The sequence below is a fragment of the Rhizobium sp. 268 genome (assembly GCF_036571585.1).
Taxonomy (GTDB): Bacteria; Pseudomonadota; Alphaproteobacteria; order Rhizobiales; family Rhizobiaceae; genus Rhizobium; species Rhizobium redzepovicii.
In genome coordinates, this window is the sequence record NZ_JAPPSO010000001.1 from 165662 (window position 1) to 220732 (window position 55071).

General features: G+C 62.2%; 57 protein-coding genes and 4 pseudogenes (2 of these 61 only partly in view). 21 read left to right on the forward strand and 40 right to left on the reverse strand.

What is annotated here, in order from left to right:
- From OS035_RS00925 to OS035_RS01035, 23 genes are all read right to left on the reverse strand, one after another.
- A protein-coding gene (locus OS035_RS00925) for a hypothetical protein (protein WP_097627461.1) crosses the window boundary here: on the reverse strand, nt 1-161 show its 5' portion. It extends 52 nt beyond the left edge of the window; 161 of the gene's 213 nt are visible here — the first part of the coding sequence; its start codon is at nt 159-161; the stop codon falls past the left edge of the window.
- 19 nt (nt 162-180) lie between these two features.
- On the reverse strand, nt 181-543 hold the full coding sequence (locus OS035_RS00930) for a hypothetical protein (RefSeq protein WP_097627459.1): 363 nt from the start codon (nt 541-543) through the stop codon (nt 181-183).
- The gene (locus tag OS035_RS00935; RefSeq protein ID WP_183777436.1) at nt 543-1007 is read right to left on the reverse strand and encodes a lysozyme; all 465 of its coding nucleotides are present in this window, start codon (nt 1005-1007) and stop codon (nt 543-545) included. Before OS035_RS00935 ends, OS035_RS00930 begins: the two co-directional genes overlap by 1 nt.
- On the reverse strand, nt 982-1236 hold the full coding sequence (locus OS035_RS00940) for a DUF7940 domain-containing protein (protein ID WP_331813241.1): 255 nt from the start codon (nt 1234-1236) through the stop codon (nt 982-984). Before OS035_RS00940 ends, OS035_RS00935 begins: the two co-directional genes overlap by 26 nt.
- A 26-nt stretch (nt 1237-1262) precedes the next feature.
- On the reverse strand, nt 1263-1442 hold the full coding sequence (locus tag OS035_RS00945) for a hypothetical protein (protein ID WP_331813242.1): 180 nt from the start codon (nt 1440-1442) through the stop codon (nt 1263-1265).
- Entirely contained in the window at nt 1439-2794 is a 1356-nt protein-coding gene (locus OS035_RS00950; protein ID WP_331813243.1) for a hypothetical protein, read from the reverse strand. Before OS035_RS00950 ends, OS035_RS00945 begins: the two co-directional genes overlap by 4 nt.
- A 198-nt stretch (nt 2795-2992) precedes the next feature.
- Complete coding sequence (locus tag OS035_RS00955; protein WP_331813244.1) at nt 2993-3487, reverse strand: hypothetical protein; 495 nt, start codon at nt 3485-3487, stop codon at nt 2993-2995.
- Between the two features lie 493 nt (nt 3488-3980).
- Nucleotides 3981-4151, reverse strand: a complete 171-nt coding sequence (locus OS035_RS00960) for a hypothetical protein (RefSeq protein WP_331813374.1) — start codon at nt 4149-4151, stop codon at nt 3981-3983.
- Between the two features lie 142 nt (nt 4152-4293).
- A complete protein-coding gene (locus tag OS035_RS00965) occupies nt 4294-6369 on the reverse strand; it encodes a hypothetical protein (RefSeq protein ID WP_331813245.1) in 2076 nt (691 codons plus the stop codon).
- 154 nt (nt 6370-6523) lie between these two features.
- Nucleotides 6524-6835 carry a hypothetical protein gene (locus OS035_RS00970; RefSeq protein WP_331813246.1) on the reverse strand — a complete coding sequence of 104 codons (312 nt, stop codon included), beginning with the start codon at nt 6833-6835 and terminating at the stop codon, nt 6524-6526.
- Nucleotides 6832-7836, reverse strand: coding sequence for a tail fiber domain-containing protein (locus OS035_RS00975; RefSeq protein WP_331813247.1), 1005 nt, complete (start codon nt 7834-7836; stop codon nt 6832-6834). Before OS035_RS00975 ends, OS035_RS00970 begins: the two co-directional genes overlap by 4 nt.
- Complete coding sequence (locus OS035_RS00980; RefSeq protein ID WP_183777429.1) at nt 7811-8218, reverse strand: GNAT family N-acetyltransferase; 408 nt, start codon at nt 8216-8218, stop codon at nt 7811-7813. Before OS035_RS00980 ends, OS035_RS00975 begins: the two co-directional genes overlap by 26 nt.
- Nucleotides 8215-10038 carry a hypothetical protein gene (locus OS035_RS00985; protein WP_331813248.1) on the reverse strand — a complete coding sequence of 608 codons (1824 nt, stop codon included), beginning with the start codon at nt 10036-10038 and terminating at the stop codon, nt 8215-8217. The genes OS035_RS00980 and OS035_RS00985 overlap by 4 nt, the downstream gene beginning before the upstream one ends.
- On the reverse strand, nt 10035-10742 hold the full coding sequence (locus OS035_RS00990) for a phage adaptor protein (RefSeq protein ID WP_097627443.1): 708 nt from the start codon (nt 10740-10742) through the stop codon (nt 10035-10037). The genes OS035_RS00985 and OS035_RS00990 overlap by 4 nt, the downstream gene beginning before the upstream one ends.
- Nucleotides 10743-10872: 130 nt before the next feature.
- Nucleotides 10873-11436, reverse strand: a complete 564-nt coding sequence (locus OS035_RS00995) for a hypothetical protein (RefSeq protein ID WP_097627441.1) — start codon at nt 11434-11436, stop codon at nt 10873-10875.
- Between the two features lie 187 nt (nt 11437-11623).
- Complete coding sequence (locus tag OS035_RS01000; protein ID WP_331813249.1) at nt 11624-12409, reverse strand: hypothetical protein; 786 nt, start codon at nt 12407-12409, stop codon at nt 11624-11626.
- A gap of 22 nt (nt 12410-12431) precedes the next feature.
- Complete coding sequence (locus OS035_RS01005; RefSeq protein WP_003587937.1) at nt 12432-13406, reverse strand: phage major capsid protein; 975 nt, start codon at nt 13404-13406, stop codon at nt 12432-12434.
- 32 nt (nt 13407-13438) lie between these two features.
- Nucleotides 13439-14491 (reverse strand): hypothetical protein, encoded by a 1053-nt coding sequence (locus OS035_RS01010; RefSeq protein ID WP_331813250.1) that lies wholly within the window; start codon nt 14489-14491, stop codon nt 13439-13441.
- A gap of 35 nt (nt 14492-14526) precedes the next feature.
- A complete protein-coding gene (locus OS035_RS01015) occupies nt 14527-14838 on the reverse strand; it encodes a hypothetical protein (RefSeq protein ID WP_097627435.1) in 312 nt (103 codons plus the stop codon).
- A 14-nt stretch (nt 14839-14852) separates the two neighbouring features.
- Entirely contained in the window at nt 14853-16940 is a 2088-nt protein-coding gene (locus tag OS035_RS01020) for a hypothetical protein (protein WP_331813251.1), read from the reverse strand.
- Nucleotides 16940-18511, reverse strand: coding sequence for a terminase (locus OS035_RS01025; RefSeq protein ID WP_331813252.1), 1572 nt, complete (start codon nt 18509-18511; stop codon nt 16940-16942). Before OS035_RS01025 ends, OS035_RS01020 begins: the two co-directional genes overlap by 1 nt.
- Nucleotides 18477-18947, reverse strand: coding sequence for a terminase small subunit protein (locus tag OS035_RS01030; RefSeq protein WP_331813253.1), 471 nt, complete (start codon nt 18945-18947; stop codon nt 18477-18479). The genes OS035_RS01025 and OS035_RS01030 overlap by 35 nt, the downstream gene beginning before the upstream one ends.
- Nucleotides 18948-18965: 18 nt before the next feature.
- Nucleotides 18966-19202, reverse strand: a complete 237-nt coding sequence (locus tag OS035_RS01035) for a spike base protein, RCAP_Rcc01079 family (protein WP_064837378.1) — start codon at nt 19200-19202, stop codon at nt 18966-18968.
- 1030 nt (nt 19203-20232) lie between these two features.
- Here OS035_RS01035 and OS035_RS01040 point away from each other — a divergent pair.
- On the forward strand, nt 20233-21078 hold the full coding sequence (locus OS035_RS01040; RefSeq protein WP_097627427.1) for a dienelactone hydrolase family protein: 846 nt from the start codon (nt 20233-20235) through the stop codon (nt 21076-21078).
- Nucleotides 21079-21293: 215 nt separating this feature from the next.
- Here the strand turns inward: OS035_RS01040 and OS035_RS01045 are convergent, their stop codons facing one another.
- The 4 genes from OS035_RS01045 to OS035_RS01060 all read right to left on the reverse strand — a co-directional run bounded on the left by OS035_RS01045 (nt 21294) and on the right by OS035_RS01060 (nt 23839).
- Nucleotides 21294-21731: a hypothetical protein gene (locus tag OS035_RS01045; protein ID WP_331813254.1), complete on the reverse strand. Its 438-nt coding sequence runs from the start codon at nt 21729-21731 to the stop codon at nt 21294-21296.
- Nucleotides 21732-21880: 149 nt separating this feature from the next.
- Entirely contained in the window at nt 21881-22414 is a 534-nt protein-coding gene (locus OS035_RS01050; protein ID WP_097627425.1) for a YidB family protein, read from the reverse strand.
- A 133-nt stretch (nt 22415-22547) separates the two neighbouring features.
- On the reverse strand, nt 22548-22889 hold the full coding sequence (locus tag OS035_RS01055; RefSeq protein WP_097627423.1) for a hypothetical protein: 342 nt from the start codon (nt 22887-22889) through the stop codon (nt 22548-22550).
- A 203-nt stretch (nt 22890-23092) separates the two neighbouring features.
- Nucleotides 23093-23839, reverse strand: a complete 747-nt coding sequence (locus tag OS035_RS01060; protein WP_097627421.1) for a glucose 1-dehydrogenase — start codon at nt 23837-23839, stop codon at nt 23093-23095.
- A 108-nt stretch (nt 23840-23947) separates the two neighbouring features.
- Here OS035_RS01060 and OS035_RS01065 point away from each other — a divergent pair, with 108 nt between their 5' ends.
- Entirely contained in the window at nt 23948-24292 is a 345-nt protein-coding gene (locus OS035_RS01065) for an ArsR/SmtB family transcription factor (RefSeq protein WP_097627419.1), read from the forward strand.
- Nucleotides 24293-24368: 76 nt separating this feature from the next.
- Here OS035_RS01065 and OS035_RS01070 read toward each other — a convergent pair whose 3' ends face one another.
- Nucleotides 24369-24776 carry a GFA family protein gene (locus OS035_RS01070; protein ID WP_097627417.1) on the reverse strand — a complete coding sequence of 136 codons (408 nt, stop codon included), beginning with the start codon at nt 24774-24776 and terminating at the stop codon, nt 24369-24371.
- Nucleotides 24777-24977: 201 nt separating this feature from the next.
- Nucleotides 24978-25466 carry a RidA family protein gene (locus OS035_RS01075; RefSeq protein WP_097627415.1) on the reverse strand — a complete coding sequence of 163 codons (489 nt, stop codon included), beginning with the start codon at nt 25464-25466 and terminating at the stop codon, nt 24978-24980.
- Between the two features lie 187 nt (nt 25467-25653).
- Between OS035_RS01075 and OS035_RS01080 the strand changes: the two genes are divergently transcribed.
- The 6 genes from OS035_RS01080 (at nt 25654) to OS035_RS01105 (ending at nt 32737) form a co-directional block, all read left to right on the forward strand.
- Nucleotides 25654-26349 (forward strand): TetR/AcrR family transcriptional regulator, encoded by a 696-nt coding sequence (locus tag OS035_RS01080; protein WP_097627413.1) that lies wholly within the window; start codon nt 25654-25656, stop codon nt 26347-26349.
- Nucleotides 26350-26360: 11 nt separating this feature from the next.
- Nucleotides 26361-26795, forward strand: coding sequence for a hypothetical protein (locus OS035_RS01085; RefSeq protein ID WP_331813255.1), 435 nt, complete (start codon nt 26361-26363; stop codon nt 26793-26795).
- 346 nt (nt 26796-27141) lie between these two features.
- On the forward strand, nt 27142-29055 hold the full coding sequence (locus OS035_RS01090; RefSeq protein ID WP_331813256.1) for an adenylate/guanylate cyclase domain-containing protein: 1914 nt from the start codon (nt 27142-27144) through the stop codon (nt 29053-29055).
- Between the two features lie 9 nt (nt 29056-29064).
- Entirely contained in the window at nt 29065-29799 is a 735-nt protein-coding gene (locus OS035_RS01095; RefSeq protein WP_331813257.1) for a phosphotransferase, read from the forward strand.
- A 255-nt stretch (nt 29800-30054) separates the two neighbouring features.
- Nucleotides 30055-30552 carry a DinB family protein gene (locus OS035_RS01100; RefSeq protein WP_183852061.1) on the forward strand — a complete coding sequence of 166 codons (498 nt, stop codon included), beginning with the start codon at nt 30055-30057 and terminating at the stop codon, nt 30550-30552.
- Nucleotides 30553-30946: 394 nt separating this feature from the next.
- Nucleotides 30947-32737, forward strand: a complete 1791-nt coding sequence (locus OS035_RS01105) for an ABC transporter ATP-binding protein (protein WP_183852063.1) — start codon at nt 30947-30949, stop codon at nt 32735-32737.
- A gap of 301 nt (nt 32738-33038) precedes the next feature.
- Here OS035_RS01105 and OS035_RS01110 read toward each other — a convergent pair whose 3' ends face one another.
- Nucleotides 33039-33380: an NIPSNAP family protein gene (locus OS035_RS01110; protein ID WP_183852065.1), complete on the reverse strand. Its 342-nt coding sequence runs from the start codon at nt 33378-33380 to the stop codon at nt 33039-33041.
- Nucleotides 33381-33584: 204 nt separating this feature from the next.
- Between OS035_RS01110 and OS035_RS01115 the strand changes: the two genes are divergently transcribed.
- On the forward strand, nt 33585-34595 hold the full coding sequence (locus OS035_RS01115) for an Lnb N-terminal periplasmic domain-containing protein (protein ID WP_331813258.1): 1011 nt from the start codon (nt 33585-33587) through the stop codon (nt 34593-34595).
- 104 nt (nt 34596-34699) lie between these two features.
- Here the strand turns inward: OS035_RS01115 and OS035_RS01120 are convergent, their stop codons facing one another.
- Nucleotides 34700-35230 (reverse strand): dihydrofolate reductase family protein, encoded by a 531-nt coding sequence (locus OS035_RS01120; RefSeq protein WP_097627398.1) that lies wholly within the window; start codon nt 35228-35230, stop codon nt 34700-34702.
- A gap of 133 nt (nt 35231-35363) precedes the next feature.
- Here OS035_RS01120 and OS035_RS01125 point away from each other — a divergent pair, with 133 nt between their 5' ends.
- Entirely contained in the window at nt 35364-35669 is a 306-nt protein-coding gene (locus tag OS035_RS01125) for a hypothetical protein (protein ID WP_097627396.1), read from the forward strand.
- Between the two features lie 88 nt (nt 35670-35757).
- On the opposite strand, the pseudogene OS035_RS01130 reads toward OS035_RS01125, so the two are convergent.
- Nucleotides 35758-35922 (reverse strand): annotated as a pseudogene (locus OS035_RS01130) (EthD family reductase); the annotation flags it as partial.
- 362 nt (nt 35923-36284) lie between these two features.
- Here OS035_RS01130 and OS035_RS01135 point away from each other — a divergent pair.
- From OS035_RS01135 to OS035_RS01150, 4 genes are all read left to right on the forward strand, one after another.
- Nucleotides 36285-37781, forward strand: coding sequence for a winged helix-turn-helix domain-containing protein (locus OS035_RS01135; protein WP_165503968.1), 1497 nt, complete (start codon nt 36285-36287; stop codon nt 37779-37781).
- A 196-nt stretch (nt 37782-37977) separates the two neighbouring features.
- Entirely contained in the window at nt 37978-38256 is a 279-nt protein-coding gene (locus OS035_RS01140) for a hypothetical protein (protein WP_097627392.1), read from the forward strand.
- 122 nt (nt 38257-38378) lie between these two features.
- Nucleotides 38379-39056 (forward strand): winged helix-turn-helix domain-containing protein, encoded by a 678-nt coding sequence (locus tag OS035_RS01145; RefSeq protein WP_097627757.1) that lies wholly within the window; start codon nt 38379-38381, stop codon nt 39054-39056.
- Nucleotides 39043-40410, forward strand: coding sequence for a sensor histidine kinase (locus tag OS035_RS01150; protein WP_097627390.1), 1368 nt, complete (start codon nt 39043-39045; stop codon nt 40408-40410). The genes OS035_RS01145 and OS035_RS01150 overlap by 14 nt, the downstream gene beginning before the upstream one ends.
- Nucleotides 40411-40434: 24 nt before the next feature.
- Here OS035_RS01150 and OS035_RS01155 read toward each other — a convergent pair whose 3' ends face one another.
- Nucleotides 40435-41238: a glycosyltransferase family 25 protein gene (locus tag OS035_RS01155; RefSeq protein WP_331813259.1), complete on the reverse strand. Its 804-nt coding sequence runs from the start codon at nt 41236-41238 to the stop codon at nt 40435-40437.
- A gap of 175 nt (nt 41239-41413) precedes the next feature.
- A complete protein-coding gene (locus OS035_RS01160) occupies nt 41414-42016 on the reverse strand; it encodes a DUF805 domain-containing protein (RefSeq protein ID WP_239619809.1) in 603 nt (200 codons plus the stop codon).
- A gap of 108 nt (nt 42017-42124) precedes the next feature.
- On the opposite strand from OS035_RS01160, the gene OS035_RS01165 reads away from it, so the two are divergent.
- The gene (locus OS035_RS01165) at nt 42125-42598 is read left to right on the forward strand and encodes a nucleoside deaminase (RefSeq protein ID WP_097627374.1); all 474 of its coding nucleotides are present in this window, start codon (nt 42125-42127) and stop codon (nt 42596-42598) included.
- A gap of 317 nt (nt 42599-42915) precedes the next feature.
- Here OS035_RS01165 and OS035_RS01170 read toward each other — a convergent pair.
- A pseudogene (locus OS035_RS01170) lies at nt 42916-43179 on the reverse strand (hypothetical protein); the annotation flags it as partial.
- A gap of 253 nt (nt 43180-43432) precedes the next feature.
- Here OS035_RS01170 and OS035_RS01175 point away from each other — a divergent pair.
- Nucleotides 43433-43873 carry a copper resistance protein gene (locus tag OS035_RS01175; RefSeq protein ID WP_331813260.1) on the forward strand — a complete coding sequence of 147 codons (441 nt, stop codon included), beginning with the start codon at nt 43433-43435 and terminating at the stop codon, nt 43871-43873.
- 309 nt (nt 43874-44182) lie between these two features.
- On the opposite strand, the gene OS035_RS01180 is transcribed toward OS035_RS01175, so the two are convergent.
- Complete coding sequence (locus tag OS035_RS01180) at nt 44183-45244, reverse strand: DMT family transporter (RefSeq protein ID WP_331813367.1); 1062 nt, start codon at nt 45242-45244, stop codon at nt 44183-44185.
- Between the two features lie 246 nt (nt 45245-45490).
- Nucleotides 45491-46384 carry an NAD(P)/FAD-dependent oxidoreductase gene (locus OS035_RS01185; protein ID WP_097627369.1) on the reverse strand — a complete coding sequence of 298 codons (894 nt, stop codon included), beginning with the start codon at nt 46382-46384 and terminating at the stop codon, nt 45491-45493.
- Nucleotides 46385-46666: 282 nt separating this feature from the next.
- On the opposite strand from OS035_RS01185, the gene OS035_RS01190 reads away from it, so the two are divergent.
- The 4 genes and pseudogenes from OS035_RS01190 (at nt 46667) to OS035_RS01205 (ending at nt 49210) form a co-directional block, all read left to right on the forward strand.
- The gene (locus tag OS035_RS01190) at nt 46667-47323 is read left to right on the forward strand and encodes a TetR/AcrR family transcriptional regulator (RefSeq protein WP_310804336.1); all 657 of its coding nucleotides are present in this window, start codon (nt 46667-46669) and stop codon (nt 47321-47323) included.
- A gap of 34 nt (nt 47324-47357) precedes the next feature.
- Nucleotides 47358-48221 (forward strand): class I SAM-dependent methyltransferase, encoded by an 864-nt coding sequence (locus OS035_RS01195; RefSeq protein WP_183777401.1) that lies wholly within the window; start codon nt 47358-47360, stop codon nt 48219-48221.
- 32 nt (nt 48222-48253) lie between these two features.
- Nucleotides 48254-48433, forward strand: a pseudogene (locus OS035_RS01200) (IS630 family transposase); the annotation flags it as partial.
- A gap of 81 nt (nt 48434-48514) precedes the next feature.
- Nucleotides 48515-49210: a class I SAM-dependent methyltransferase gene (locus OS035_RS01205; protein ID WP_331813261.1), complete on the forward strand. Its 696-nt coding sequence runs from the start codon at nt 48515-48517 to the stop codon at nt 49208-49210.
- A 106-nt stretch (nt 49211-49316) separates the two neighbouring features.
- Here the strand turns inward: OS035_RS01205 and OS035_RS01210 are convergent, their stop codons facing one another.
- Together OS035_RS01210 and OS035_RS01215 are read right to left on the reverse strand one after the other, a co-directional pair.
- Nucleotides 49317-50927: an arylsulfatase gene (locus tag OS035_RS01210; protein WP_331813262.1), complete on the reverse strand. Its 1611-nt coding sequence runs from the start codon at nt 50925-50927 to the stop codon at nt 49317-49319.
- 505 nt (nt 50928-51432) lie between these two features.
- A pseudogene (locus OS035_RS01215) lies at nt 51433-53081 on the reverse strand (carboxylesterase/lipase family protein).
- Nucleotides 53082-53549: 468 nt separating this feature from the next.
- On the opposite strand from OS035_RS01215, the gene OS035_RS01220 reads away from it, so the two are divergent.
- Nucleotides 53550-54107: a dihydrofolate reductase family protein gene (locus OS035_RS01220; protein WP_310807000.1), complete on the forward strand. Its 558-nt coding sequence runs from the start codon at nt 53550-53552 to the stop codon at nt 54105-54107.
- A 116-nt stretch (nt 54108-54223) separates the two neighbouring features.
- Here OS035_RS01220 and OS035_RS01225 read toward each other — a convergent pair whose 3' ends face one another.
- On the reverse strand, nt 54224-55071 hold the 3' portion of the coding sequence (locus OS035_RS01225) for a LysR family transcriptional regulator (protein WP_331813263.1). Its footprint extends 49 nt past the window's final position; only the last 848 of its 897 coding nucleotides appear in the window; its start codon lies off the right edge, out of view; it ends in the stop codon at nt 54224-54226.

A 55071-nucleotide genomic window follows, 5' to 3' on the forward strand; every position in this document is an offset into this window, starting at 1 on the left:
CGCCCCTGGCGGGCATTGGCGCGGTCGAGCGCCTGCCGCTCGCGGGCGAGGATGGCGATGACGGGCTCGCCCTCCACGACAGGCGCATGCGCTTCTTGCCTCAGGAGATCATCAGGCAAGGGCGGCAGCGCCATGCCGGCCGCGGCCTGCCCCTTCGTCACCGCCGCCCTGTTCAGCCGCTCAGTGGCGGAGCAGCCACTGACGATCAGCAGCAGTGACAGCGCAAGCGCGGTTCTTTTCCGAAAGCTGAAGCTCATAGGATTGGATCTCGGTTTCGAGTGTGTCTCTGGCCGCCTGCTCCGACGCTTCGGCGGCGGCCAACCGCTTGCGGTGCTCTTCGATGGCTTGGGACGCCGCATTGCGCTGGCGCTCCATCTCGGCGGCTCTTGCGTCGGCTGCGCTCTTCTCGGCCAGCAGGATATAGCCGGCCCGCGCCTCGCGGGCCGCCGAGGGATAGCCGATCGAAACGGCATAGAGGTGATAAAGCACCAAGCCGGCGGCGATGCCGGCGCCCATCTTGAGCGTGTCGAGGAGGGAGAACATCAGATGCCCTCGAGGCAGAAGGCGCGCTCTTTCTGCCGGCGCCGGGTGAGGCCGGGAAAGGTGATGCCGGCGGCGCGGTTCCACTTCAACAGCGCCTCGCAGCCCTCGGCCGTCCTGCCCTGGTTGATGAGCCTGATCGCGCTCGAGCCGCAGGCAGCCGTAACGCCGACATTATAGGCGAACGAGGTCAACGCCACGAAACGCGCATCCGGCAGCGGCACGCGCACGCAGCGTTCGACGCCGCCCGCATAGGACTTGAGTTCCAGCGCCAGCAGCGCCTTGCACTGCTCCACCGTCTTGTGATCGCCGGGTTTGACGCCATTGGTGCTGCCATAGCAGATCGTCCATGGCTGCCCCTTCGTGGCCGGATCGGGATAGGCATTCTGCCGCAATCCCTCGAACGAGCCGACAAGCGCCACAGCCATGGCCGCTGCGGCACTACCCTTCTGCAGGCGGTTTGCCATTCAATTCTCCTGAGATTTTCTGCTGAACGAAGATGCGGGCGACGATCGCCGCCACGGCGAAAAGGCCGGTGATCGCCGACATGGCGAGCTGGATGTAGAGGTTGCGCGACACCCAGGTTGCGGCGAAGAAATTGATGACGGGCTCAAGCACGATGAAGATGAGCGCCAGCGCCATGAGGCGGACGGACCGGGCGTGCTTGATCACCGCGCGCCAGTTATGGACGAGCATGGGGTGGGCTCCGGTGGTGTTGGGGCTTAGACGTTCGGCGCAGCGCTGAGTGCGGCAACTGCCAGCGTGGCTGGCCCTCGCGGAAGTTCGTCTTCTACTAAAAACACGTCGCAGCGCTTGCCGCCGACCGCGCTCAAAATGTCTAGATTTTCCTCTCCATGGGAGAGCCTTTCGGGAAACTCGTCTTCTGAAATAGAAAGCTTCATGCGCTTCTTCCGCAAGGGAAGTGAAACCCATCCGTCCACATCCAGACGGTGCCGGCCGCACCAGCTACTTGCCGGATCTGCTTGCTGGTGTTCGTCCAGACCTCCGCAGAACTTATAGCGTAATTGCCTGCAACTTGAACGGCACCGACGTTGCCACCATCACCCACGATGCCCGCGATGAGTACGCCTTGCGCTGGATCCGAAAGCAATGCCGAATTGGTGGCAGCCGGAGAGCTGAATTGGAACCGCAGCTTGGCCTTGACCTTCACCCCATTCGGCACTGTCAGCGCCAGGAGTGCCGAAGTCGTAGAGATAGCGACGTTGATGGCGTCCTTGACAGGCGTAACGAAAGTATATTCGTCACGCGGGTACATCACGAATTGCCGGACGAGCGAGTTGGCATCGGTCAGCACCACGCCGATGCATTTGACAATGCTATAGCCGGTGAGCAGCGTTGTGGCGATGCCGCCGATCGTCGCCGAGGTCGAGAGAACAATGTCGAAAGACAGGTCTGCATCCTTGCGCAGGGCATAGGCAAAGTAGGTCGCGTTCGCCGCAACGGCGCCAGTGTCAAGGCCGCCGGCACCGGTGCCAGCCGCAAATGTTCCCGTCACTCGCTTCGTCAATGACGTTGCGCTGGAAACGAAGCTCGATCCCGTCCTGGCAGATCCTGCAGCAAAATCGATATGCGTATTCGGGCTGGCGCCGTTGTTGGAAAGGGTGAGCCCGACAATGAAATCGCCGACCGCCGAACTGTCGGCTTTGCTCTGGATCCTGGCGAAGAGCTTGTTGGTGAAGAAAGCGGCGCCGGAACAGATGATTTCGACGCTGTAACCGTCCTTGAGAATAAGCGTGGCTGCGCCGTCGATCGTCTCCGAACCGTTCGGGTCGATCGTCACATCCCCGCCATCGGCGATGACGCAATAGTGCCAGTTTGCACCGAGCGTTGCCGCCGCGGTCAAAGTGAGCGTGGCTGCCGCGGTAAAGCGATGGACGGCGTTATCGTCGGATGCGAGCGCGGTGTAATCGCCTGACTTCACCGCATAGACCAGATCCTGATCGAATGCGACCTCAACGCCGTTCTGGGCAAAGCCGAGCAGGCCGCCGCCTTTCAGATAGAGGCCGGTCTGCGGGGTCGAGGCGAAGCCGACGCCCGGCGCGGACACGGTTCCGCCTGCGGCCTTGAGCGGTGCGATCATCGGCGCCGAACCGTCGCGCGGCAGCGAATTGGTGATTTCGTTGCCGAGATCGGTGGTCAGCGCGTTCCACGGCGCCGGGTCGATGACCTGGCCGACGGAAGGTGTCGTGCCGGCGGGTTTGGAATAGACGCCGGTTGATGGATTTCTGGGCATTGGTCTTCTCCAAAGAAAAAGGCCCCGCGAATTGCGAGGCCTCTGGTGTGTGTAGTGATGCCGGGTGACGGGCAGCCGCATTTTGCATGGGTTGATCAACCTGGAGATCGACAGCCTCGGCTTGCCACTTCAACGTCGCGGATATGGAAACGCAACGTTCCCCATAAGCCGGACACTTGAATTTGTCCGCTGTTGAGATCAGGCAACGGGGGAAAAGACGGCTCGAAAGAGACGCCCTGTTCTCCGCTTTGTTTTCTGAACTACGTCAGACTGTCTTCGCTTGAACAAGAGGTCGGCTCCATAGAGATCGGTTCGGGTTCCTATCAAGCCACTGTTGCGCCCCTCAAAACGAGCAGCCAGATCAAAGCCCATTTCATCAGCTATTCTCGTTATTGATATTTCTGAAATGGTCCGGTGGGGATAACGTATCTCTATGTTGTCGAATCCGTCAGGAACCGGGCCAGCGCCGTTATCAAAAAGGCGGGACGACTGGATGGTGAAACGCTTTCTGTTCGAGAAGGCATTCCGCGCCAAATAAGCGTAACGAGTTGTCCTGCTCAGAGCCTCCCGCCAAAGCTGTTCCGGATCCGCAAGGTATTGAAGCGTCCCGCTACTGTAGAATACGTCAAACTCAGCCGGCAGTTGTTCGGAGTACGATATCCCTGGCCTTAAAACCTGCGCAGCATCCGCCATGGATTTTGTTTCCACGACTGTGAATGACCAGGCTGGGAGCTGCTTTCGCAAAACGGCGCACATCTCACCAGCGGATCCGCCGAAATCGACGAACCGGCCCGACGGAACATCCATGGTCGGCAGGAGGTCCGCGGGAGGTTGGACATAGGCCTCTTCCTGACCAACCAACTGCCGCGACCGTTCTATCCGGAAGGCTGTGAGATGCTTATCCCCATATGGGGGAGCCGCGGCGGCTGCTCTTCTCCACGATCTGTACGACCTCTCACGCGTCCGCCATTCCTTTACGGCTTCAATTGCGGAACTAGGGAGAACTCTTTTGACGAGACGTTTGAGCATAAAAGGCCTGCGTTTCAAATATTGGCGAGTGACAGTCGAGGTTGAACTGACCGTCTACAGCACTAACGGGCGGCCCGCTACCAATAGTTTTAGAACGATGAGACTTCAATTTAAAGTACTACTTGGTTTTCTATTTCCGTGTCGCACATGGGCCTGTTTATTCCCGCGCGATCATCGGCGCCGAGCCGTCGCGCGGCAGCGAATTGGTGATTTCGTTGCCGAGATCGGTGGTCAGCGCGTTCCACGGCGCCGGGTCGATGACCTGGCCGACGGAAGGTGTCGTGCCGGCGGGTTTGGAATAGACGCCGGTTGATGGATTTCTGGGCATTGGTCTTCTCCAAAGGAAAAGGCCCCGCGAATTGCGAGGCCTTGCGTTATACAGTCGTTAGCCCGCCCCGCCGGCGCCACGGTGTCAGCACCCGGCGCCGAGAGAGCTTTCACGCGTTGCTGCCCTCGAAAGCCTGAACGGGCTACCACAGGCCACTTTGCTGCCGTCCAAGGAGTGCGTGTACGAGCGCGTCCGCCGCCGGTTGTTTCCGACCTCGTTTCATCGTCTCCTGCGGGTTGCGAGAGCCCTGTCTGGGCGCCGGAATCGCTGGAGTGCCGGTCTGAGTGAAGGGATCGGCGGCGCCGTCAATCTGGTACTGCGGCAGAAAGCTCTTTGCTCTCGCGAACCGGTCTGCGGCCTCCTGGTTCCCCGGCTTATCGTAATCGGCAAATTGCCAGGCTCTGTCCATGAGGCGTTGCGCCTCCTCGAGCGATTGAGCCGCGTTCAGCCTGGCGATCAGGCGAGGGTCCTCCTGCAGGAAGAACTCGGCCTGTGTCTGCGGGCTGATCGCACCCGGCTCTTCGCCCTTGGCGGCGGCGAAGTCGTAAAGCGCCTGCAGTCGGGTGTTGCGCCACGACATGATGGCGCCTGATCTGCCGGGCTTTCCGCTCTTGCTTGGGTCGGACCAGGAACTATTGGCTCTCTTGGCCGAGAACTGGCTTTCGGACTGGCCTGTCGAGGCGATAGCCGCAAGACCATAAGGGTTGGTCACCTTGATGATCGATCCATCCCGCTGCTTATAGCCGTTCTTGATCGTGCCCATGAAGCCGTCGAAGACATCGGCGTCGACGGGTTGCTGGCTGGGAGTGCCCCTTGTCGCCTGCCGATCGTGGCGGCCGGGTTTCGGTGTGGGAACGGGCACTTTGCCCGTTGGAACGAAGGGATCGTCACCAGGCAGTTGGGGCGCCGTCGCGGGCTGCTGGCGGCGCTCGTCCGTCGTCATCTGCGGATCGGGATATTTCGGCCTCGGCGCGGGGACAGGCCCCTTGGCCGGCTGGGAAGGCACGGCATGCGCAACGCCCTTGGACTGCGCTGTGATTGCCGCTTCAATCATGCTGTCCGGGTAAAGAGCGCCCGATGTACCCTGCTCCTGCGTGATCAGGGCGCGAAGAAACTTCTTTGCCATGGCCGGGTCGTTCAGGCTCAGATCGTCGTCAGGGCCAATGCCCATCATTTGCGCGATGTTGGCAGCCGCCGTAAAAGAGTCGGGCGTCCATCCCCTTTTTCCAGCGATGATTTGGTTCGGCGTCAGCATGCCTTCTCGATACTTCTTCATGATCTGCCAGACATTGTGCTCCATGCCCGCTTCCGGCGTGGCATAGACGACTTGCGGATCGCCCTGGTCGGTGTTCTCGGAAGGACCAATGATCCCTGGCCTATGCTGCCCGGCATACTTGAGATTGGTGGGATTGTTGTTGCGCATGCCGGGCGGCAGCTCGGCGCGACGAACGGGGTCGGACAGAATGGTTTTAAGCTCACCGCCATCATTGGCGGATCCGGCAGCACCGCCGCCGGCAGCCGGCGCCGCGGGCTGTTGGCGGCGTTCGTCCGTCGTCACCTGCGGGTCGCGATATCCGGGTCTCGGCGAGCGAATGGGTCCGTTGTCAGGCAACGGAGCGAAGGCATCGTCGCCTGGTTCATCGGCCGCCATCGGCTGCTCGCGGCGATAGTCGGTCGTAACCATCGGGTCGCGATAAGGCCGCTGCGTCGGAATGGGAGGATTGGCAGGCGGTGCGAAGGGATCGTCGCCAGGCTGGTCGGCCGCCCGGCGATAGTCCGTCGTGACCATCGGGTCGCGATAGGGGTTCGGCGTCGGAATAGGCCCGTTGTTGGGCAGCGGCGCGAAGAGACCGGCGCCGGGCTGGGCGGCCGGGGCCATGGGCTGTTCGCCGCGATCGTCCGTCGTCATCAGCGGGTCGAGACTGGGTCTTTCCGGCGGTACGGGCCCGTTGTCGGGCAGCGGCGCGAAGGGATAGTCGCCCGCATCGCCGGCCGGCGCCGCGCTGCCCTCGCCGCTTGCCTGCTGCTCCTGCTGGCGGATCGCCAGCCCGCCCAGGAGGGCCTGGACAAGACGCGCGGCCCCTTGCCAAGGGGATTGTACGGGGCCTGAATCCATGCCCTGCTGCAGCATGGCATCAGCCAGCTGCTTGCGCCGGTTGCTGATGTCGCCCTGTGTCTTGCCGGTATCGCCGCCGAAAATGAATGACGCTAGTGACATTGGTCCACTGCCCTTTCGTAGAAGACGCGGTCGAAACCGTCTGTCTGGATGGATTTTTCACACATTATTGAACGCGAGGCCGATCCGGATCGGACCGTCGTCCCCGTATCGGTAGGGACCGATCGGCACGCCGTTATCCCGCTGATGTCCTAATTCAGCCGTCAGTCCGGCGCGTCGGCCCGCCACCGAAGAACAGCGACAGGAACCCGGGAGAGGCCGGCGCTGGTTTGGAAGGCTGGCCTTTCGAAACGCCGGCACCTTGACTCGCGTCTGCCTGCTGCTCCTGCTGGCGGATCGCCAAGCCGCCGAGTCCTGCCTGCGCCATCCGCGCCACCCCTTGCCAGGCGGATTGCACCGGGCTCGCATCCATGCCCTGCTCCAGCAAGGCGTAGGCCAGGTGCTTGCGTCTGTCGTCGATGTCGCCCTGGGTCTTGCCGGTGTTGCCGCCGAAGATGGTTGGGATCATGCCACTGCCCTTTCGTAGAAGACGCGGTCGAAGCCGTCGGCGTGTTCCAAGACGGCGTCCGGATGGACTTTTCGCACATCGTCGGACATCAGGCCGAGTTGCATCGGGCCGCCGTCCTTATATCGGTAGGCGTAGACCGGCAGGCCGTTGTCCAGCGTGCCGACGCGTTTGATGTCCTCCTTCAGCCGGCGGTCGGACTTCGCCCAGCCGCCGAGCAGTGTTCCGCCGAGCCCGAAAAGGCCGCCCATCGCCGCGTTGGACTGGGCGACCTGGCGGTCGTAGATGCCCATTTTCTGGTTGAAATTATCGTTGATCAGGCCGGCCTGGTCGACGTTCGGCAGCTGCGTCGTCGGTGTGTTGACGTAGCTCGGCTGGTGGACCTGCGATCCCGACATCAGCGCCGAAATCTCGTTCAGCGGCTGGTTGCGCTCGGTCAGGATCGAATTCTGAGCATTCGAATACATGTCGCCGAGATACTGGTCGGAGGCGGTCTGCTTGCGGGTGGAAAAATCGCGCATGGCGTTGTCGTAAGCCGCCGAGCCCATCGCGATGCCCTTGTCGGCCAGGCTCTGGTCGAGGCTCGCCTGGTCGCGGTCCCACTGGTTGTTGAAGCCGGACTGCCAGTGATTATTGACATATTTGTCGACATTGCCGGCGCTCAGATCGACATTGGTGCCGAGAATGCCGGAGATCTTGCCGGTCTGGTCGTTGGCAAGCCTGGCGAGGCCGAGTTGCGTCTGCTGCGTCTGGTCGTAGATCGCCTGGTTCTGAGGCGAATAGGTCTGATAGGCGGAATAGACCGGCAGCTCATAGGTATTGCCGTTCTGATCCTTCATGATGCTCTTGCTGGTCTGCTTGTATTCCAGCGAACCATCCGGCGTGTACTGGTTGGTGTGGCTCAAGCCGGCATTGGCGATGGCGGTGTCGACGTTGGTGGCCGTCTGTGCGGCCGCGGTCTGCGTCGGATCTGGGGCCTTAGGCGCCTTCGGCGTGGAGACCATAGGGGAAATCCTCCTTCATGATTGCGTAAAGCAGGCCGTCGCAGTCGCCGAAATAGGCCTGTTGGCGGCCTTCCAGCCGTGCGCCGAGCCTTGCGAGCATCGTCTGGGCGTCAAGATTGTCGGCCCGTGTCCTGGCGGTTGCGCGCCGGCAGGCGAGCTGATGCACGACATAGTGAAAGACCGATCGCATCAGCGTCCGCGTCAGCCGGTCGGCGGCAAGCGAGACCTCGACGTCATGCGCGGTCCAGACGTTGAAGACGAAGCCGGCGATGATCCGGCCGCGGTCGACATGGGCGAGCGTGGTGTAAGGCGGGTGGAAGCTGACGCCGATCCGGCCGCCGACCCAGGCAGCGATTTCCTCGCGCGGTTCGGAGACGATCAAATCGGGGTGCCTCTCTCATAAAGCACCGAGCCGCCGACGACGGCAGCTTCCGAGACCGAGCCTGAGGAGCCGGAGATCAGCGCGCGGATCGTCGGCGCCAAGGCCGAGCCGGCGCCACCGGCGGAAGCGAATTTGCGCACCAGCGAAACGCCGGGGAATTTCGAGACGCCCCAGACCGCCGCTCCCCATTTCGCCGCCGCGTTGTTTTCGACGGATGACAGCAGCGCTGTGGGAATCTTGGTCTGGTAATCCACCGAGATCCCGCCATACATCAGCGAGGAAACGCCGATCTGCGCCGTCACCCCGATCAGCTTCGAGAGCTTGGTCGAAAGCCCGTCGCCATATCGGCTCCAGGCGCCGACCATCAGCGCGTCGATCGCCACGCCATTGTCGTTGGCGCCGACCTCGGCCTCGTAGACCGTGCCGTCGCCGGCGCCGAAGAACAGCCGGTCCTGCCACGTCGCCCAGCAGGAGGCCGGCATGCCGACGAAGCGGCACCAGGCGCCGGTTTCGGTGTTCATCACATATTGATAGGGGCCGAAGGAGGACGGCAGGTTGACGATTGCCATCTGCCGCGCGGGGAAGCTCGAAAGCTGCCATTCCTGCGAGGTCGTGCCGGTCGCCGCCACCGTCTCGCGCCATGTCGGGCCGATCCTCGCGGTAATCGCTCCGAGGCTGGTGGCGCCGCGGTCGAGCTGCACCGCCTTGGTGATCGGCACGATGCCGTCGGTCGTCATGATCGCCAGATCGGCGCCGACCGAGAGCAGGCATCGGTCGCTGCCGAGCGGCCGGCCGAGCTTGAAAGTGCCGATCAGCCCCCAGTTCGAAACGCTCGAAGGATCGGAGCCCTGGAAGACGATCACCTCGCCTTCCGAGGAGATCAGCACCAGGCATTGCTGCAGTCCTGTCGAAACCGGGATCGTCCAGACGTTGATCGCTACCAGCGTGCCGCCATATTTCATGTTGCCGCCGACCGGCAGAACCGTGGCCGCACCGCTGACGGCGTCGGTGGCGAGGTACCAGACATTGGTCGAATTCTTCTCGATGAACCAAAGGCGCGAACGATAGGCGGTGACCGCGATCAACAGCGACGAGTCCGATATGCCTGATATCATCGTCGAGGCGACGTAAGGGGTGGCGGCCGCGCCCTTTTCCAGCTGCGCATTGGTGACCGTTCCCGTCACGGTGACGACAAGCGTGCCGGCCGCCGGCGTGAAGGAAAGCGAGACGCGGTTGTTGACGCCGGTGCCGTTCAACGTGCCTGAGAAAGCGCCGGAGAGCGTGACCGAGCCGGTGCCGAAGAAGCTTAGCGTATAGGGCGTGTTGCGGACGGCAACGTTCTGAGTGGCGAGCGCTGCCGTGCCCACCAGAAAATTATTGGTCCAGGAGGTGCCGTTGAAGATCAGCGGCGTGTCGAGGCCATTGACGAGACGCAGGAATTCCTGGCCGGCCGGGTTGGTATATTGCTGCACCGACCAGTGAGCGCTCGCCATGCCCGAGACGACGGGCGCACCGGCAGCACCCCCAACTGTGACGTCGAAGATCTTGTCGCCGGCGGCGGCAAACAGCCTGTTGCTGACGCCCGAATAGGGGATGACCGTCTGCACGTCGCCGCCAAGGCCGGTTGAAAAGGCGAGAAAGCCATAGCGGGCGCGGACGCGGTTGGCCTCGGGAAAGAAATTGTCGAGCTGAAACGCCGCATCCGCGGGCATATCCGCCATCTCGACATCGGTTCGCCAGCCGCCGATCGGCGCGATCCAGTCCTTGCTCGGCGAAACGCGGCCGGTGCGCCCGTTTGGAGGGACAGGTCTGCGGGTCATGGATTTGCCACCGTGATCGTGCCGGGCCAATAATTCTCGGGCGCCCCGTTCCTCGCCGGCAACGAGAGATCGACGGGGCTGGCGGCGCGGTCGGCGCCGATCGCCGCTTCCTTGGATCGCTCGAAACCGGCAAGCTCCTCGCCGTAATCGAGGCCCTTGGCCCGCTTCCAGCGCCAGATCAGCGAGAGTTCGAGGAGGTCTTCGGGAAGACGGGCGGTATCGGTGTCGTTGGCCCAGGTGCCAGCCGTTGCCGCACCGCCATTCACCGCCACCCAGAAGCCGGAGATATAGGCATATTCGATCATCTCGCCGGCAACGTTCGGGTAGATGTCGAGCTTGCCGCCGGCGATGCGCCAGATCTGCGGCACCGGGTTGGCGTTGAGGATCGTCTGGCGCTGCCAGGTCTGTGGCTCGACGGGGCCGTTGAGCTGCCAGAGGCGGGCGGCATTCCAGATCTTGGCATTGGCGGCGAAACGGTTCCAGTCGGCGGGCGGCTCGGCCGGCTCCGGATTTGCACCGGTCGCTGCGAATTGCCGCCGCACCATCAGCGCCGACCAGTCATGCTCGCGCATCAGGTCGCGGCCGGCGCGGGTGGAAAGGATGCGCAGCTGCATGATCTGCGGATCCGCCGAGGACATGACGGCCGTCGGCGGATCGAGGTCGATTTCCGCGCAGACGTTCTGAATGATGGTCAAGAGCGACATGCGCGGATCTCCGGTTCAGAGCAGTTGGCGTGGCGGGTGAGGTGAATTTGCGTGAGGGTTGAGACCCGTGGCTCAACCCCGGTCGGTGCCCGAAGGGTCGGATGAGCGGGCGTCTTGTGTCAGCGCTTCTTCAGGCTGCTTGCCGACCTCGGGACTTGCCGCCGTTTTCGTTTTCGAACGCCTCGAAGCGGGCGGCCATCTCCCGCATCTGCTCCTGCAGGCGGGTGACTTCATCCTTCAGCCGCTCGTTTTCGGCGGCAAAGGCCGAGGCGGCGCTGGAGCTTTCGGCGGTGGCGAGATAGGCCCGGGCGGCAGCGGTCAGCTCGTTGGCGCCCATGCCGATCTTCTGCTTGGCGGTGTCGGAAAGGGCGGCGAGCTGCTCGACGGTATAGATGTTGACCGCCTCCAGCTCCTTGATCTGGCTGGGCTTCAGATAGGGCCATTGCGAAAGCGGCGTGCCGGTCAGCTGCTCGCGGGCCGCTGCCCCTTCCTTGAACCGCTTATAGGCGTCGGCAAAACGCTGTTTGTCGTTGTCGGTCACCTCGCGGTAGACCTCGGTGTGTTTGTCGCCTGATATGAAGATGCGGACGAATTCCTTATCGGCAAAAATCGGCCGGCCTTCCTTCTCGGTCAGAAAGGTCTGTTCGACCGGCTCGAGGCTGAAGGAGGCGTAGATTCCGGTGTTGTCGGGCATGTGCTGGTCTCGCTGTTGATGGCGGGGAGATGCGGGCGCCGCAGCGCCGCTGTGATGTCGTGTCCGGTGTGCGCCTCACCCTAACCCTCTCCCCGTCAAAACGGGGAGAGGGTGGCGGCAGCCGGATGAGGGGCACGCCACGCGGATAGAGGTCGGTGAAGCGGGCGCCGAAACGCCCACCGATTGTTTAGTTCACCTTCGACAGAAACGGCCGCATCAGCGTCGCCTCAAGCACACCCGTCGCCGTGATGGTGATGCCCGTGCCGTTGGCCGTGGCATTGGCCGAGAGCGTGATGCTCTGGACGACGCCGTTCGGGCTGTAGGTGATGCCCGAAATCGTCGTGCCGCCTGCGATGCCGGTGCCGGAAACCGCGGCGCCGATGAACGGGCCGGAACCGGCGCTGAGCCCGGCAATGCCCGTCAGCAGGTTGGAGCCGTTGACCGTCGTTGCCGTAAACGTCTGGTTGGCGGCGGCAAAGTTGACGTTGGCAATCGCCTTGGTGGTGGCGGTGGCCGAGGCCGGGGCGCTCACCTGGCCTGCGGTGGTGGTGGTTTCGGCAACGACGAGGGCCGCCGTTGCGGTCGCCACCTGCGACGGCGCCTGGCCGTTGCGCTGCAGCCAGATATAATAGGTGCCGGCGGCAAGGGTGATGGCACCGGCCGGGCCGCCGGTCAGCGTCGGCGGCTGGGCAGCACCCGAAAAGACGCCGCAGCGCTGGCCGACGACGGCCGCCGCCGTGGTCAGCAGCGAAGCGACGTAATCCCGGGTCCACTGGAACCACTGGCCGGGCTGAAGGCTCGTCTGCGACGCCAGCACCAGCTGGCAATAGACCCATTCGGATTCACGATCGCCGCCGGCAATCGCGCCGAGGGCGAAGTTCGGCCCGGGAATACCGGAGCCGGAAACGATCGGGCCTTCGACGACGAACGGGTTCGCGCCAAGACGATCGGACTGGATTGTTGCGACCGACATTTGCTGTGTTCCTTTCGTTCGATCAGGCGAACAACACGCCCTGCAGGAAGGCGTTGTTCATGGTGAGGTTGCCGGCAAAGCCCATGAGCTGGACGAAGGCATCCTGGTTGGTGTTCATGCGCTCGTCGCCGATCGGCGCCATGTCACGGTCGCGGTGGGGGCGGTAGAACAGGTATTTGGTGTTCAGGAAGAACATCTGGTTGAGCGGCGCACCGCCGCCGAAGCCGCCGTCGAAAATCACGTCGGCGCCCATGTACTGGAGCGACTGGAAGCCGGCCATGCCCTTGTCCGCCGAGGTGATACGCTGGATTGCCTGCAGCGATTCCCAGTAGAGTCGGAAGAAGTTGTTGTCGGCGACGACGAGGTCGGGCGCGTCGGAGCCGCGCACGCAGGACATATAGAGCCGGTTCATGTAGCTCTGGATGTTGGCGTTGGTGGCCGCCGCCCCCCCATCGGCCGAGGCCGAGAATTTCTGGTTGCGCCAGAAACCCCAGGTGGCGCGCGAAATGCCGCCGACGGTGCCGGAGGTCGGCGAGGTCGAAATCAGCAGCTGCAGGCCGCCGATCTGCCGCCCGCCATCGGCCGTGCCGTCGGAATAGCAATCGAGCGCGATGTTGTTTTTCAAAGTTGTTTCGGCATTCTCGATGCGCTGCTCGAGCAGATCGAGGATCGCATCCTCGCCGGAGTTCTGCAGCTGTTCGAGGCCGGACATGGAGACGGCGACCGCCGCCTGCTTGAGGTCGTATTCGGCGGCGGTGATGACGTCGGAGGGCTGGACATTGAGGATGTCATAACCGGAATAGCGCTTGAAGGTACTATTCTCTTGATACTGCAGCTCCTGGACGATGGTGCGGCCGCCGGAGATCGGCTTCTTGCGGCCGCGGCTGTTGAGACGGGTGAGAAGACCGTTGTTCTTCGTCACGTCGTCGGCGACCGTGCCGCTGCGGTTGCGCAGCGTCGTGGTGACGATTTCAGAGAGGTTGGGGGAGATGGGCATCGATCATTCCTTTGATCAGAATTGGCCTTTGATCAGACTTGGCCGCGCGAAAAACGCATGGCGTCGCGCAGCGAGTCGCGGATGGAGGTGGGCTGGCCTCTTGCCGCATCGCGGGTCGGGCCCGGCGCGGAAGAACCCGAGATGGATCGCGAGGCGCGGCGGGCTTGATCTGCCGCTGCGGCCCTCTGGGCTTGGAGTTGTGGGACGGAGGCTTGAGCAGTCTGGCTGATCAACTGCCGGCGAATGTCCGGGCGCATCCAGCATGCGGCGTCGTAGGCGTCCTGGAGCGACGTTGCCCGCCCTGCGTTGACAAGGGCGATCATGTCCTCAAGCACATCTTCGGCGTGCGCGTTTGCTGGGTCGGAAAGGAAGGCATCGACTTGAGTTTCGGTGTCCCTTTTCCGCAAAACATGTTCGACCGTCGCCTCGACATTGAAAGATCGAGGCTGCGGTTGTGATATGGCCTGCTGCGAATTCCGCTGCAGGATTTCTCCCGTCTGACCGTTGACCAGAGCGTGAAGATTGACCCCCGCCATCCTGGCGACGTGAACGACGGTGTTGACGGGATCATGGATGAGCGCCTTCTCCCAGTCGATCGCCCGGCGCATGACATCGGCATGGGTCATGCCGGCCTGGCGGATGATCGGGGTGAATTCCTCGAGCCCCTTGTAATCCTGCAGGACGCGGAAGCCGTTATCGACCTCCTGTTCCCGCTTGGCGATCGCAGCCTGCACTTCATTCGGAAGGCTTCCGAATTGCGCCTTGGCTTCCGCCGACCAGCCGGGCGGAACCCGGCTGGCGCTCACTACCGGCTGTTCGCCCGCCTGGCCTCGCGACTGCGGTTGAAGCGCCGGCTGCTGGGGGGCCTGCGCCCCTGCCCTCGCTGCAGGAACTTGCTCCTGCCCCCCGGCCAGAAAGCGGCCGTTTTCGCCGTCGCGCGGCTGGCCTGATATATCGCCCGGTCCACTGGCTTCGACGGTGTCGATCGCCGCTTTCAGGCTGTCGCGAATGCTGACCGGCTTGTCGTCGAACGCGCCAAAATCTTCGCTGCCGTTGCCGGCCTGGTTCAGGTCTTCCATATCCATGGGGAAATTTCCTATGTCGGGGATTGATGCCCGGTTCAGGCGTTGTATTCGGCGTGCACGCGCCGCAGTTCGTTGCGGATCGCCGTTCGATCCGTCTTCGGCTGCTCGATCGGCTGCGGCTTTTCATTGCCGATCTCGACTACGCCGGCTGCCCGGTAGGCCGAGCGCAGCCTGGCTTTCGAGGTGTAATGCTTTCCGTCATGCATCGACTGGATATCGATGTTGTCGCTGACGAAATGCGGCGCCGGCAGATCCGACTGCGCCGCATTTTGCGCCGGCAGGCAATTCTGCGGCCATTGGTCGAGTGCGTGCCAGCCGCCGCAGACGCGGCAATAGCGTTCTCTCATGCTTCTGCTCCCGTTCACTGATAGTGCGGCTGCTGTGCCTGAAGTTGCTGCCCCCCGATCTGCTGCAATGCCTGCGCCGCCATCTCGCCGCGCGCCTGCTCCACCGTGGCGCGATGCTCGATCTCGGCCTCTGCGACACTGAGTTCGGCCCTGCGCTGTTCGGCACCCGCCTTCACCTCGGCGGTTTTCAGCTTGAGCATTTCGCCGGGCGAAGGCTGCGGCTCCGGTTTTGGCGCGGCTGCCGCTTGGGAAAGCTGGGCTCCCACCTGCTCCAGCGTGCTTTCGAGCTGGCGGCCGGCCCGGAAGCCGCGGGCGGCAAAGAGCAGCGTCTCAACCATCACCGGCACCAGCATCGGACTCTGCTGCGCCATGGCGCCGGCCTGCTGCATGAAGCCGCCGACCATCTGGACGAATTCCATGCGGCGCTGCTTTTCGGCATCCTCGTCAGGCTCGATGGTCGAATCCGTCTCGATCTCGATCTGGAAGCCGCGAATGCTGTCATTGCGCAGCAGTTGCACCACCTCGTCGATCGTCGGCTGCTGCATCATCTGCTGCAGCTGCGGCGGCATATCGGGCGGTGGTGGTGCGGGTTGCCCCATCTGCTGCGCCCGCATGGCCGCCATCTGCATCTGCTGCATCTGCATTTGCACCTGCTGTTTCTCGGCCATGCTGGGCAGCTTGATGCCGCTCACCAGCATCAGCGTTTCCGGCTGGAACTGGTCGCAGATGATCTCGCCGGCAAGGCGGATGATGTCGCGGGCAAAGCGGGCAAGCTCGGCCTGGCGGTCGCGGATGCGGATCGAGCCCCACTGGCTCTTGATCCGCTGCGCCGTCGCGGTTTCGGAGGCCTGCGTGTCGCCGCGGACGATGTCCGAGATGCCGGTGATCTGGTAGACATCCTCGATCAGCTGCTTGCGCGCTTGCATGCAGGCGACGATCACCTTCTGCACCTCGTCGATCGGCAATGTCACGATCGCCTTCGAGCCGCCCTTGTCGGTGAAGGCCGCCCATTCCGGGATCGGCACCATCACCATGTCGTTCTCAGGCCGCATCGCCTTTTCGATCGCCGGCGAGACCGCGCCGTCGCCGGAGGGGTAAAAGACTTTCAGCCGCAGCTGATCGGTCAGCTTGTTGATGCGCTTGGTGAGAAGATCGATCTCGTCGCATTGCTGCTGGTAATAGACATAGTCGGGAACCGGGATCAGCGAGCTTGTCGACATCGTGCCGTAGGCCGGGCGCGGGCAAGGCCAGAATTGCGTCAGGTCGAGCGGCGGCTCGGAGACCTCGAGCGCCACCGGCGAACCGTCGGCGATCCAGACGGTGTAGTTCTCGCTCTTGCACCAGATTTCCCAGACATGGGTCTTGCCTTCATTCTCCAGGCGCTCGGCCTGGCTGGCGCCCTTATTGCCGATTGAACCTTCGGCCGCCCGCGATGCCATGGCCTCGGGGCCGAAGCGCTTTTCCATCTCCTCGTCGGTCATCGGCACGCGCCGCGCCACCCAGGTCACATCCTTCCAGCGCCGCGCCGGCGAATGCAGGAAATCCGACCAGTGGACGTAATCGATGCAGACACGCTCGTCACTGATCGCTTCCGGCTGCGCCCCGCCCATCTCACCGGGCAAAGCCTCAGCCGCCGGGTCCGAGGGCTGGACGCCCATATCGAGCGGCTCGAAATCGGCCTCGTAACGCAGCCACACCGTGCCGCGGGCGCAGAGCAGGAAATCGTCGCGCACCGCCCGCATGATCGAATCGATATCGGCTTCATCGCCGATATAGGCGAGATTGCGCTCGACCAGCTCCGAGGCAATGCGCGCCACCGGCTCTGCATCCTTGAAGCGGCGCTCGACCACCGGCTGCGGCACGCGGGCATAGACCGCCGGCTGCATCACCGAAGTATTGGCCCAGAGCATCGGAAACCGGCGCTTGGCGGCGCTCGTCTGGTCCGCTTGCTGGTCGAGATAGATCTTCTCGATCTTGACGCAGCGGTCGTGCCAGGACTTGAAATAGCGCTGGGCGCGTTCCAGCTCCTGCTGCCAATGGGCGCCGACCTTTGCCGGGTCCCAGCGCTGCCCGCTCTCTGAAGCCGTTATTTCGTCTTCCATCAAACACGCTCGCTCTGTCTTGGGGTGGCATCGGCAAACTCGTTGAATGTCATCGTCTGGAATGTCGGCAGCGGCTTACGCTCTGGCTTCAGCGGTTCCGGCGCCAAGCCGGTGAAGATGATCGCCAGACCGCCGAAGGCATCCGCCCCATGCGACGCCCAGTTGTGCAGCGGCTCGTCGCGGAAGACGGCGAGATCCTCGTCCCAGTCCTTGCGGTAATTGCGCAGGCATTTGATGCCCTCGGCGCAGCCGGCCTGGTCGAACTCGATCTTTGCCAGGATGCGGCGGGTGGCGTTGATGCGGTCATGCACATAGGCGCGCTCGACCTTGCGGACCGTGCCGAGGCCGCGCGCCTTGACCTCTTTCAGCATGATTTCGATGCGGGTCATGCCGCCGCGCGTCCATTCGCGGACCTTGATGTCGTGCGGCATGTTGTGGACGCCGTAGACATAACCATTGTCGCCGCCGCGCCGCTCCAGCTCGCCGAGCATGCCGTCCATGCCGGTGCCGGTATGTTCGAAATAACCGATCATCCGGATACGGCCGGGCAGCACCTGAAACAGCCAGACGCTGTTGGTATCGTCCATGCCGATGTCGGAAATGGTGTGGACGGGATAACCGTCCACATGCGGGAAAACCCCGATGCGCTCCTCAGCGTCCGCCACCGCCATCTGATCGGCATAATAGGCGCCCTCGACACTTGCTTCGAAAGCCTCGGCCGGCGTCGAGGGATATTCGCGCTTCATGTCGCCGAGCTGGGTCTCGGCCTTCTTGACGTACCAGGCCTTCTGCCCCTCCGTCAGCGTGATGCCCTGTTCGGCCAGCTGGCCGAAATATTTGGCGAAAGCGTCGCCGATGATGACGCCCTGAGGCGCGATCGCATATTGCGGCTCCTTCCACCAGGGGAAGAAATGGAACTTGAAGTCGAGTTCGGTCAGCTCCAGCGCCTGGCGCTGCTTCACCTGGGCATCGTCGCAGAGCGCGTAAAAATGCCCTTCCTGGCCCTCCGCCGTGCTTTCGATGAACACAAGCTGGCCGGCCTGCACCGTATTCAGCGCGCCGGTGCGCACTTCCCGCGCCTTGTCGGGATATTTGGCGCAGAGCTTGCCGTATTCGGAGATGTGCAGATATTGCAGCGTTCCCGAGCGCAGCGAGGTGCCGACGCGGATGCTCGAATTGTTGGCGAGCAGCAGTTCGGCCTGGTTGGTCCGGACGATAGGCACGGCGTTGCGAATACCCTCGGGCAGATTGTCGTAGGGATATTTGACCTTGTCCCGGAAGATCGTCTGCACGTCGCCGAGCGTATGGGCGATGGTGCCGGCGCGGATATCCCGGTTGAAGACGCAGGCATCGAGCATGAAGATCTGGATGAAGGTGGTCAGGCCGAGCTGGCGGGCCTTCAGCAGCACGTTGAGGTAATGCATCTCCTCGAAAAACGTCATCTGCGTCCAGTTCATTTCGAACCTGACGCGCCGGCCGGATTTGTCGGTGATCCAGTAGAGATTGTTCAGCCGCCAGCGCCAGTCGGAAAACTGGTCAACCGCCGTTTGGAAGTCCGCGGGTTTTGCCATTGATATCTTCCAGCAGTTGCGAGACTTCGCCGGTGGCGCCCTGTTCGGGCTCGGCTTTCGAGCCGTATTTCTTCGGCCTGAGCTTCTCGGCGACCCATTGGCGGGTGGCGATGCGCAGCTGCGAGCGCCGGATCGCCTCGCCATTCTCCTGCCAGCCGGTGGTCTCGCCGGCGGCATTCTTCTTTTCGACCCAGTCATTGCTGCGGTCGTCGGCAATCTCGACCAGCTCGTCGACGAAGCCGTCGGCCAGGATCTCGCGCGCCAGCGCATAGCGCGCCCGAAACGCCGCCTTGCCGTCATCGGCGAGCCAGGAGAGCACCGTCGATTTCGCCGGCATATCCTCATCCCGGCAGATCGACCGCAGGCTTTCCCGATCGGCAATGCGATCGCAGATCTTCTCGGCCAGCGCCTGGGTGAACTTGGTCGGTCTGCCCATGGGTGCGCGTCTGAAAGCTCAGAACAATGCGACGATATTCGACGCCGTCGTCCCGGTCAGCGCCACGATGGCTGCATGCACGGGCAGGATCGTCCCGGCCGGCACGCTCCTGAAAATGACCGGATCCATATCCCGCCGCGGCGCAATCGCCACATCGCCCGCCGTGCCGATATAAAGCGCCCGCGCGCCGACAATCGCACTATCATTCGGCGTCACCACGGCAGCCCGCGAGGCCGGCGCAATCGAAGCGTCCATTGCTGTTCTCCTTGTGAGGTGGTCTTCGATGTGGGCGGCCGCAGGGACTTAGCTCCGGTAGGCCTGGCAAAACGCCCACCCACCCTCCGTCATCCCAGGCCTCGAGCCTGGGATCCATGCCCACGTCTGGCAGAGGCCACGTGGATCCTCGGGTCAAGCCCGAGGAGGAGGGAGAAAGCGGTGAGCACTTTGCCAAACCCGCCGTGGCGTTCGGTGACTAGCCGTGCAGCCTCGAATGCATGCGAGCGAAGAGCGATACCGACTTGATCATCGACATTGCCTTCGGATTCAATATTCGCAGCTTGGATTTACGGTAGTGATAAATGATCCGCCGGGGGGTGATCAAGCGCTAATGCGGCCTAGAATCAAGTCTGCCCGCCCCATTTGACGGCAGCCCCTCTGGCGCCCAGCTGCGGAATTGGCGCAAACGCCACCCCACCCTCCGTCCTCCCCGGCCTTGGGCCGAGGATCCATGCCCGCCGCTGATGGAAGCCAGCGTGGACCTCGGGTCGAGCCCGAGGAGGACGGAGCAAGGGGTGAACTCTGTGGCAAACCTGCGATTGCGCTCAACGACCTTGGCCGGCTCGCAAGTCTTGGTGAGCAACGCATTCGGCGGCAAGGACGACACCGATTTGATCGTCATTCGGTAAGGATTCAAATTTTGCAGCTTGGATTTACGGTAGGCTTAACCGACTTGCCGGGGGGTGATCAAGGCCTTTCAAGCATAGCATGAGCGAGGCTCAGCCTAAACTCTGCTCTGCCCGACCCAGAATGCCCCGCTTTCCGATAAGTTTGGCGAAAACGCTACCCCACAGTCCTCCTCGGCCTTGAGCCGAGGATCCATGCCCGCCACTGATGGAAGCCAGCGTCGATCCTTTGGGGGGCAAGCCCGAGGAGGATGGAGCAAGGGGTGAACTCTGTGAGAAATAGCGGTTGTGAACTCTTTCCCGCCCAACCCCATCAGCGCCTTTGCCAACCGTCAAGTCCGGCGTAAAATTGGCATTCTGTCGCTCAGACGATGGAGGCGTCAGTGAAAACCGCGAGACTTTTTCTTTGCCTTGTCGCCTGTCTCGGCATCACGCTTGCTGAAAACCCAGCCGATGCCGACGAAATGGTGCGGTTTGAAAGCGCTCCCGTCACGCTCAGCGCCTTTCGAATTCGCAAGGCTGCGGAACAAGGCAAAATCCTTTCGCAGCCGCCAGGCACGCCATTGCTCGGATATTTGTCCCGCCCTCCGGGCGACGGCCCGTTTCCGGCGGTCGTGATCATGCATGGATGCGACGGCATGCGTCCGAGCGTCAAGGACCTCTGGCCGAAGCGGCTGGTCTCCTGGGGTTACGTCGTGCTTGTTGTCGACAGCTTCACCACCCGCAATATCTTGGACACCTGCCGAAGCTCTCTGCCCGACCGGGTCTTCGACGCCTATGGCGCTTTGAATTTCCTATCGAAATCGAGCTTCGTCGATATCAGGCGCGTCGCACTGATGGGCTTTTCCACGGGCGGCACCGCGACGCTGGAGGCCACAAAGATCGAGGGGAACGAACAGCTGATGGAGCACAAATTCAAGGCGGCGGTCGCCTATTATCCGGCCTGCGCCGCCAGTCAGGGCGATGCGACGGTGCCGACCCTGATTTTAAGCGGTGACCGAGACAATTGGAGCCCGGCTGAGCCATGCCGCAAGAGGCTCGCCCGTATTGGTGATGATGCCCCGCCCATCGAGTTCAATCTCTACAAGGGCGTTTATCACAATTTTGATGCCGCGGAATTTGCGGTGGGAAGAAGGGTGCTGGGACATATCGAAAAATACAACCCGGACGCCGCGGCAAAGTCCATGCGCAGCGTTTACGCGTTTCTTCGGACATCCCTGTCGAGATAAAGGTCGGCCGCAATCGGCAAGACGCTGCCATGCGGAACGCCGAGTTCGGCATCACCCCCCCAACCTCCGTCATTCCAGGCCGTGAGCCTGGAATCCATGCCACCGCTGATGGGGGCCGGCGTGGATCCCCGGGTCAAGCCCGAAGAGGACGGACCGTGGAGTGAACTCTGCGGTAAATCAGCAACGTATGGCATGCCCACCCGTCATCGGAGGCACTACCGCGAAAGCATCGCCTCTAATCGCCGTTGCAAGGCGGGATGTTCGGCAGATATGCGAACCTGACCAAGCGCGTAACGCATGGCGGGCGTAAACGGCAGCCAATGCTGCAGATGATCCAGCAGTTCATCCGACATGATGTCTTCGAGCGGGCCGGCGCCCAATTGACCGAGCGCCTCCTCGTGATCGGGCAATTTGGCTTGCTCGACAATGGCGAGAACCCGCTGCAATACCATATCTTTCGGATCGTGAAGCAGGATCGTCGACCAGTACCATCCGCCGGGATCCGCCAGATAGGCCTGGATATAGGCTTCAGCGGCAATCGATGGCTTTCCAAGGCCAACCATGTCAGGCACCCAGGCAAGATCTGACGCGATGGCGCTGCGTGTGAAAACATGGGTTGCGGAAGTATCGGAGCTGCGATGTCTCTTGTTCACTTCGGGCGATCCGCGTTGATGGCAACAGGTGATTTATCGCGCCGCAGAATCTTCATCAAGTCCGACCACAATTGTCGAGTCCACTGTGGCGAAACGCGCGGCCCCGGCAGGTCGCGCGCGCTTTCATCGCCATCACTTTTATCGCAAGTTCAGATGCTGCTCGGCCGCCCGGAGGTGGTCGATTGGCTCGCCGACGACAGAAAATCCTCGTCGGCGGTCGGCAGCTTTCCCTCAGGCGTCAGATCATCGACGGCCTTGGGGAGATCGCGGCTCAGCCGCCCGAGAATCTCGTCTCGCGACAGGCCGGTATTCCGGGCAATCTCGTTCAGGACATCGGGGCCAAGGGCTTCGGCGAGCTGGCCATCATTGATCTCGGCATTCTGGCCGGGTTTTACCCATGAGTCGATCTTGTCGCCATGGCCGTTCTGCTGAAAGGTCTTGAGCAGATCGCCGAGACCGCCGCTGACGATGCCACCGGAGGTCAGCCCGCCGAGAAGGCCGCCAAGACCACCCGAACCGCCCAGCCCGCCGAGGATGCCGCCAAGCCCGCCCGGCTGCTGGCCGCCGGAGCCGGCCGACTGCGGGTTCTGAATGCCGCGCAGGAGTTCCCCGATCTTGTCTCTGTTCTGGTAGCCGGCAACGGCAAGAACGGCGAGAAGCGCCTTCAATTGACCGCTCATCATGATGAATCCTCCCAAGGTTCAAAGAGTGCAGCCGACCCGTGCAGAGCGCTGCATGGGCAGCAATGTCCGGCGCGCCCAAAGGTTCCGCGCCGCGCTCTCAAACCCGGCCCGTCCAACTCGTCACTGACGCAGTTCAGATTTCCGGGCAGCCCCGCCGGTTGGCAAAGGTCATCCGATCTGGTCCCCGGCGCGTCATCCCCTGGACGACGATGCTGCGGGGCGACATGCGGACGATCTGTGCCCGGCGAAGTCCTTCGCTGCGGGCGATGTCGAGCGCATCGTTGGGATCGCAGCCGCGCCGACCTCGGCGTTCATATCCGTCATAGCGGTCAAGATCACGGTCGCGATCGTAAACACCGACACCGCCAGGGCCGACCCGCAATTCCAGATCCTGCGCAGCCACGATCGCCGGCGAGATCGTCAAGCCGGTCATGGCGGCGAGGCCAACCAGGATGAATTGAAGAGATTTCCGCATGAGTTTCTCCCAGGGTTTTGCGCTGTATCGCAATACCAACCTCGCCATGCCGACTTTGTTCCTGAAGGCTAAGGGCCTGGGCCTTTGGTCGGAATGTGCGGCGCGGCTTACCTATGCGGGAGCTTTTGGTTGCCATGGAAGTGTTAGGCTCTCTCCGGCGGGCAGCGCGCGCCCCGTCGAGACGCGCGCGCCATCAGCCAGCCTTAGCGAAAACCACCGCTGGCAGCCAGCCGCTCGCCGGTCATCCAGCGGGCGTCGTCGGAAGCGAGGAAGACGGCGACGCCGGCGATATCATCCGGCTGGCCGACGCGGCCGAGCGGCGTCTGGCCGACGACGACCTGCTCGAAATCCGAGCCGATGACGCCGGCCGTGTGTGCGCCCTCGGTCTCGACCATTCCAGGCAGGATGGCGTTGACGCGGATCTTGCGCGGGCCGAGTTCCTTGGCGAGCACGCTGTTGATGCCCTCCAGGGCGCCCTTGGTGCCGGTGTAGACGGCAGAGGCCGGCGGCGCCATGCTGGTGACCACCGAGGAGATGTTGATGACGCTGCCGCCCTCGCCGAGATGCTTGACCGCCGCCTGGGTGGTCAGGAGAACGCCGAGAACGTTGACGTCGAAGATGCGGCGATAATGTTCCTCGGTCACTTCCTCGATCGACGCGAATTCATAGACGCCCGAATTGTTGACCAGCACGTCGAGCTTGCCGAATTGCTTGACGGCGGCATCGACGAGGCCCTGCGCCTGTTCGGCCTTCGAGACGTCGCCCTGCACGGCGATCGCCTTGCCGCCGGCGGCGCTGATTGCGTCAACCACGGCGTCTGCTCCGGCCTTGCTCGAAGCGTAATTCACCACCACTTGCGCACCTTCGGCCGCAAGCGCCTTGGCAATCGCGGCGCCGATGCCTTTGGAGGCCCCCGTGACCACAGCGACCTTTCCCGTAAGCTTAGCCATATCCAATTCCTTCTGATCCGGACTGCCGCCGAAACTGGCGGCCTTGTTCCGTAGTTCAGAAATTCGGAACTGTTGATCTTGATGTCAAGTGTCGCTATATAAAATTTGATGAGACCGCTTTTTCACCCCGCATTGGAGGACATCCGGCCCGAAGCGATCCTCTATGCGCTTTCCGATCCGGAGCGCGCCGCAATTTTCGCCTGGCTTTCCGGTGCCGGCTGCGGCAGGACCTGTTCGGCACTTGGCCAACTCGGCGAGCGCGTCATCCCGAAGTCGTCGCTGTCGAACCATTTCAAAGTGCTGCGCGAATCCGGCCTGATCCTCAGCGAACGCCAGGGTATCGAGATGCGCAATCAAACCCGCTGCGCCGAGCTGGACGAGCGTTTCCCGGGCCTGATCAAGGCCATTCTGACGGCTTACGGAGAGCTTCCGGGGCAGCCGAAGGCGGATTGAGCCGTCGGCAGACCGCTTGGCGAAACCCCCGCGCCCTGACTTCCGTCATTCCAGGTCTTCAGCTGCTCGAACGAATTCACTCGTCGGCATGACGCTCGATTGCCTCGGCCAGATCGATCCAGTGCGGGCGACTATTCCACCAATGAACATGATCCGGCGCGGGAAAGGATGGATCGGCAAATGTGCCGCCCGCGATGACGACCGAACCGGGGAAGTATGTTCCGGATTTCGAAAATCCACCGCCGCCGCAGATCCGGCAAAACGCTTTCATCACATCAGCTGTGCTTTCGCCCTGCGGATACCATACGGAATAGTCTCCGGAAACGACCCGGACATTCTCCTCGCGGAACCATACATTGTGTGAAAGCGCGCTGCCGGATGCACGCTGACAACGTCTGCAGGTGCATATGTGGTTGTGCAAAGGATCGCCATCGACCTCCAGGGACAGGGCGCCGCAGCTGCACTTGGCATGAAAGATCGGCATGTGATTGTTCCGTGTTGACAGACGGTTGTCGATCTTACGGTTCTGCAATCGACAAGGTCCATCGGAAATTTCAAGCCTTTCGATGCGAAATCGTCCGTCCGCTACATCCCCTGCAGCCGCGCAGAATTTCATGCTGCCCGCGGGCCAGTCCGCTCGCGAGCTTGCTTCGCTTTCGAAAGCTGGCGAGCTGCAGTCCCATCGCTAATCCAGAACAACGACGGCTTCGACCTCGAAGAGCATGGGGTCGATCGCCAGCTTGGGAACGGGAATCAAGGTCTGCGCCGGCAGAGCTGCGCCGAACATCGCCTTGACGTTCTCGGTCAACACCGGAAGCTTGGACATATCGTGGTCGACCACGAAGACCGTCAGCTTGGCGACCTGATCCGGCCTGGCGCCGAGTGCATCGAGGGCGGTGCGCAAATTGGCATAGGCCTGCTTCACCTGGACGGCGAAATCGGGCGACAGGGCGCCGGTGCTGTCCTGGCCGCCCTGCCCGGAGATATAGGCCAGCCGGCCTTGCCTCGGCACGATCACCGCCGTGCTGTAGCCGTTCGGCGAGGGGTCGTAGAAATTTTTCGGATTGACGATGGTCAGCTTGAGATCGTTCTCGTTGGCCATCGCTGCAGCCGGAATTCCAATGGTCATGATGATGAGCCCTCCAATGAGCAGATGCTTGATTGCGCGTGACATGATTTTCTCTTGAGCTTTGAGGACTGCGGGCCGCCTCACCGCGGCCCGCAATTGATTTGCCGCCGATACGACTGACTCGTACGACGTACGATTAACTCGCATCGTACACTGTACGAGTCAATCCGTCGGGATCGACATTCATCGCATTGTCGGCTTAAATCGACGTTCTGATTGGCAGGGAAAACGGATGGCAGCCAAACGCAGCGGCGGGCAGAGCAAGCAGTCTGAACGTAAAGTGCCTCCGCCATCCGGGCCGGAACCGCGCAGCGAACAGCCCCTCTCGCTGGAACGGATCGTCGCGACCGCGGTCGAGCTTTTGGATAGCGAAGGAATTGACGGATTGAAGATGCGCCGGCTGGCCGATTGCCTCGGCGCCGGTGCGATGAGCCTTTACTGGCACGTCGGCAACAAGGAGGAGGTCTTCGATCTGGCGCTGGATTCGGTGCTCGCATATCGCGGCCCGGTGCCAATCGATGCGTCTCAGGACTGGCGCGGCGAAGTCGTTCACATGCTGAAAGACTGGCGCGCCGGCATGCTGCGCCATCCCTGGTCGGCAGCGCTGCTGCCACGCCGGGCGCTCGGCCCGAACATCCTTGCTCGCCTGGAACTGCTGAGCAGCACCCTGTCCAGAGCCGGCGTGGCCGACGCCGATTTGAACGTCGCGATCTGGTCGCTCTGGAACTATGTGATCGGCGCGACCACCACCCGGGCAAGCTTCGACCTCTCGGACGACGACAGAGCCGCCGCGCAGCAGCGCCTCACAAGTCTCAGCCAGCACTACCCCACCATCGAACGCTCCCGGCTGCTGCTGGACAATGATTGGGACGGCGCCTTCAGCAAAGGCCTCGACTTCCTGCTCGATGGCCTCGTTCCCAAACAATGAAGGGAAGTGATTTGTTTCGTTATGTCTGCGGCCTAATATTCGCCTGCGTGCCGCTCGTTGCCGCCAATGCCGCATCTCCAAATCTTTGCCGAAACAGTTTCAAGCCGAACGAACCGATCGAGTCGCGATTCATGGGAATCGACTACGCGCTGATGGTGCATGTCCTGGCGGAGAAATATTGCGGAGTAGAGCCGAAGCCGATGCGTCCACGATTTTTGGGATATATCCAAAAACAGGGCTGTCCTCCGGGAACCGAGATCTATTCGGACGTCGAGGAGGCAATCGCAAAATTGGAGGGCGCGAGCTTGCGGGTTCTCGCCGAAGCAGAAGCCCCTGACCTGCCGATATCAGAACGGCAGGTGCAGGACTGGGCATCGAGCGCTACGAAAGAGCTTGGTGGATGCGACGCGCTGAAAAACGCTCATGATGCCGAGCTTCAGCGGTAAGGCGCACACGCCATCTCTTTGGCAAGACGCACCCCCACCCTCCGTCGCCCCAGGCCTTGAGCCTGGGATTCCATGGCCCCCGCTGGTGAGGCCGGCGTCGATCCTCGGGGCAGGCCCGCGGAGGATGGAGGGTGGGGTGAGCTCAGTGGCAAACTCAGCGACGTTCGTAGCTCAGCCTCCATTACCCCGGCATCGCGCAGCAACAGCCAAATTCCCAGGGCGGGAGCGCTGGTATCACCAGCTTGTGCAAGCCTTCAAAAAGCAGTTAGCTGGCATCGTTGGGTAGGGCATGCCGGGCAGGCATTGCGCTACCTGCTGAGACAGGTCCGCATTTCGGGGAAATCGCGTGCGCTGGTCCAAACCGCTCAGACTGCATCTCGGCGTCCTGGTCGTCGCGTCGCTGCTTTGCACATCGGCGCCGATCATCTGGATGGCATTCAGCCATGGAAGCGAAGCTGCGGTCAGCGCCGGCGCGCAGCAGATGCGGGCGATGAGCTTGCGGCTGATCGAGGGATACCGCAATACGCTGCAGGGCGGTACCGAGGCCGTGGCGCTGGCCTCCACCCTGCCGCAGCTCATTTCCCCGCCGCCTGAGGATATCAAGGATAAACAGCAATTCTTTCAGGAGGTTCTGCGAAACGTCCCGAACGCCACCAGCGTTTACGCCGGCTATCCCGATGGCTCCTACCTGCAGGTGATCAACACGGCCCGGCGCGACGTCCGCCAGACGCTGGCCGCACCCGATCGTACGGCTTTCGCGATTAGAATGATCGCACGGCGACCAGCGACCGATATCGTCTCGACGCTTGGTTTTGTCGACAACGATGCAAAGCCGATCGCGGAGCGCACGATCGAGGATACATCCTTCGATCCGCGGCAACGCCCCTGGTATCGATCCGTCATTCAGGACGGCGCGCCGGTGTCCGTCGGGCCCTATATCACCGGGACACTGAATGTTCCGACGCTGACGATCGCAGCCCCGCTGCGGGACGACGGCAAGGTGGTGCTCGGCATCAACATTCACCTGCAGACCGTCAGCCGGCTGCTCGACGCAGCTGAGATCTCGCCGCGGGCCCGCGCCTACATCATCGATGCCGACGGCAATCTCGTCGCCCATTCCGACCCTGATATCATGAGCAGGATCATCGCATTATGGTCGAGAACATCAGGCGCCTTTGCCACGACGGCAAACGGTTTCGACCCGAGCCTTAAAACCGTGGTGCGGCTCAGGCAGGACCCGGCCTTTGCCGGCGGTGGCTTGGCGCGGGTCGATTTCGATGGCGAAACCTATCTTGTGCAGATCGCCCCGGTCAGCGTCTCCGGCCTGTTCACGGGCAGCGTGGCTGCCATCGTCGTGCCGCTGGCGGATCTGGTGGCGGAGGCCCATCGGCTGCTGGTGCGCAATCTCTTCATTGCCGCCGCCTTGGTGATCGCCGGTGTCGGCGCCTCGGTGCTGCTGTCGCGCATGGTCAGCCGCTCGCTCTATCGGCTGGCCGACGAGGCGCGCAGGATCGGCGATCTGGATGTGGGGGAGAAGCCGATGGCCCACTCCTGGATCAGCGAGATCAACACGCTGGCAAACGCCCTGGCGGCCAGCCGTCATGCCATCGGCCAGTTTGCGCTTTATGTGCCGCGTGAAGTGGTCCGGCAGATCGTCAACCCCGAGACGAGAGCGATCGTCAGGGCGAAGCGACAGGATGTGACGGTGCTGTTCACCGACATCAAAGACTTCACGACCATCGCGGAACAACATTCGCCCGAGGAGGTGGTCGACACGCTTTCTGCCTATTTCGAACTGCTGAACACCATCGCCGAGCGCAACGGCGGGGCCGTCGTGCAATATCTCGGCGATTCCATTTTCGTCATGTGGAACGCCCCGGTCGACGATACCAGCCATGCCGAACATGGTTGTCGATGCGCCCTGGCCATGAAAGCGGCGGTCGACGGGTTGAACGAAGCCAATCTCAGCAATGGCCGCCCCGAGCTTTTGACTCGATTTGGATTGCACACCGGCCCGGCAGTCGTCGGCAGCTTCGGGGCGATTTCGCGCCAGCAATATACGGCGATGGGCGATACGATCAATGTGGCGTCACGGCTCGAAGGCATGAACAAGGAGCTGAACACATCGATCCTGGTCAGCGCCGCCACCCGCGACGCCGTCGCCGACCGCTTCACCTTCCGCCCCCTCGGCCTCGCCCCGGTCAAGGGACGCGCTGAGAAGGTCGACATTTGGGAGCTTGTCGGGGAAATCAAAGACTGAGGATTATGTATGGGATGGGAAGCGCTGGAGCTGTGGGGCAAGGACGCGGTTCGCATCGAAAGGCTCTCCGGCGGAGTTGCCAATGATGTCTGGAGCCTGCGCGTCCGCGGCCAACTTGCAGTCGGTCGTCTGGGGACCAGGAGCGACGCTGATCTCGCTTGGGAAGCAGAACTCCTACGCCACCTCGACCGCGAAGGTCTGAGCGTGCCGGTGCCGATCCCGACGGCCGATGGCCGCCTCTTCGCCGATGGTCTGACAGTGATGGAATACATGCAGGGCGGGCCGCCCGAGACGGAGGCCGACTGGCGTCGCGTGGCCGAGACACTGCGCGAGTTGCATCGGTTGACGCAGGGCTGGCCGCAGCGCCCAGCTTGGCGATCCTCGACTGACCTCCTGCACGCCGAAACGGGGACGAGGATCGACCTTGCCGCGATGCCGCCAAATGGCGTCGCCCGATGCCGCGCGGCGTGGGCGCGGCTTGTCGGTCGCGAAACAAGCGTCGTCCACGGCAACCCGACCAACCCCGGCAACATCCGCATGACCGCAAACCGCGTCGCCCTGATCGACTGGGATGAGTCGCATGTCGACGTGCCCGACCTTGACCTCGTCCTGCCCCATAATGCAGCCGGTCTGGAAGGCATCGCCTATGACATCGCCGCGCAAGCATCGGCAGCATGGGAAGCCGCCATCTGCTGGGACGACGAATACGCTGTCAAGCGGCTTGCCGAAGTTCGCGCGCTCTGAGCAGTTTCGGCGAACCGACGGGCTGCGTCGGGAACCTCCCGCGACGACCTGCCCCGTGAACGGAAGACCCTTGAAAAGAAAAAATGTCATCAGCAATTTGCGGCGAGGCCGTTTCAGGATAGACTGATCGCTGTCCGTGCCCTCTCGCACGGCACGCCTTCATTGGCGCAGGCGACAGAGCACGAACGGCCCCATGGGTCTTCCCTGCAATCGCCACCCTCCCCCCATCATCGCTAACCATTGGAGCCCGAGACAATGATCTCAGCCGACTATTGCCGACTCATGGCCCGCTACAACAGCTGGCAGAACACCTCACTCGTCACCGCCGCCGACGGGCTGACGCATGCGGAACGCTGGAAGGATCGGGGGGCGTTCTTCCAATCGATCGCCGCGACGCTGAACCATCTTTATTGGGCCGACGCCCTCATCCTCGCGCGATTGAAGGGCAATGAGCGGCCCGAGGAAACCATCACGCACTCGCTGACAAGCCCGTCGGATTGGGATGCATTCAAGGTCTTGCGGCTGCAACGCAACGCCGAAATCGAAGGCTGGGCGCGAGGATTGCGCGACGCGGAGCTCGACGGCATGCTTGTCTGGTATCCCGGCGATGGTGCAACGCGGGTCGAGAAGCCGAAGGCCAACTGTGCGATCGAACTTTTCAACCACCAGACCCACCACCGTGGCCAGGTCCACGCGATGCTGACGGCAGCGGGCGCAAAGCCGGAGCCGACCGACCTTTCGCGTCTGGCGTAGTATTTCCGCCATCGGCTCGGCGAACCCGCCTGCAAACGGCGGCGCGTAAACCTGCACGTTGCAGATTGTGTCGTTTTCGCATCACTTTCTGTCAGGTTGCAAATTCCCGGTTGGCAAGCGCGGTTGCCTTCGCTACAAGAGGCTCACCGCGTCAGATCGAACAAAAGGGAGGCGTTGCATGACATCATCAGCAATCACCAAAATCCTCCCGTGCGGAATGAACCGACACTAGGTCATTTCCATTCGCGGCCCGCCTCCAGCGCGCCCGACATGCGGTTTTCACTCTCTTCATAGCCCGATGATCTGACGGGATCATTTTGTCTCCCGCTTGGGCTGTGCCATTTAACTCTCGATTTTGAGGACCGGTTGCCGATATGCGGCCGGGTTGGTTCAAATGACTCGCAAGAAGCTCGATTTCCGCGCCGATGCCTATCGCAACGTGCTCGGCTTTATCTTTCATCATTGGAGCCACCGGCCTGGATTGGTGGGTCTCATCATCGTGCTGGTGATCTCAAGCACGCTCGCCGAAGTCATGGTGCCGGTCTTTTCAGGCCAGATCGTCGATGCCATCGCCGGCGGCAATCCGGCCGACAGCGCCCTCAGCGCCTTCGTCATCGTCGTCGCCTTGGGCTTCACCAGCGTGGCGCTGCGCTATTTCATCTTCAACGGCATCATCCGGCTGACGCTGCGCACCATGGCGGATGTGACCAATGGCGGCTTCCACAAGGTGCAGCGCTTCTCCACCGACTGGCACGCCAACAGCTTTGCCGGCTCGACCGTACGCAAGATTACCCGCGGCATGTGGGCGCTGGATTCGCTGAACGACCTGCTGCTGGTCGCCCTCCTGCCGTCGATCGTCATGCTGGTCGGCGCCAGCATCGTGCTCGGCAGCTATTGGCCGGTCATGGGCCTGATCGTCAGCCTCGGATCGCTGATCTATATCGGCGTCACCGTGGCGCTTTCCATGGGCTTCGTGTCGCCGGCGGCAAGGCTTGCCAATGCCTGGGACACCAAGCTCGGCGGGGCGCTCGCCGATGCAATCAGCTGCAACTCGGTGGTCAAGGCATTCGGTGCCGAAAACCGCGAGGAGACCCGGCTCGGCCGTGTGCTCGGCACGTGGGACAGCCGCACGCGGCGGACATGGAAGCGCGGCACATTGAGCGGCACGATCCAGGGCTTCATGATGGTCTCCATGCAGGCCGGCATTCTGGGCACGGGCCTCATCATGTGGCAGCAGGGGCTGGCGACGCCTGGAGACGTCACCTTCGTGCTCGCGATGTTCTTCGTCCTGCAGGGCTATCTGCGCAATGTCGGCCAGGACATCCGCAACCTGCAGCGTGCCGTCAACGACATGGAAGAGCTGGTGCTGCTCGACAAGATGCCGCTCGGCATCGAGGACGGGCCGGGCGCGACGCCCATCGCGATCGACCAGGGCGAGATCGTCTTCGATCGCATCACCTTCCAGTATGGCGCGCATCCCAGCCCGCTTTATGAGGACTTTTCGGTCACCATCAAACCGGGCGAGCGTGTGGGCCTTGTGGGTCATTCGGGTTCGGGCAAGACGACCTTCGTCAAGCTCATCCAGCGTCTCTACGACGTGAATTCGGGCTCGATCCGCATCGACGGACAGAATATCGCCGAGGTGAGGCAATCCAGCCTGCGCAGCCAGATCGCCATCGTGCAGCAGGAGCCGATCCTGTTTCACCGCACGCTGGCCGAGAACATCGCCTATGCCAGGCCGAATGCCTCGCGGCGCGAAATCGAGCAGGCGGCGAAGCAGGCGAGCGCCCACGACTTCATCCTGAGCCTTCCCAAGGGCTATGAGACGATGGTGGGAGAACGCGGCGTCAAACTCTCGGGCGGCGAGCGGCAGCGCGTCGCCATCGCCCGCGCCTTCTTGGCCGATGCACCGATCCTGATCCTCGACGAGGCGACCTCCAGCCTCGACAGCGAGAGCGAAGTGCAGATCCAGCAGGCGATGGAACGCCTGATGGACGGCCGCACCACACTGGTCGTCGCCCACCGCCTGTCCACGGTGAGGGCGCTCGACCGGCTGCTGGTCTTCGACAAGGGCGAAATCGTCGAAGAAGGCGACCACCAGGCGCTGATCCGCCGCCCCGACGGCATCTACCGCCGGCTGTTCGAGCGGCAGGCGCTGGAGCTGACCAAGGGCCTGGTGGCCTGAACCGAAACGCCAGGGCTATGCTCTGGCGTTTCCTTTTTGCGGCTCAACGCACAATGGCTGCGCTGTTCGGCAGATGGCGGTGGTCCCGGCGGGAGCCCGCTTCGTGCAGATTGCGCCATTTGCGCACGACGGCCCGCACTCATGCAGAAACACATCCGAAACACTTCTCAATGAACTGCGTTCGGAGTTTCTAGAGCATGTCGCGCAAAAGTGTGCCGCGGTTTTGCGGCAACGACATGCGTAAAAACAAAGAGCTAAAGCACGTCGCATGAATCAAATTTGGCACGACGCGCTTTAGCCGTTATTCCGACGGTTTGGAGAAGCCGCGGTAGAAGCGTGTCGGCTGCAGCAGCGAACTGGCGATGTTGGCGACGATCGGCCCATCCGCCTCGCTCTTCGCCCTCGCTTCCTGCCACTCGCGATCGGCGATGAACTCGGCCCATTTCTGCTCGCGCTCCGAAAGCGACCGCCATTCGAGCAGGTAGGTCAGATCGTTGCTGGAAGGACCGATCATCGTCGTCCAGAAGCCGAGTGAGCGGATGCCGAGCCGTTCCCAAATCGCCAGCGTCGCGGTCTCGAAACGCTGCTGCAGTGCCGGCAATCTCCCCGGCAGACATGTATAGATGCGCAATTCGTGGATCATCGGATGCTCTTCATGTTGGATCAGGCAAGATCGTCCATATCGTTCAGCGCCGGAAAAAGCGAGGGCCGTTGCCGGCGCAATCGAGCCTTGCCAAAATAGAAAATCCGGAGCCCCGTCGCTTCGGATAGGTTCTGGGCTTCACGCTCGGAAACCGCTAGGGTCGACGATCAGGACGAACGTTTCAAACCCGTTTGGAAAATCAAAATGGTTCGACCGGTCCGCGCGATCGTCATTGCAGTGCTCCTGTTTGTCGTCGCCGCCGCCGCTGCCTGGTCGTCGCTCGCGCTTTGGTACCGCTTGCCGTTGCCCGAACTCGGCAGGCAAGCCAGTGCCATCTTGTTCGGGCTTTTTGGCGCCTCCGTCATCGTGGCGCTCTTTGGCAGGAGACGCATTCGTGCGGTCCTCGCGTTTGTGGCCGCGTTCGTCATAGTCCTCTTCTGGTGGAGCACGATCGAGCCGCAGGCAAATGGCGCGTGGGCTCCGGACGTTGCTCGTCAGGTCACCGGCGAATTCGACGGTGATCAGTTGACGCTGACGAATGTCCGCGAGTTCCAGTGGCGCAGTGCCACCGATTTCACGGAACAATGGACGACTCGCAGTTACGACCTGAACAAGCTGAAGAACGTCGACATGTTCATGTCATACTGGTCAGGTCCGACCATCGCGCATGTCATAATGAGCTTCGGCTTCGACGACGGCCGTTATCTGGCGTGGTCTATCGAAGTGCGCCGCCTTTCCGGCGGTTCGTTCTCACCGCTGGCGGACCTCTTCAAAAGCAGTCCTCTGGTCATCATCGCGGCAGACGAAAGAGATGTGATCGGCCTCCGCTCCAATTTTCGCGGTGAGGACGTCCAGATCTACCGCCTGAGGGCGACGCCGGCGGCTGCGAGGCTTCTTCTGCGCGAGTACGTCTCCGACGCAAACGCGCTTGCAGCACGGCCCGCCTTTTACAATTCGCTGACGACCAACTGCACGACGACCATCGTCAAGATGATGCGCGTGGCAGGCGACGCCGTGCCGATGGACTGGCGTCTCATCGTCAACGGATACCTGCCGGAATACGCCTATGACCGGCGCGCGCTGGACATCTCGGTTCCCTTGTCGCAACTGCGGTCGGCCGCACACATCGCTGCAAGAGCGCACGAGGACGGTCTTTCGCCGAATTTTTCGCAGGCCATTCGCGTCGGCGTTCCGTCGCCGCAGGGCGCGTTCTGACGTCTTCTATCCCAACGATATCGAGATGGGCTCTCCTCGCCCGATGCTCTTCATCAGCGGTGACCAGACCCATTCGAGGGATTTCAGTCAGGGCACCGACCCAATCAACCAGGAACATAGGTCAATCGCACCGCATCCCCACCGATCAGATCGCTGGCGACAAGGCGGAGCGGCGGCCTCGGGCCGGTGAAGAACGGTTTGCCGTGGCCGAGCACGACGGGGTGGAAGTAGAGTCGATACTCGTCGATCAGGCCAAGGTCGGCCAGACTTCCCGCAAGCTCCGGCCCGCCGACTTGAATCTCCCCGGCAAGCTCGGCCTTCAGGCCGCGGATCACCGTCTCGATGTCGTCGGTGACAAGCGTGGCATTGGGGCCGACCGAGGTCAGCGAGCGCGACACGACCCATTTGGGCTGGCGCCGCCAGGCAAGCGCGAAATCGTGCAGCTCCGGGGTCCACTCGGCATTGTCTTCGTCCCAATAGCGCATCACATCGTACAGGCGGCGGCCATAGAGGCTCCCCGTCTGGCCGCGCGCCTGCTCGATCCAGTGGCGAAAGAGGATGGGGTCGGGCGCAAATTTCTGGTGATCGACATAGCCATCCAGGGAGACGTTCATTCCGAAGACGAGCTTCGCCATGCGCTGTTCCTCCATCCGGGACGTCAGGATAGCTTAACCGCCATCGATAGCGAAGGGTCCCCTCAAAGTTTGAGTTGACCGCTTTCGTTGGCGAGGCGACAGTTGCACAAGCAGCAAGGCAGGAGGCAAAACGATGGACGAGGCAGACCGCTGGCGCAGCATGGCCAGCGCACCGAAAGACGGCAGTCGGATCCTGGTCACCATCCGCCCGTCCGAACAGGGGCCAGCGGAAGTAGACCTCGCCTATTGGTCGCATGGCGATCAGTTTGGCGCAGAAGGCTGGCGCGCCTCGGATTCCTCGCCCGGGCAGATCATCGAATATGCCGAGCCGGAATTGAAGTGCTGGATGCCGATGCCCTCGGCCAATCTCGCCCGCCTCTCGATGCCCTCACCTTGGGAAGGCGACGACGCCGAGCAGCTCGACGGCTCGGGGATTTAACAAACGCGCCGAATAACCTGCGTCGACACGGCCAAGGTCGGTCAGACTTCAGGCGAAATCAGGCCCGCGGCAAGTGTCGGATCGCCGCCGGCGCGCTTCCAGGTTCGGGACCCGCAAGGCCCTTTTCGATCTCGTAGCGCAGGCAGGCATCGCCGAGCCGTTCCTGGATCAGTGGCATGTGGCTGGTACGATAGTAGTCGTGATCGAACTTCGAGCCGCCGGCGGCCGGATAGTAGACGCTCATCTTGATCATGGTCCGGCTCCTGCCCGAACGCCTCTGCGAGCATTCGAGGGGGGCTATTCGAGGCGCAAGGCATCACTGTCGTAGGCGCGATCGGCGAGCAGCACGTGGCCGCCGCCGAGCGTATCGGGCATGTGTCCCCACAACGCCCAGCAATCCGTCATACTCCCCCTGGGTGATTTGAAACGCTCGACAACGGTAGTAACTTTACCGGCAATCGAGGTTTTGCCGGGTTGGCTACCATGACATGCCCGAGGCCGGCGACCGCCAGAATTGCCGTGAGGCGCTTTAGCGCCTCCTCATCTGCACCGTCGCGCGGGGCTTCGGTTCGCGCTCGCCTTGGTATAATTCCTACGGTTAAAGCGGTCTCTGACATGACGGATTTGTTCACCTTCGCTGACGTCACGCTTGACCCCGAAAGGGGGCGGCTCATGCGGCGCGGCATGGATGTCGACATCGGCGCCAAGCCGCTGGCCATGCTCACCTATCTCGTCCAGAACGAGGGCCGCGTGGTCTCCAAGGACGAGCTTATGCAAGCGGTCTGGCCAGGTGTCATCGTTACCGAGGATTCGCTGACCCAGGCGATCAGCCAGATCCGCAAGGCGATCGGCGCCGACGGATTGATCCGCACGCTGTTCCGGCGCGGCTATCTGTTCGAGAACAAGCAATCGGCCGCCAACGCCATGCCGGAGAAGGCCTTCGTGCGGACGCTTCCCCTGGCGGTGGCCCCGTTCCGTCTGATCGGCCCCGGCAGCGATGCGGCCTGGTTTGCCGAGGCCTTCTCCACCGAGGTCGCCTCCAGGCTGGCCCGCTACCACGACCTGGAGGTCACCTGGTTGCCGGAGAAGGCAGTCCCCTCGCCTCTGCGCGCAACACTCGGATTCGACCTCAACGGCATGGTGCAGTCGGTCGACGGCATGATGAAGGTCACCGCCGTGTTGACCGAAATGTCGAGCGGCCGGATCGTCTGGTCAGCCAGCTGGGACGGGGCGATCGCCAATGCGCTCGAAATCCAGTCGGAAATCGCCGAGGGCATCGTCAACGCGCTTGCCGGCCACGGCGTGCTGCTGAACGTCGCCGCCGAGCACCTGCATCGACGGGCGGCGGCCGATCGCGATGCCTTCGAACTCTATCTGCGCGGGCGATATCACACCAATCGCTTCAACCGGGAAGATGCCGAAAAGGCGCTGCACTGTTTCCAGCGGGCAACCGAGATAGACCCCTTGTTTTCCCGCGCCTGGCTCGGTCTTGCCTGGTCGCACGATGAACTCGCCTCCTTCGGCGTCGACATGACCGAGAACGACGCTGCGGCGCTCAATTCCGCCAGGCGCGCCGTTGAACTCGATCCGTTCGACGCGGAAGCGCTGGTGGCGCTCGGCGAGATGCTCGGCAACATGGGACAGATGGAAGCGGCGGAGGCGGCGTTGGATCGGGCGCTCGGTCTCGGTCCTTCGAACGCCGACGTGCTGGCGATGTTCTCCGGCTGGGCGCCGGTCTTCGGGCGCATCGAGGAGGGTATCGCTGCGGCTGAAAAGGCCCGGCGGCTCAATCCGAGCTGGCCGATCTGGTACGACAGTTCATTCCGCCGCGCCTCCTTCCATGCCGGCCGATATGAGGAAGCTTTGTCCTTCGTTTTGCGCCGGCAACCGAACACCCGCTCGATGGACGACCTGGTGACGGCTGCCTGCTGCGCCGTTGCCGTCGGCCGGCCGGAAGAAGCCGCGGGCTGGCGCGACCAGGCGATGCTGATCGGCTACAAGTCCGCCAGCCAATATCTCGATCATGCCGGGGTGAAGCGGCCGGAGCAGCGCGCCCACATACTCGATCTGCTGAAGTCGGCCCGGTTCCCGGTCCTTCCCGGAGAGGCTTAAAGCGCTGCAAAAGCGCTTCGCGCTTTGCCTGGGAAAAGCGCTGCACACTTTTTGCGCGACATACTTTGGCGCGGCCCCACGCCGTCGCACTGGCAAACGTTGTTTTCAGCGAAAATTCAGCTCTTCGTCAGCCGCCCGTCGGTACATGTCCAGCCCGTGATGCCAGCATGCACCGTCAACCGAGGGGAACATGCAAATGACCAGCTTCGCCAGATCGAACACCCAGTCCGCCATCTTCGCCGCGATCGCGCATCCGCTTGCGCTTGCGCTTCACAGCCTTTCCAACTGGCGTGAAAACAGGGCATCCCGCCATGATGCGATGCCGGATCTCGATCGGCTGGATGATGAGCATCTGGACGATGTCGGCCTCGTCAGACGGAGCCAGCCCGCCGGCTGGACGCCGGTCGCACGCGGCCTTGACCCCACTTCGATCGTTCGGACGACATATGAGGCGAAACCACGCCCGCGAGGCTGAGAGCGCTGCAAATGCAGAGGGGTTCGGCTGCTCAAGCCCTGCCCACCTTACAAATCCGTAAGTTGTCGCTCAGCCGTAGGCTCCGCTAGATTGCCTCCACACCTGTGGGAATGATCGGGCTGATGCGGATCCTGCTTATCGAGGACGATCGGAAGACGTCCGATTATATCGCCAAGGGCCTTTCCGAGGCAGGCCATGTCTGCGACGTCTTCGGTGACGGCCGCGATGGGCTGTTTCAGGCGCAGCGCGAAGCCTATGACGTCATTGTCGTCGATCGCATGCTGCCGGGGCTGGATGGGCTGGCGATTATCCGCTCGCTGCGGGCCGCCAAGGTCGGCACATCGGCGCTGTTCCTGACCTCGATCGGCGGCGTCGATGACCGGGTCGAGGGGTTGGAGGCGGGCGGCGACGATTATCTCACCAAGCCTTTTGCCTTCTCCGAGCTTCTGGCCCGGGTCAACGCGCTCGGCCGCCGGCCGCCGGTGCAGGAGCAGAAGACGGTGCTGAAGGTTGCCGATCTCGAGCTCGACCTGATCCGCCGCGAAGCCCGCCGCGCCGGTCAGGCGATCGAATTGCAGCCGCGCGAATTCACCCTGCTCGAAGTGCTGATGCGCGGCGAAGGCCGGGTCATCACCAAGACGATGCTGTTGGAGCGGGTCTGGGACTTCCACTTCGATCCGAAGACCAGCGTCGTCGAGACCCATATCAGCCGACTGAGAGCGAAGGTCGACAAGCCATTCCAGGTCCAGCTCCTGCATACGGTCCGCAACACCGGATACAGCCTGCATGCGCCTCGCTAGCCTACGCAGGAGCACGCCGTTCCGGCTTGCCGTCACCTTCGGCGTGCTCTTCGTCGTCGCCTTCATCCTGAGCGGCGCGATCATCTATCACATGCTGCGCCTGGGCCTTGCGCGTGATCTCGAACAGTCGCTGGGCGAAATGAATTCGCTGGTTGTCTCGACCTACGAGCCCAACGATACCGAGGATCTGATCAATACGCTGAACAATTATGCGAGCTTCCAGTCGACCTCCGACGGGCTCTACTCGCTGACCGACCATGCCGGCAAGAAACTCGCCGGCAATTTTGCAGCACCCCGCATCCCCAACGGCGTCTACACCGTCACCTCTAGGGATGTCGGGTTGAAGGGGCATGAGCGCTACCGGATGCAGGTCTCGACCATCGGTCCCTACAGCCTGGTGGTGGCGGAAAACTTCAACGATGTCGACGAGATGCTGCGGATCGTGCTGGTCAGCTTCGAATGGGCCGCTGCGATCGTCGTGGCGACAGCGATCGGCGGCGGCGTCTTTCTCGCCTTCCGGGCCCAGGCGCGGCTGGACGGGGTCGCCCATACCATGAACGATGTCTCCCACGGCGCACTCGACGCCCGCATTCCGATCACCGGCAACGGCGACGACCTCGATACGGTGGCGATCCAGATCAACGCGGCGCTGGAGCGGCTGCAAAGACTGGTCGAGAGCATGCGGCAGGTGAGCGCCGATATCGCCCACGATCTGAAGACGCCGCTCAACAGGCTGCGCCTGACGCTGGATGCGGCGGTGGCTGGAAACGACCAGCAGGCGGACGTTTCGGCTCTGCTTGACGAAGCGAGACACGAGAGCGACCGGATCAACGCCACCTTCGAGGCGCTGCTGCGCATTTCCCAGATCGAGGCCGGCGCCCGCAAGGAGCGTTTCCAGGCGACCGATATCGACACCGTGCTTGCCGTCATTTCCGAGGTCTATGCCGATGTCGCCGAAGACGCCCTGATGGCGTTGACGATCGCGGAGCGCTGTCCCGCGCTCGTCTGGGGCGACCGCGATCTCCTGACGCAGATGATCGCCAACCTGGTGGAGAACGCGATCAACCACTGCCCTGATGGAACCGGCATCACGGTCTCGCTCCGCTGCCAGGGCGGCCGCGCTATTGTCTCGGTCGGCGATAGCGGCCCCGGCATTCCCGCCGACGAAAGGGACAAGGTCTTCCGGCGTCTCTACCGGCTCGACAAGAGCCGCACGACGCCGGGAAGCGGCCTCGGGCTCAGTCTCGTCAAGGCAATCGCCGACCTGCATTCGGCTGACATCACCATGGCGGACAATCATCCCGGCCTCATCGTTTCGGTCGGTTTCCCGCTGATCTCGGCCGAGAAGCCCTAGCCGCTCACCCCGGGGGAGCGGGCCCTAGCCGCTCACCCTCCAAGCCGCGAGACGGCGGAAGCGGCGAACGAACCGGCGCACCTCAGCCGCCGCGCGATACGGCAGCACGCTCCACGGCCGGCGGCGGCCCAGCCGGTAGGTCGAAAGCCCTGCCTGGATCTGGGAGCAGGGATCGGCCCTTTGGCTGACCGGCAGCGGATCGACGAAGCAGGCGCTCAGCCCATCATCGAACTCCAGATCGAAGGCGAGATCATAGGGCAGGCGCATGGGGACAAGCACATCGGCAATCCAGCCCGCCGCCTTGCGGTTGATCAGATAGGCGCCGGACCCCTTCTCGCGGGTGAGCGCGATGGCGAGCGAGCGTGACGCGGTCAGCGGCTCCACCTTGTGCTTTTTCCCGGAATTGACGGTCGACAGGCGCAGGATGTCCCAGCGCGCCTGATGCTCAAGCGCGGCCTCGAGCAGCTCGGCCAGATCGTCATCGAAATCGAGATCGTCTTCCAGAATGAGCGCGAACTCGGCATGGCTTCCGAGGAAGCGCTTGGCGCATTCGACATGGCTGAGATAGCAGCCGATCTCGAAAGGGTTCGGCCGGCGGCCATGCCGGCTCAGATAGGCGGCTTCGTCAAAATCCGGATGCGGCAGGCTGAGCGTTGCGCCATCGATTGCCGCCACCCGCTCGAAGGCCAGGCCGATGCCCACCAGCAGGCGCTCCATCCGAAATCGCCGCAACGGCGCCCGGTCGAGATTGATCAGATAGGTGTCGACCCGCAGGCTGACCGGATGGATCGCCGGCATCAGGGCGGCAGGTGTGGCGCGCATATTCATGAAATTGGCCTTCGACTTGGCAACGACTGCGCCAAGCCTGCGCCGGAAAACTCACGGGCACTTCGCCGGGGTTATACATTTTCGTAAGGTGCGGGTCTGCACCCCGGACGAGACATCCGGCGGCGGTCCCCAGCCGGCAGACCTTGCTCGCGGCGGCTATTATCCGCCGAGCAAACTAAACGGGCGCTGCGACGGAGCCGGGCAGTTCGCCGAACCTGTTGGGATTTTTCGAGCCAGGAGTGAGGATGATTGCAAGATGGACGGCCAGCAGAACGATACCCATGAGAATTGTCGCGGTCAGGGAGCCGGCTGCCTCGTAATGGCTGTAGACCAAGTGAAGCACAAGGACTGAAAGGGTCCACCAGCCGCTCTGATCGAAGTCATGCAGTCGCCTCGCCATCAGGCAAAAGCTGGCGATGATAGCCAGCACATAGGTTAGAGCGATTAAGCCCTGAACAATTGAAAACGCTTCTCGAGTGCCGGCCAGCGTCAGTAGGCGCGTGAGTACGAATACCGCGGCCGCGGCGATAATGATGACTGCGAGGGTAAACAGGAAATAGCGAAGACGACCAAGCCTACCCCGTAACGAGAATGTTTTGAGCACAGTACCCCCTTGCAACTGATCGAGAAAAACACTCTCGCGCTCATAGTTAGACGGTTGCATTGAAGCAGCGTCAAACGGCAATTGAAAGACTTGCACAGGCTTTGTTTTGGCGAGGAACGGCTCTTCCGCATCCGGCGGTCCCCAGCCGGCAGACTTGCTCGGCGGCCAGAACACGGTTGGTTGCCGCGATTCGATCGCCGATCCTGAATCGGATTTGCAGCCCTTGGAAATCCCTCCGATTCAAGACAAAATCGCTCTTCTCTAGCTATGGGGGAGACTCTGATGGAAAACCATGAGCGGTTTTTGCGCGAGGCGATTGCGCTCTCGAAATCCGCGATGGACCGAGGCGACGAACCATTCGGCTCGGTGCTGGTGAAGGACGGCGAGGTCATCCTGCGCGCCGAAAACAGCGTCCTCACCGGCCACGACATGACCAATCACGCCGAGATGAACCTGATTAAATCTGCGGCGAAGCACTACGACACCGGCTTTCTCGCCGACTGCACTCTCTACACCAGCACGGAGCCGTGCGCGATGTGCTCCGGGGCGATCTACTGGTCGGGCATCGGACGCATGGTGTTTGCCTGCTCCGAAGCCCGGCTTGGCGAGATCGCCGGCATCGGGTTGAACGTGCCGAGCCGTGCGGTGCTGCAAACCGGCGCTCGCACCGTCACTGTGGTTGGCCCGACGAACCTCGAAGACGAAGCCGCCGAAGTGCATCAGCAATTCTGGCCGAAGCATCTGGGCAAGGCTTAACCTCAGCCGGAAGTTTGGCGAAACCACGCCTCCAACCTCAGTCATTCCAGGACTCAAGCCTGGGATCCATGCCCGCCGCTGAGAGGGTCGTGTCCCGGCCGCCCCCCTCTGCCCTGCCGGGCATCTCCCCCACAGGTGGGGAGATTGGCTGGGAGCGCTGGCTTCCCCAAACAATTGGCGTCGCAGCCCGACGAAACGGTAGCTGGATGCGAAGGTTTAGCCACTTGTGTTCTCCCCACCTGTGGGGGAGATGATGCCCGGCAGGGCAGAGGGGGCTACCACGGGACACCGGCAGAGGCGACATTTGAGCCTCCGCTTGGATGCGGCAGGCTCAGCCCTGCCCCATCGACCGCCGCCACGCGCTCGAAGGCAAGGCCGAAACCTGCCAGCAGGCCCTCCATTCGAAACCGGCGCAATGGCGCGCGGTCGAGATTGATCAGGTAGGTATTCATCCGCAGGCTGATCGGATGAAGGGGCGGCAGGTGCGGTGCACATGTACATGAGAGAGCTGACCTCGACTTGGCAATGATGGCGCCAAGCTGCGCTCCAAACCTCACGGGAACCTCGCCCGGACTATACATTTTCGTAAAGTGCGAGGGTCGAACGGCCGGGGCTGCATTCTTACGGATTGGTATGATCCCGGCAAAGTGCGCGTAAGAATGCCGCGCTACCAGCGTCGTGCGGCATGCAGTGGACGCCTCCCTTCCCGCGATCGAAACGACAACCAGCGAGCCTTCGATGACGACAGCGACCCACTGCATGCCGCCCCGGATGATCCTTGGCTGAGCAACCGGCTCAGCGCCCACCACTCTTAAACCCCGACGGAGACCAACGATGAAGCCACGTGCCAGACTGCTGTCCCTTTTCGCCGGAGCTGCCATTCTCGCCTGCTCGGCCGGAGCAAGCTTTGCGGCCGCCACCGTGATCAATGTTACGGAAGATGGAGAAGGCGGCGGTGCGATGTCGCTGAAGCTCGACCCGCCGACGGTGAAAGCCGGCCCCGCGACCTTCGCAGTCCACAACGATGCGATGACCGAGCAGCATGAAATGGTCGTCGTTCGCCTGAAATCTCCGGACCTGCCCATCCCGGTCAACGCCACCAAGAATCGCATCGATGAATCGAAGCTGAAAAGCCTGGGCGAGGTTTCCGATCTGAAACCAGGCGCCAGCGGCAAGCTGAACGCCAGGCTGACGCCGGGCACCTATCTGCTCTTCTGCAACATGGAGGGCCACTACGAAGCCGGGATGCAAGCCAGGCTGACGGTTACGCCGTAGGGCGTGCGAAGGGCTTGCCTTTTGCAGAACCTTGGCTGGGCCTTGTTGCCTACGCTGCGACGAACAGCTCGCGCCAGCGAGACCGACACCGCAGAACTAGGCCGATGTCCAGCCATTCCTCGCTGAGGCGCGCTTGTCGATGGTAGGCGCCGATCCATGGCTGCGGCTGATGGCTCGATCCTCGGGCAAGACAGCGGCTGTCCGTATTGCGCCTGAAGTGGCCGTTACAAGGTGATTTTTGTCGGAGTCGCGCTCTCTATAACCGGAGGGTCTGTCCGACCGCATCGCGTGCCCTACCGTTTCGATGGCTTACTCATGCGAATGGCGATGGTGCAGGTCGGGGTAATGGGCGTGCCTGTGACTTAACGGCTCGTGTCGATGCCAGTGAGAATGAGGCTCCGTGAATGGCCCGTCATGGACGTGTTGGTGATGTGCGTCGTGGACATGCGAGTGGTCGTGTTCCAGCGCCTCGTGCAAGTGTTCGTGGTCGTGACGCTCGGCCAGATGCAACCATAGGCCAATGCCCATCAGGTTGCCCGCCGCAACAAGCTGCAGTGTAACGGATTCGCCAAAAATGAGGACCGCAAGAACTGCGCCAATGAACGGAGCCAACGAGAAGTAGGCTCCTGTCCTGGCTGCCCCAAGATGGCGGAGTCCGAGCATGAACATCACCAGGCTGACTCCTACGCCAAGGAAGCCGACCAATGAACCAGCCCAAACGAGAGTAGCATTTGGCAATGACGCGCCAAACATTATCGCCAACACAAGGTTGGTCGTACCGGCGACGAGCCCCTTGATCATCGCGATTTGAACTGGGTCGGACGAAGACAACTTGCGGGTAAGGTTGTTGTCGATACCCCATGACAGGCACGCAGTTGCAATCAGCAGACCACCGATATCGAGGTGAAGCGTCTCACCGTTCCATGACAGCACAGCCGCCCCAGCGAGGATAGCCATAGCGCCAAGCAATAGCCGCCGATCAACGTTCTCGCGAAATACAAGCCAAGCAATGCCCATGGTCGCCAGTCCTTCAAGATTGAGAAGCAGCGATCCCGAAGATGCCGAGGTCCGAGAAAGACCCAGCATCAACAAAAGCGGACCGAGTACGCCACCAAACAAGACGACCAGGACCAACCAGGGAATATCTCCCTTTTGAAGCGGAGCCTCCACGTTCGGCAGCCCGATCAGGCGACGCCCCCAACTGACGGCGGCGAGCCCAAGCCCGGCTCCAAGATATAGAACGCCTGCCAGCAACCAAGGATCGATTGACCCCAAAAGCAGCTTGGAGAGCGGCGCTGACGCCCCGAAGAGAATGGCCGAGCCAAGAGCGAGCGGGACGCCGGGCCAAAGGTGTTGATGCTTGTAGATCATCCCCATGAACTATCACAGGATATGAACCGGCAGCCACCACCTTCTTATCTGCGTTAAGGCGGAACCGGCTTCTATCTCACGTAATTCCAAGGCCGCAACTCATCGATCCGGCTTTGCTTGTGGCCGTTGACGATAGCGGCAAGTGTGCTGGCCAGACAGGCCAGCTGGTCGACAGCACGTGGGCGACCATGGCTTCCTCGTTGATCAGAGTCGAAGGTGACGTGTTGGAACTCCATCTGTGTCTTCTCAAACCAGCATCGACTGCTGGGCGGAGATACCCGCCGTCGCGCCCTGCGATATTGCCGTGGTGACCGAGGCCATGGCTGGGTTTGCAAGATCGCCGGCAGCGTAGATGCCGGGCGTGCTGGTTTCGCGGCGCTCGTCTACCTTGAGGGCGATGCCGAAGGGCGTATTGACCGTGGCGAGGCCCAGTGAGTCATGCAGGCTTGCGGACGGCTTGTTGCGCGGATGTGCGAACAGGATGTCGACTGCGGCATTGCGGCCGCTCTCGAGATTAACGGTGGTGATATGGCCCCGGTGATGGGCGATTTCGGCGATGCGGCCATCAACGACAGGTATGTTGCGGCGCGCCAGATCGGCCCGGATATCGGGTGAAATGTCGTGACCATCGGCGAAGACCGTCAACGTTTCGGTCCAGTCGTGGTACAGCCTGACATAATTGTGCGACGGCGGGCCGGACCAGACGAGGCCCCAATGCTGGTCGGCGACTTCAAAGCCATCGCAATAGGGGCAGGGCACGATGGATGTGCCCCAGCTTTCGGCAAAGCCCGGAACATCGGGCATCTGGTCGGCAACGCCGTAACTCAGGATCAGGCGGCGGGCCCCAAGGCGCTCGCCATCGCCAGTGAGGACGGAGAAGTCGTCGATGGTGCCGGAGATGCTGTCGGCCCGGGCATTGACCAGCCTGATCGTGGGATAACGCGCGAGTTGCTGCCGCGCCTCGGCCAGGATGTCCAGCGGTGGCTTGTGATCGTGGCCGAGCAGGCCATGCGAGTGGCCGGCGAAGCGATTGCGCGGCAGGCCGGTATCGAGAACGGTGACCTTGCGGCGAGCACGGCCGAGCTGAAGGGCGGCGGCGAGGCCGGCAAAGCTGCCGCCGATGATGATGACGTCATCCATGGTGATGGGCTCCGTGTTGCGGATGGTGGGGGTTGGGGTGGGCGTGGCGCGAAATAGCGGCCAGCGATAAGCGCTCGAGACGGGCAGCGAGCAGGGCTCCGGCATCGCCGAGACAGTCGCCCATCACTGTGTTGACCGGGCGGACGATGCCGCATTCGATATTGCCGGGCGCCCTCGGGAAACTTGATTTGGGGGACAGGGTAAAATCCAATCTCTGGCTTGCACATTTCCGATACTGCGTGGTATCTTAATGCAGGAATTAAGATACTGTCAAGGATCGTAATTGTCGTGACCGAAAAAAACAGCCAGGCCCGGCGCGGCCGGCCCGCCAATGAGGCGCTTGGCCAAACGATAGCCGACGCCGCGTGCGAACTCTTTGTGGAATTGGGCTTTCAAGCGACGACATTGGAAAAGGTCGCCCAACGGGCGAAGATATCCAAGCTCAGCATCTATCGGCACTTCGAGAACAAGGAGGCGCTGTTCAGTGCGGCCATTGCGGCCCACTGCCATCAGTTTGCACCACAGGCCCTTTTTGAAGGCATCGACGGTTCGGCCCAAGAGCAGCTCATGGCGGTGGGATCATCCCTGCTTCGCACGCTGTTGAGCCCGGAGGTGCGCAGTGTCGAAGCCATGATCATGGCCGACAAGACGAATCAAAAGTCGTTAAGCAAGCTCCATTACGAAGCCGGCCCCGCCTATGTCATCGCCCAAATCGAGGCCCTGCTGCGTCAGTTGCACACGAAGGCGGTTTTGAACGTGCCCAATCCTCTCCAGTCCGCCCGCTTGTTTGCCGCGCTTATCAAAGGATCCGATCTCCTGATTATCGCACGCTTCGATGAGGCGAGAGCAGAGGACGATAACGAAATCGAATCCTATTGCCGGTCGGCCGTCGCCATGTTCATCGCCGCGCACGGTGGCAACAATCACGCGGGCGGATAGCTTGATTAAGAACGGATCAGAACAAGGATATGGCATGACAGAGGAAAATGTTTATCAGGTCGCCGACTGGAAAGGCCAAAGCGGGGAGCGCTGGGTCGCTTACCAGGTCCGGCTCGATGCCATGATGGCGGTGTTCGGTCAGGCCGCGATCGAAGCCGCCGCGCCCGCTACAGGCGAACGCGTGCTGGACGTCGGCTGCGGCGCGGGAGCGTCCAGTCTAGATCTTGCCGCCCGCGTCGGCGCTGGGGGCCATGTGCTAGGCGTGGACATATCCGAACCGCTGATCGGCAGAGCGCGCGTGCGCGCGCCGCAGGATACGCCGGCCCTGTTCCAGGTGGCCGACGCCAGCAGCGCCGATCTGCCCGAGGGCGCGTTCGACATCCTGTTCTCGCGCTTCGGAGTGATGTTCTTTGACGATCCGACCGTGGCGTTCGCTCATATGCGCCGTGCGCTCAAGCCGGGCGCGCGGGTCGCTTTCGTCTGCTGGCGCTCCATGGCCGAGAACGATTGGGTTCGCTTGCCGGTAGGCGCCATGAAGGGCATCCTCCCGCCGACGGCGCCGCCCGATCCCGAAGCGCCCGGCCCGTTCTCGTTTGGCGACCAGGGGCGGGTGACGCGCATTCTAACGGCGGCTGGCTTCACCGATGTCGCTATCGCGCCCTTCGATGCCTCTATCCCATTCGGCAAGGGGGAGACGCGGGATGCGGCGCTCGACGACGCGGTGAAGATGACACTCGAAGTCGGCCCGCTGGCGCGCGCTCTCGCTGATCAACCCGACGATATCCGCGCCCGCGCCTCGGCTGCGGTTCGTGCCGCCTTCGCGGGCTGCCCCGGTGAGCGGTCGGTGATGATCAACGGCGCGGCGTGGATCGTCACCGCGCGCAATCCGGCAAGCTGACAGGGATCAATACGCCAAACGAGAGGTTTGCGATGGGAGCAGCGATTTCATTACGGGCGGATTTTGACGCGGAAGGTGTTCGGCGTCTGGCCCGCAAGAGCAAGCACGCGGCGCAGGCGCGTCGTCTTTTGGCGCTTGCCTTGATCTATGGCGGAGGCTCGCGCTCGGATGCAGCGCGTCTTGGCAATGTCACCCTTGAGATCGTGCGTGACTGATCTCGGCCTTTTGCAGGTCGATCGAGCAAGCTTCTGACACAGAGGCGTCTTCGAACAGTCTTCGGAAAGGGAAAAATCTTGGCCGAGAATGACTATGATGCCTTCGCGGCGGCCTATGATGCCGATAACGAGACCAATGCCTGGAATGCCTATTACGAGCGGCCGGCTATTCTTGCCCTGGTTGGCGACGTCGCCGGTCTCTCCGTGCTCGATGCGGGATGCGGCGGTGGGGCGCATGCGGCAGCGCTGCTTGAGCGCGGGGCTGTCGTGACCGGGATCGACGCCAGTGCCGGCATGCTTGAGATCGCGCAACGTCGCCTGCAAGGGCGCGCGCGGCTGCTATCGGCGGATCTCAACGAAGCATTGCCGTTTACGGACAAAGCTTTCGATCTGATCCTCGCCTCGCTGGTCATGCATTATCTTCCCGACTGGTCGGGGCCCCTTTCGGAGTTCAACCGGCTGCTGCCCGAAGGCGGCCGCCTGGTTTTCTCCACCCACCATCCCTTCATGGATCACGCCTCGACCGGCCGCGACAATTATTTCGAGACCTACAGCTTCGATGAGACCTGGCAGCGCGGCGGAAAGGATATCGCCATGCGCTTCTGGCATCGGCCGCTGCACGCCATGTTCGAGGCGCTGAAGTCGGCCGGATTTCAGATCGACATCGTCAGCGAGCCCCAGCCCGATCCTGAAGCCCGCACGCTTTTTCCGCAGGCCTATCAGAGCCTGACGACCAAGCCGCGGTTCCTGTTCTTTTCGGCTGTGAAAGCATGAGCACGTGGATGAGAAGAGCTTGCTGTTACGGCCGGGACCGCAGTCTTGCGGCTTAGCCACGAAAGTGGGCAGCCCCTGCGAGCTGCCCTTCGAAATGCAGGACTGCCTATTGCGCTTGCTTCCTCATGGCTTCGGCAATCTGCGCCTTGACGGCACTTAACCCGAAGCTCGCACCAGCCTGCATGGGTGGGAATTCGACGGCGGATTTCGCCAATTGTTCTACCCGCTGCTGTACAAGCACGAAGCGCCAGAACTCGAATTTATACCATTCGAAATATTCGAGGGAGCCGGTGTTCCCCTTGTAAAACGCTGTCCGCTCGAACGGGTCCAGACGTAGATTGACGATGGTTGGCGCACCCAATGTCACTGTGTCACCGAGCCAGCCGCCAGGCTGTTCCTTGAAGGTATATTTGTAGTCTTCGACGCGGGCAGCGCCGAGAGCACTTTCGGCGAAATACCAGATTTCGTGGCGGTTCGACGGACCCGACCCGGTGATCATGCTCGTTTGGTCATAACCGTCGAGGTACACTTTGTACTTCTGCCCGTTCATTTCCTTTCCGGCCTTAAGTTCCACGGCAATATTGGCATTGCCTGCGGCCGCGGTGAAAGTCGGGAACCAGTCGAGGCCCGAAATCAAGCCGTTGCCGATTGAGCCGGCCGGGACATGTCCAGGCCAGCGGATCATTGCCGGTGCGCGAAAGCCGCCCTCAAAGGTCGTGCCCTTCCCGCCATAGAACGGCGTCTGCCCGCCATCAGGCCAGGTAAAGTTCTCGGTTCCGTTGTCGGTGGTGAACATGACGATGGTGTTGTCGTCTACGCCCATATCCTTGAGCTTTTGCATCGTAGCGCCCACGATGTCATCAAGTTGCGCCATGCCAGCCTCGTGAATGGTCCATCCATTCTCCGAGTTGCGCATATTTTCATACTTCTCCGAGAGATGCGTTACGATGTGCATGCGGGTCGGGTTGAGCCACAGGAAGAACGGCTTTCCCTCCGCCTTGGCCTTTTCGATGAACCTGAAAGAGAGGGACTGGATTTCGTCGTCAACGGTCTTCATGCGCTCAGGATAGAGCGTGCCGGCATCCTCGATCCGTTGTTTCCCCACCTTGCCCCAGCGCGGCATTTCTGTCGGATCATCCACCTCTGTCGCCCAGGAATGGACCATGTTGCGTGGCCCGACGACGTTCAGTTGGTCCTGCGGATAACCAGGGTGCGCAGGGTCTTCCATCGCATCGAGGTGGTAGAGATAACCGAAGAACTCATCGAAACCGTGAACGGTCGGCAGGAACTCGTTCAGGTCACCGAGATGGTTCTTGCCGAATTGCCCAGTGGCATAGCCCATCGACTTGAGCACGGTCGCGAGCGTGGGGGCAGCCGCCGGCAGACCGATCGGAGAACCCGCCTGGCCCACCGTGGTCATGCCCGTGCGGACCGGCAACTCGCCGGTGATGAAGTTCGCACGGCCTGCCGTGCAACTCGCCTCGGCGTAGTAGTCGGTAAAGAGCATGCCATCGGCCGCAAGCTTGTCGAGATTTGGCGTGCGGCCCGCCATCATACCGCGATTGTAGGCCCCGATATTCCAGATGCCAACGTCGTCGCCCATGATGACGACGATGTTTGGTTTCGGCGTTTGGTTCTGAGCGATTGCCGGTGCACTTAACGTGACAGCAAATGCCGAAGCCAGTAATCCGAAACAGAGGTTTTTTGTATAGCTCATAATGACTCCTCCTCCTGAGTTTTGCGCGCCCGTTAAGGCACCGGTTTGAACGGTGCTAAGGTGCGTGCAATGCGGTAGGCTGAAAGTTGTTCGTGGCTATGTATTATGCGCCGAAGGGGCGATCATGCCTGCTAGTGCAGATGGGATCAGCGTCAAGGACGGCTGTGTTTGCCGGCATCGGCAGATTGTCTTGCAAAGAGCTGCGGTAGACAGAGTTCGATCCCGCTTTGAATATCGCACAACTTTAGCTCAGCGACTAGGCGAGATTCTCAGCCTATGCGAGACAGCCCAGCGGGAATAGGACGTCTGCTTCTGGCCCAATCCGACCGACCCGGCTGCCGCCTGTCGCCCCAAAGCTGCCAAGCGCAATTCAGCGGAGATCGGGCTTCCGTCAATCGCGACATCCGGTCTTCCCAGGAAGATTGCAATGACAAAGGGGGCTTGTGTTATTCGGCAGTTCCCGCAATGGGTAAGGCAACACATCAGGCGACAGGTGCCGCCCCCGTCATTTCGTCTCCTCCCAATGCCTTTGCCAGAGGTCGAGCCTCGGCTTCAGCGGATCGGCTCCGACCATTGCGCCGTGATTGCTGAAGTCGATGACCCTGTCGACGGCCGGGTTGTGCTGGGGCCATTTTGGCCGTGAGCCGCCATTGGGGTCACCGCTCCTTGCAAATTCGAGCCAGTATTCGCTTGCCAATGTGGCCATGGCCCAGTCGGCAGGTGTCACCTTGTCTTTCACCAGTGCGTTTGGAATGGCGAGCGTATACGGAATTTCGAAGCCGTGCAGAGTGCCTTTCCACATCGGATCGTTGCGCAAGGCCTCGGCGACATAGGAGAAACGATACCACCATGTCGGCTGGCCGGTGCGGGCTATCTCGTCAGCGAGGTGGCGGGATGGTTCGACAAGCGTCTTGTCGGCCAGAACCTGCTGCTTCAGCTCATCGAGGGTCTGTTGGCCGCTGGGATCGTAGAGTCTGCGGGCTTCGGCGGCATGCTTCCCGAAGAGCGCGAAGAGATCGTCTTTCGTCGCGGCCTCACCGATGCCGAGATCTCGATCATTTGCCCCGACGATGACCGGAACCGGCGCTTGACGGCCCGCCGCAAAAGCCGCTTCCGGCGTTTCGAGCAAAAACCGTCCGTCAATGATCGCGCCTGAGATGCCGATGACAGGCTTGCCTGTCGACATTCCCACAAGCACCTCTTGTGCCGATGCACCTTCGGTCAGCTTTTCCGCAGGCAGCGCCCGAAGGCCGCGAGAGCCTCGGCATCGCTGCCATTGATTCCCAGAGAAGCCGCATAGTCCAACGCGATTTTCTCTGCTTCTTCCAAAGGTGACAAGGGCGTGCTCTGCGCACGCGCGGTCGGCAGACCCGGTGACTGTAGAATGGCGCCCCGGAACAGCCCGCGTGACAGTGGCGATATCATGTGCGCCATCACCGAGCCGCCACCGGCCGACTCTCCGAAGATCGTCACTTTCTTCGGATCGCCGCCGAAGGCTTCGATATTCTGCTGGACCCATTTCAGGGCGGCAAGCTGGTCCATGTAACCATAGTTGCCGACGGGCTCGTCAGGGGATTCCTTCATCAGCGCCGGATGGGCAAAATAACCCAGTCGGCCCATGCGGTAATTCATGCTGACGAACACAACTTTCCGGGCGGCCAGCTGGCCACCAGGATATTGGGGGGTGTTTCCATGGGCAAGAGCGCCGCCGTAAATCCAGACCATCACCGGCAGCGGTGTGCGGGGACGCTTGACGGGTGTCCAGACATTGAGGGTCAGACAATCCTCTGACTTCGGCAGGTCGTCGCTCTGCATGCAGGACGGACCGAAATTGCGGGCATCCCTAATACCGCTCCATGTCTCCGCTGGCCGCGGATTGCGCCATCGCAGATCACCAACCGGCGGCGCCGCATAGGGTATGCCCTTGAAGCTGACGACCGTGCCCGACCTCTCACCCTTCAGCATTCCGCCGTCGATCGTCACGGTGTCGTCGGCCGCCCCTGATCGCGGCGCGAACGCCATCTGACAGAATGCGATGGCCAAAAAGAGCAGAAACGTGCGACGGCCGTCTACAAACACTGCACTCTCCAGCGCCAAGTTGAGTGCGATCAAAATACTCCCACAGAACGGCAACGGAAAGGGTTCATCAGGCATCGCTAAAGTGCGCTATTGCTCCACGGCGGGTTTCGGCTCGATCGGCGGGGAGTTTAGCGAAAACACACGCCCACCCTCGGTCATCCCAGGCCCTGAGCCTACACGCACCGACACGCCTTCCCCGAACGACCAGGGAAATATGCCAGGGGCTTCCCGCCGCTGGTCTTGATCGTTCGCCCAGGCCAGGATCGTTACGAGTTCTCCGACGAGCAGTGCGCTGATTTCACCGCGCTTGGCGCCAACCCAGTCGGCTCGAGCATGGTTCGGTCCCCTGTGAGATAGGGCAGTACCTAAATCGTATTCGGGATGTCGGCGTCAGCGTCGCTCGAGCGTCCTTGGGAACATCGAGACTGTCCGCCCGCGCTCTCGGCTTGCCTGAACGAGCTTTTGCATCAATAGCCCACCCGCAGAGAGAATTCCCACCGCCCAGTTTGGAAAAGACCAAAGGAGATAAAAGTGTCTGCATCAGTGCTCTTCATGTCCATGTCACTGGACGGGTATATCGCGGGGCCCAACGATGAAGTGGGCAATCCCGGCGGCGACGACTTTATGCGGTTGCACGAGTGGTACGGGGATTTTTCCCGACCGACCGGACCGGTCGGAGAATTGTGGGACGAATGGAACGCGCCAGGTGCGATTCTGGCGGGTCGGCGAACCGTGGAGCAGGTCGATCACTGGGGCGGTGACAATCACGGTGTCCCGATCTTCGTACCCAGTCACAGGCCGCCCGGGCCATCCGTCGCGAATTATCCGTTGGTCAAATACGTGAGCGACGGGATCACGAGCGCAATGGCGCAGGCGAAGGCCGCCGCCGGGGACCGGGACGTGTTGATGCTTGGCGCGTATACGGCGCAACGGGCGCTGGAAGCTGGCGTGCTCGACGAACTGCAAATACACCAGGTTCCAGTCTTGTTCGGATGTGGCCGCCGAATGTTCGAAGTCTTACCATCGCGCGTCGAGTTGGAGATCGTTCGGGTGATCGATACACCCGAGGCCACGCACATCCGCTACCGCGTCCGCCGCTGAGCCCGCCGACCCAGCCGTCACTCGTTTGTGGTCGCCAGCATCAAGGCATGGAGGGACCTATGGACTATCGGCTCCCATCAAGCGGCTCGACATGCCCGCCGGCGACCTGCCGGGCGTCAGTCGCGCGATATGGACAGCCCCGTGAGAAGCGGAGCGTAGGCGGCGAGCCTGCCGGATACGAACTCCGTGAAGAGCCGCACGCGCTTCGTCTTGCGTGTCTCCCCCTGCGTGAGAAGCCAGAGCGTTCCGTACATGTGCAGGTCGGTGCCCGGCACCCTCACCAGCTGGGGATCGGCATCTCCGACGAAGCACGGCAGTGTCGTGATCCCGAGCCCCTGCCGTACTGCAACGATCTGCGCCTCGCCGTCCGTGGTCCTGAACGGGACCCCCATGGTGCGAACTTCGCCGTCGCGGACCCAGTCCGGGATGCCATGAATGCTTATGACGATCCATCGGATGGGATCCGGCGCCCCCGCACGCCACGCTGCCAGCAGATCGCGGGACATGTAGATACCGCCGAATATATCCGGCCCCTTCAGGCCGTGAAGATTGAGCGGCAGGGTTTTGCGGTCGTAGACGACGCGGATCGCGACGTCAGCCTCTCGGTTGGTCAGATTCGCCAGCTCGCCGGACGACGCGATTTCCATCTCGATATCAGGATGCAGACGCGCAAAATCGGCGAAGTCCGGCATCAGCAGGTGTGTCGCAAGGGTCGGAGCCAACGTCACCCGCAGAAGCCCGCGCACGCTCTGGTCGCGACCGAAGACGCGCGTCTCCAGCTGGTGCGACGACGCTTCCATCTGCTCCGCGAGCTGGAGGACCTCCTCGCCCGCAGCCGTCAGGCGGTAGCCTGAAGGCAGCTTTTCGAACATCTGCGCCCCGAGGCGTTCCTCGAGCTGGGCGATGCGTCGCAGCACCGTCGCGTGGTTCACCCCGAGGCGCTTGGCGGCAGCCCGCACTGAGC

Bases quoted from the DNA above. Each gene is read 5' to 3' on its own strand.
- OS035_RS00985 (WP_331813248.1), bottom strand. From the start codon at position 10,038: ATGACCCGCAGACCTGTCCCTCCAAACGGGCGCACCGGCCGCGTTTCG.
- OS035_RS01070 (WP_097627417.1), bottom strand. From the start codon at position 24,776: ATGCCGATCTTTCATGCCAAGTGCAGCTGCGGCGCCCTGTCCCTGGAG.
- OS035_RS01115 (WP_331813258.1), top strand. From the start codon at position 33,585: ATGGTTCGACCGGTCCGCGCGATCGTCATTGCAGTGCTCCTGTTTGTC.
- OS035_RS01175 (WP_331813260.1), top strand. From the start codon at position 43,433: ATGAAGCCACGTGCCAGACTGCTGTCCCTTTTCGCCGGAGCTGCCATT.
- OS035_RS00960 (WP_331813374.1), bottom strand. From the start codon at position 4,151: ATGCCCAGAAATCCATCAACCGGCGTCTATTCCAAACCCGCCGGCACG.
- OS035_RS00935 (WP_183777436.1), bottom strand. From the start codon at position 1,007: ATGGCAAACCGCCTGCAGAAGGGTAGTGCCGCAGCGGCCATGGCTGTG.
- OS035_RS01210 (WP_331813262.1), bottom strand. From the start codon at position 50,927: ATGAGCTATACAAAAAACCTCTGTTTCGGATTACTGGCTTCGGCATTT.
- OS035_RS01100 (WP_183852061.1), top strand. From the start codon at position 30,055: ATGATCTCAGCCGACTATTGCCGACTCATGGCCCGCTACAACAGCTGG.
- OS035_RS01075 (WP_097627415.1), bottom strand. From the start codon at position 25,466: ATGTCACGCGCAATCAAGCATCTGCTCATTGGAGGGCTCATCATCATG.
- OS035_RS01095 (WP_331813257.1), top strand. From the start codon at position 29,065: ATGGGATGGGAAGCGCTGGAGCTGTGGGGCAAGGACGCGGTTCGCATC.
- OS035_RS00950 (WP_331813243.1), bottom strand. From the start codon at position 2,794: ATGCCCAGAAATCCATCAACCGGCGTCTATTCCAAACCCGCCGGCACG.
- OS035_RS01180 (WP_331813367.1), bottom strand. From the start codon at position 45,244: ATGATCTACAAGCATCAACACCTTTGGCCCGGCGTCCCGCTCGCTCTT.
- OS035_RS01110 (WP_183852065.1), bottom strand. From the start codon at position 33,380: ATGATCCACGAATTGCGCATCTATACATGTCTGCCGGGGAGATTGCCG.
- OS035_RS01120 (WP_097627398.1), bottom strand. From the start codon at position 35,230: ATGGCGAAGCTCGTCTTCGGAATGAACGTCTCCCTGGATGGCTATGTC.
- OS035_RS01015 (WP_097627435.1), bottom strand. From the start codon at position 14,838: ATGAGAGAACGCTATTGCCGCGTCTGCGGCGGCTGGCACGCACTCGAC.
- OS035_RS00930 (WP_097627459.1), bottom strand. From the start codon at position 543: ATGTTCTCCCTCCTCGACACGCTCAAGATGGGCGCCGGCATCGCCGCC.
- OS035_RS01145 (WP_097627757.1), top strand. From the start codon at position 38,379: ATGCGGATCCTGCTTATCGAGGACGATCGGAAGACGTCCGATTATATC.
- OS035_RS00970 (WP_331813246.1), bottom strand. From the start codon at position 6,835: ATGATCCCAACCATCTTCGGCGGCAACACCGGCAAGACCCAGGGCGAC.
- OS035_RS01185 (WP_097627369.1), bottom strand. From the start codon at position 46,384: ATGGATGACGTCATCATCATCGGCGGCAGCTTTGCCGGCCTCGCCGCC.
- OS035_RS01050 (WP_097627425.1), bottom strand. From the start codon at position 22,414: ATGATGAGCGGTCAATTGAAGGCGCTTCTCGCCGTTCTTGCCGTTGCC.
- OS035_RS01080 (WP_097627413.1), top strand. From the start codon at position 25,654: ATGGCAGCCAAACGCAGCGGCGGGCAGAGCAAGCAGTCTGAACGTAAA.
- OS035_RS01135 (WP_165503968.1), top strand. From the start codon at position 36,285: ATGACGGATTTGTTCACCTTCGCTGACGTCACGCTTGACCCCGAAAGG.
- OS035_RS01020 (WP_331813251.1), bottom strand. From the start codon at position 16,940: ATGGAAGACGAAATAACGGCTTCAGAGAGCGGGCAGCGCTGGGACCCG.
- OS035_RS00945 (WP_331813242.1), bottom strand. From the start codon at position 1,442: ATGAAGCTTTCTATTTCAGAAGACGAGTTTCCCGAAAGGCTCTCCCAT.
- OS035_RS01030 (WP_331813253.1), bottom strand. From the start codon at position 18,947: ATGGGCAGACCGACCAAGTTCACCCAGGCGCTGGCCGAGAAGATCTGC.
- OS035_RS01065 (WP_097627419.1), top strand. From the start codon at position 23,948: ATGAGACCGCTTTTTCACCCCGCATTGGAGGACATCCGGCCCGAAGCG.
- OS035_RS01000 (WP_331813249.1), bottom strand. From the start codon at position 12,409: ATGTCGGTCGCAACAATCCAGTCCGATCGTCTTGGCGCGAACCCGTTC.
- OS035_RS00940 (WP_331813241.1), bottom strand. From the start codon at position 1,236: ATGCTCGTCCATAACTGGCGCGCGGTGATCAAGCACGCCCGGTCCGTC.
- OS035_RS00965 (WP_331813245.1), bottom strand. From the start codon at position 6,369: ATGTCACTAGCGTCATTCATTTTCGGCGGCGATACCGGCAAGACACAG.
- OS035_RS00995 (WP_097627441.1), bottom strand. From the start codon at position 11,436: ATGCCCGACAACACCGGAATCTACGCCTCCTTCAGCCTCGAGCCGGTC.
- OS035_RS01055 (WP_097627423.1), bottom strand. From the start codon at position 22,889: ATGCGGAAATCTCTTCAATTCATCCTGGTTGGCCTCGCCGCCATGACC.
- OS035_RS01060 (WP_097627421.1), bottom strand. From the start codon at position 23,839: ATGGCTAAGCTTACGGGAAAGGTCGCTGTGGTCACGGGGGCCTCCAAA.
- OS035_RS01195 (WP_183777401.1), top strand. From the start codon at position 47,358: ATGACAGAGGAAAATGTTTATCAGGTCGCCGACTGGAAAGGCCAAAGC.
- OS035_RS01165 (WP_097627374.1), top strand. From the start codon at position 42,125: ATGGAAAACCATGAGCGGTTTTTGCGCGAGGCGATTGCGCTCTCGAAA.
- OS035_RS01150 (WP_097627390.1), top strand. From the start codon at position 39,043: ATGCGCCTCGCTAGCCTACGCAGGAGCACGCCGTTCCGGCTTGCCGTC.
- OS035_RS00990 (WP_097627443.1), bottom strand. From the start codon at position 10,742: ATGTCGCTCTTGACCATCATTCAGAACGTCTGCGCGGAAATCGACCTC.
- OS035_RS01025 (WP_331813252.1), bottom strand. From the start codon at position 18,511: ATGGCAAAACCCGCGGACTTCCAAACGGCGGTTGACCAGTTTTCCGAC.
- OS035_RS01155 (WP_331813259.1), bottom strand. From the start codon at position 41,238: ATGAATATGCGCGCCACACCTGCCGCCCTGATGCCGGCGATCCATCCG.
- OS035_RS00975 (WP_331813247.1), bottom strand. From the start codon at position 7,836: ATGGTCTCCACGCCGAAGGCGCCTAAGGCCCCAGATCCGACGCAGACC.
- OS035_RS01010 (WP_331813250.1), bottom strand. From the start codon at position 14,491: ATGGATATGGAAGACCTGAACCAGGCCGGCAACGGCAGCGAAGATTTT.
- OS035_RS01125 (WP_097627396.1), top strand. From the start codon at position 35,364: ATGGACGAGGCAGACCGCTGGCGCAGCATGGCCAGCGCACCGAAAGAC.
- OS035_RS01105 (WP_183852063.1), top strand. From the start codon at position 30,947: ATGACTCGCAAGAAGCTCGATTTCCGCGCCGATGCCTATCGCAACGTG.
- OS035_RS01140 (WP_097627392.1), top strand. From the start codon at position 37,978: ATGACCAGCTTCGCCAGATCGAACACCCAGTCCGCCATCTTCGCCGCG.
- OS035_RS01035 (WP_064837378.1), bottom strand. From the start codon at position 19,202: ATGGACGCTTCGATTGCGCCGGCCTCGCGGGCTGCCGTGGTGACGCCG.
- OS035_RS00955 (WP_331813244.1), bottom strand. From the start codon at position 3,487: ATGGCGGATGCTGCGCAGGTTTTAAGGCCAGGGATATCGTACTCCGAA.
- OS035_RS01005 (WP_003587937.1), bottom strand. From the start codon at position 13,406: ATGCCCATCTCCCCCAACCTCTCTGAAATCGTCACCACGACGCTGCGC.